Here is a 56864-nt window from a genome sequence, read left to right as displayed (position 1 = left end):
TGGACATCGGTGGCGGGCTGGGCCACATGTCGCTGTGGCTGGCCGAGCGTGGCCATCAAGTGACCTTCACCGAACCGGCCGAACCGATGCTCGAAGGGGCTCGTCAACGCTTCGCCGAAGCCGGGCAGAGCGCGACGTTCATCCAGGCGCCGTGGCAGGAGCTGCTCGGTCAGCTCACCGAACCCTACGATCTGGTGATCTGCCACGCCGTACTCGAATGGCTGGCCGAACCCCATGCGATCCTGCCGGTGCTGCATCAGTTGACCAGCCCCGGCGGCTGGCTGTCGCTGGCGTTCTACAACCGGGATGCGCTGATTTATCGCAACCTGCTCAAAGGCCATTTCAAGAAAATGCGCAAAAACACCATGGCCGGTGAAAAGCAAAGCCTGACCCCGCAGCAGCCGCTTGATCCGCGGGAGCTGGCAACGCAACTCGAAGGGTTGTGGCAGGTCGAAACCCAGAGCGGGATCCGGGTTTTTCACGACTACATGCCCGTGGAATTCCAGGCCCGCGCCGAACTCGTGGATTTGCTGGAGATGGAGCTCGCTCACCGTCGCCACCCAAGCTTCGCCGGGCTTGGGCGTTACTTGCACTGGATCTGCCGGCCGATCTGATCGGAGCACCGCATGAAAGCTCAATCCGGTTTATTGCTGATCTGCCTGGGGCTGGCCGCCTGCCAGGGCAGCAACCCGTACGTCGCGCAGTCACGGCCGTTGCCGCCGGCACCGCCGCAAGCGGCCAACACCTTCGATCGCAGTGCTTATCCGGCACCGCCACGCGATTACGGGCGCTATCGCAGTTGGGCCTGGCTCAACGGCCAGTTGCCGCCGGGCACAGCCTGGGCCGACTCGGCGCAAGTGGCCGAAGCGGTGAGCAATGCGCTGGATCAGCGCGGATTGCGGCCGTTGCACGACAACCGTCCAGCCGACCTGTTGGTCAGCGCCAACCTGCGTCTGGAAACCCGCTTGCGTCAGGTGCAGGACGACTACGGCTACTACGGCGGATACGGTGGCTATGATCGCTACGGACACGGTTACGGCATGTACAACAGCGTGCCGATTGTTCGCACTTATCAGGAGCAGGTCGTGGTAGTGCAGGTCAATCTGTTCGACGCCGGCACCGGGCAACCGGTGTGGAGCGCCAGCGCCGAAACCGCCAACCAGGGCAGCCAGCTGGTGCGCACCGATGCCATTCGCGAGGCTCTGGAAAAAGCCCTGTCGGCCTATCCGCCGAGCTAGACTTCATATGAGAACGCTTCGCAGGTTCAGGCCTTCAACCGGAGAAAAATCATGTTCCGCCGTCTCGCTTTATTGGCCATGGCCGCGCTGCTCAGTGCCTGCGCCGCCAATCAGGTCAACCATGACTTCGATGCCAGCCGCGACTTCGCCGCCTATCGCAGTTGGAGCTGGAAAGAACCCGCGCTGCAATATCGCCCGGATGATCCACGGATCAAAAGCGACCTGACCGAGCAACGCATCCGCCAGGCCGTCAGCGATCAGCTCGACCAGCGCGGTTTGCGTCCCGCCGCAGCGGGGGCCAAGGGTGACCTGAGTGTGCAGACCTACCTGATTGTCGAAGACCGTCAGCAGCAAGTGACCACCAACTACGGCGGCGGTTGGGGTGGCCCGTGGAACGGTTACTGGGGCGCGCCGATGTACAACGAAACCCGCAACATCACCTACAAGGTGGCAACGATCCAGATCGACCTGCTCGACGGCAAGGACGGCAAACTGGTGTGGCGTGGCAGCGACGAGCAGATGCTCAGCAGCACGCCGAATCCGCAGGATCGCAGCAACGCGGTGCGCGAAACTGTCAGCCGGATATTGGCCAACTATCCACCGCGCTAGTGCGCTGTAAAAAAAACGGGAGCCCAGAAGGCTCCCGTTTTTTTGCCCCGCCACAAATCCCCTGTGGGAGCGAGCTTGCTCGCGAAGACGGCGTGTCAGCCACATCCATTTTGAATGACACCGCGCATTCGCGAGCAGGCGAGGTCTGCAGGGTTTTGTGCGGCATCAAATGGCGCGTTGCCACTAGCGCCGTCTACACTCAAACCCACCATCGGAGGTAGCGCTCGGTAACGCGCCAGCAAAGGAGTGCGCCATGTCGCCTCGTACGCAGTTCAATGGCAAGGCCCGGCAACGCGGGGCGATCGGCTTGATGGCGGCTGCGACCCTCAGTCTGGCGCTGGTGTTGATGCTGTTGGTGGTCGACACCGGTCGGCTGTACATGGAGCAGCGCAAGTTGCAGCGGGTGGTCGACAGTGCGGCGCTGGAAGCCGTCAGTCGCGGCGGCAACTGCCAGTCCGGTCTCAGCGCCGCGACTTACGCCGGGCAAAGCGCCGTGCGTAATGGCTACACCGTCGATGGCAACAACACGCTGGTGACCACTTGCGGCAGCGTACAGACCGCCGCCACCGGACTGCGCGCGTTCACTGCCGATGCGACGCAGTCGACGGCGGTGAAAGTCGCTGCCAGCCGCACGGTAACCACCAGTTTTGCCGGTGGGGTACAAGCGCTGTTCACGGGCTCGGCGGTCAGTCTGAACACCACGCTGAATGCTTCGGCTGTCGCCGCCCAGCCGACGCCGACGGTCGCGCAACTGAACATCCGCAGCAACCTTGCGAGCATCAACACAGCACAATCGAACATCCTCAATCCGCTGTTCTCCGGGCTGCTCGGCGGCAACGTCAACCTCACGGCACTGGGCTGGGATGGCCTGCTCAATACCGACATCAACCTGCTCAGCTACCTCAACCAACTGGCAATCAACCTCAACGTCGCGGCCGGTAACTACACGCAACTGCTCAACACCCAGGCCACGGTCACCCAACTGATTCAGGCGGCCGCGACGGTGGTGCAGCTCAATGGCGCGACCGCCACGGTGATCACTGCGCTGGGTCAGTTGCAGGTTGCGGCGATCAATGCGGCGCCGGTCAAGCTCGGCGACATCCTGCAGTTACAGACCGGTACCACGGCAGCCGGGCTGGATGCCAACCTGCAACTGCTGCAATTGATTCAGGGCGTGGTGCAACTGGCCAACAGCAAAAGCGCGGTGGCTGCGACCTTGCCGATCAGCGTGCTGGGGCTGGCGAATGTCACGGTGCGGGTCAAGGTGATCGAGCCGCCGCAGTTCTCGGCCATTGGTGATCCGGCGCGGGCCAAGGCCAATCCGTTGGGGCCGGACCGAATTTATGTGCGCACGGCGCAGATTCGCACGCTGCTCTCGGTGAATCTGCCGGTGCTGACCGGGGTGACCGGGTTGACCAACGCCGTATTGGGGCTGGTCGGTACTTTGACCCCGACTCTCAATGCGCTGTTGAGTCTGAATCTGGTGGCGACCCTCAACTCGGTCGGTTGTCTGCTGGGTGCCGGTTGCGAACAGCTTGATCCGCTGCTGTTGCCATCGCCGCAAATCGACATCGCCCTGGATGCCGGTGGGGCGGTCAGCTACGTCACCGATTACAGCTGCCCGGCAGGCCAGGGCACTGCGGGCACGAAAAGCCTGACCGCCCACACGATCACTTCGATCGCTGACCTCAAGGTCGGCAAGATCGACCCGACCAATGCTTTTTCCTCGCTCGCCGAACCGACGGTTACACCGTTGCCACTGGTCGATCTTGGCACCGTGACTTGCCACAAAATCCTCGGCATTGGCAGTTGCGACGAGAGCACCCACGTGCAGTACGGGGCGGGCGGGATCGCGATCATGGTCAATACCAGCGTCGCGCAAAACGCTCAGGATCTGCTGTATTCCAGCAGCACGCCGTTCGCCACGCCGGCCAACCTCAAACTGCCGGCAAGCGTGATTTCGGCGGCGCCGTCGAGCAATATCGTCAACAGCCTGGCGAACACGTTGGCGGGGATCAATCTGATCGTTTACAAACCACAGGGCAGCAATCCACTGGGCGCCATCGTCACTGGCGTGGCCAGCCTGATCAGTGATGTCACGGCGATTTTGCAGCCACTGATTACCAACCTCGTCAGCCCGTTGCTCGACCCCTTGCTCAACAACCTGCTGAAAAGCCTGGGTATCAACCTGATGGACGTCGACGTCGGTGCCAACATGACTTGCGGCCAGACCGGCAAGGCTTATCTGGTGATCTAGACGCCCGGCGCTATCGGCAACTCGATGCAGAAACGTGCGCCCTCCAGCGAGTTGCGCACGCTCAAATGGCCGCCCATGTTTTCAATGATGCCGTAGCTCACCGACAGCCCCAGACCGGTGCCGACGCCCACCGGTTTGGTGGTGAAGAACGGTTCGAATATGCGCTCCAGCAAACGCGGGTCGATGCCGCCACCGTTGTCCTCAACCCACAGCCGCACCTTGCTTTCATCGCGCTCGGCGTAAATCGAAATCCAGGGTTTGAATGACGCGTCCTTCTCGCGTTTGCCGAGCAGCGCATCGCGGGCATTGACCATCAGGTTGATCAGCACCTGTTCCAGTTGATCGACATAACCGCGCACCTGCACGCTGAAAGCGGTTTCGCTGATCCGCAGGTCGACACCTTTGCCGCGCATGCCTTCGGCGAGCAACGACAGCGTCCCTTCGATGGCCGAGGCCGGGTTGAACAGTTGCTGCTCGACCTCCGAGCGGCGGCCGAACACGCGCATGTGATCGACCACTTTCGCCGCACGCTGCACTTGAGCGTCGATGCGATTGAGTTTGTCGGTCAGGTAGTCGATCTGCACATCGCCGTTGCCCAGACGCTTGAGCACGTTGACGATGGCCATGCGCATCACGTTCAGCGGCTGGTTGATTTCGTGGGCCAGGCCGGTGGCCATTTCGCCGAGGGTGGCCATTTTCGCGCTTTGTGTGAGTTGCTGTTGCGAGCGGCGCACCTCGGTGTTGTCGCGGCCCACGGCCTGCACTTCGAGCAGGCGCCCGTGTTCATCGAACACCCCGCGATCGGACCACACCCACCAGGCATGCTCGCGTCCGGGCAGTTGCAGGCTGATTTCGGCGGTGCTCACCGGCAGCTCTGGAGTCAGCAGCGCCAGGCGTTGCACGAAGGCGGCGCGTTGTTCGTCGGACATCCAGCTGCCCAGATCCACCCCCGGCAATTGCTCCGGCGAGCATTCCAGATAAGTCGCCAGTGGCCGGTTGCCGAAGGTCAGGGTCAGGTCCGGACGATAACGGCAAATCATCGCCGGCGAGTCTTCCACCAGAATCCGGTAGCGCTCTTCGCTCTGTTTGACCTGTTCGGCGGCGAGGGTCGCTTCGGTGACGTCCAGCCACAGGCCGACGGCTTCGACCGGCAGGCCCAGGTCATTGCGCAGCAGCTTGGCTTCATCGAGCAGCCAGTGGTATTCGCCGCGCGCGTCGCGTAAACGAAAGCGCCCGCGCACCGAGCCTTCGCGCAGCAGTTGGCGGGTACGGGCGAAATACAGATCGCGGTCTTCAGGATGAATCAATTGCACCCAGTCAGTGCCAATGCCCTCGTCCGGCGTCCAGCCCAGCAGCGGCTGCAAACTGGCGCTGAAGAAATCGGGACGTAGCGCGCCCTCGACGTAACGCTGCACATAAATCACCGCTGGCGAACTGGCGATCAGGTTGTCCAGTCGCGCGTGCGCAGCTTCGGCTCGCTGCTGCTGGTTCCGGATGTCGCTGATGTCGAGCATGAACCCCACCAGTCGCCGCTGTTCACCACTGCCGGCGACCTGACCTTGCACGCGATACCACTGCGGTGTTTGTCCTGATTCGCTGCGGTGCAGACGAACGCTCAGGCTCAGGGCTTCGCCGTGCAGTTGCAGGGCGTGCAGACGGCTGCGCAGTTCTTCGCGGTCGGCCGGATGAATCAGCGCCAGCCAGTCTTGCAGCGAGATTCGCGCGCTGTCCGCCGGCAGCGCAGCGAGCAGCGACGGCGCCAGCAACACGTCGTCCCCGAGCATTTCCCACCAGCCGGTACCCAGCAGGGTTTGCAGCGACTCGAGGCGCTCGGTGTAGTGATGATGTTGCTGATCCCGCAGACGGCTGAGCAGCGGGCCGGCGAGGGCGCCGGTCAGTGACATCCAGTCGCGGTCGCTCAGGTGTGGCGCGACAACGTCCACGGTGTAGAAACCACAGAGCAGCCATGCCGCCACCCCGCGATCATCGCTGTAGGGCACGGCGAAACCATCGGCGTTGCCGAAGATCGCTGCAACGCGCGAGTGTTCGAACAAACCGTGATGCGCGCCGAGACGCTGCGGTGCACTGCCGTTGAGGCTGTCGAGCGGCGTGCCCAGACGCTGGCCGTCCTGCCACAGCATGGGGGCATCGTGGGCGCGATAGTGTTGAAAAATCTGCCAGCCCTGTGCCTGTTCGTCGAGCAGGGCAATGGCCAGGCACGGGATTCGCCAGCGCTGGGCGATGGCCTGCAACTGCTCGCTGAGCACCACCGGCAGGCGCATCAGGCTGCAGGTGCGCAGGTGGTCGCTGATCTGCCCGGCAAGGGCCTGACAGGATTCGCGGTGGCGCGATTGCTGGCGCTCCAGCAGCAGGTCGCCGATGTCCATCAGTTGCAATACCCAGCCCGCCGCCGAAGGCTGCACCCAGCCGCGCAAATGCAGGGTCTGGTCACTGAGCCCGGGGAAATCCAGGTCGAGCATTTGCCCTTGCCAGTCCTGCGGCCGGCCTTCGATCGCCAGCGTACTGTGTGCGAGTAAATAAGCCGCCAACGGTAGCGGCGAATCGTGGGGCGGCTGTTGCGCCAACAGATGACGCAACGGCCCGGCCATCTGCAGTACGCCGCCGTCGTGATCCAGGTGCAGGTGCAAACCCTGCGGCGGTGAGCCGAGGTGGTCGGGCAGTTCACTGGCGGGCGCCGGCGCGCGTTTGAGCAGGCGTCCGAACAGATGGTCGCCGGAGGTCAAAATTTCAGGCTCGACGCGGCGGAGAGGGTGGCGGGCAGGCTCGGCACGGCACCCACGCCCGGCAGCACCAGAAATGGAATGACCTGATTGAGCTTGCTGGTGGGGTAATCGACTCTGACCGTCAGCGTACCTTGAGTGGCGTCATACACCGCTGAGGTGTCGACACCGACCACCAGGTTCAGCGCGGGTGGCACCCACTGCAACTGCTGGGTCAACGCGGTGTTGGCAGTGCTCACCACCACGGAGGCATAACCAGGCGTGTTGGGGTCGACTCCGACGCTGCGGCGCACCGCTTCGGATGTCGCCTCGTTGAAGGTCTGCATCAATACAAACGGCAGGCTGTAACTGACCAGCGCGTAAAATACGGCGAAAAAAATCACGAATACCAGGGCGAATTCGATCGCCACTGCGCCTGCCTGTGATTTTGCGAAGCCGGTTTTCATGACTGCGTCTACCCTGACGTTCACTGCGTAGTATCAGCATAGAATCAATCAGCAAAATCGGACGGGATTTAACCGGATGCAGAGTTTCGTTCTCCTGATCTGGCTGGCGGTTTGCGCCGCCCAGGATGCCCGACACCGGCGTATCGCCAATGCACTGACATTCGGCGCGGGAGCTCTGGCGCTGATCTATCTGCTGGTGACTGGCACGACCTGGCTCGGTGCCGAAGCGCAGCAGGGACTGTGGGCGGGCGTGATCGCCTTGGTGTTGACCCTGCCGGGGTACTACATGGGGCGCATGGGTGCCGGCGATGTGAAACTAATGACAGCCATGGGCCTTGCGACGAACGGTTTATTCATTCTTTGTGCGTTTATCGGCGCCGGCGTCGCCAGTCTGATCTGGCTGCTTGTTGCGCCAAGAGTCTGGCTTCATATGAGTCAACGACTTAGAGAACATCTTCGATATATGGAGCCTGGAGTGTCAAAGAAGCTGCCATTTGCACCGTTCGTGCTGCTGGGCGTACTGGCTCCGATTCATTGGATCCATTAGTCGCCAGGTGCCACTAGTTCTATGTACATAGTCGGAAAGTGCGTCTACTTTCAAATGAAGTCGTTACATTGCCAAAGTGCAGAAAAAGTCAGCTTTGGCCCGAGCAATGGAGTGGTTCGTGAACAAGCTTACGTCGGCGGTAAAAGTGCTCGTGGTCGATGATCAGCCGCTGATCGTCGAAGAGTTGTGCGAGTTTCTCGAAAGCAGCGGGTACCGCTGTGTGCCGTGTGAATCCAGTGCGCAGGCGATCGAGCGTTTCAGCGAAGACGCGGAAATCGGCCTGGTGCTGAGCGATCTGCACATGCCGGACATGGACGGCATTCAGCTGGTGCAGGAACTGCAACGAATCTGCGGCAAACACCGGGTGTTCGAAGCGATCATGCTCACCGGCCGCGCCGATAAACAGGACGTGATCAAGGCCCTGCGTGCGGGGATCGCCGATTACTATCAGAAGCCGATCGAGCTCGATGAACTGCTTGAAGGCGTGAAACGTCAGGAAGCGGCTCTGCAGGAGCGGCACAAGAATGTGCAGTTGGGCCACCTGAACCAGAAGCTGCAGTTTCTTTCCGAATCCATCGACGATCTTTACCAGGACCTGGACAAGGTCCGGCGTAACCCGGCGGCGGTGGTCAAAGACATGCTCGGTGGCGACAGCGCCGAAGCCGAGCAGGAGATTCCGGCGATCTTCAATCAGTTGTCGCCACGGCAACTGGATGTGGCGCGGCTGGTGGGCAAAGGGCAGACCAACTATCAGATTGCCTGCGAGTTGGGCATCACTGAAAACACCGTGAAGCTGTACGTTTCCCAGGTGTTGCGCCTGACCCACATGCACAACCGCACGCAGTTGGCATTGGCCCTTTCACCCAGTGCTTCGGCCGCCCGTCAGCGTGTAACCGCACACTGATTCTGTTTGCCTGCCCCTTCCCGGGCAGGCAGTCAATTCTGCCAAAAAACCTTCGCCTGTATTACCCGGCCTGTGTCTTGGGTTTGGGGAACAGATTGTCCAGGGTTTCCAGCAGCCGCACGTGGTAGATCGGCTTGCGAAACAGGTCCAGAACCTGCAGGCGCAGCATGTCGCTGACGTCCTCCATGTCGGCATGTCCGGAGGTCACGATCACCGGCAGATGCTGGCGCGACGTGTGCTCGCGCAGGCGCTTGATCAGCGACATGCCGGACTCCTCCGGCATACGCAGATCGGTGATGACCAGGGCAATATCCGGATGGCGGGTGAGGTGATGCAGGGCGAGTTTCACCGACGTGGCGGTGTGGCAGACAAAGCCCTCGCCCTCCAGTAGCTCGGCCAGCTCAAGCAACGCGTCCTCTTCGTCGTCAACCAGAAGCAACTGTTGGCGGGGGAGTGAGGAAGCAGTCATGGGCAGTCCCTGAAAAGCTGAAAGTGATATCGAGTGTAGCCCGACATTCGCCGGGCGCGACTCACATCAGGGGGTCTGTACCGGAGCGGTCTGGGCGGTGCCGCCGAGGGATACCAGGACGCTGTTGAAAATCGCAAAGATTTTCGCGCCCAGTGGTGTGATGAACACCACCACAACGACCGCTACCATCGCCACCACGATGGCGTACTCGATGGCGGATGCAGCCTCTGTACTTGCCAGAAACGACCTCAGGCGCAATATCAGATATTCGAGGATCATTGACATTCTCCTTCGTAACGGCGGGTGATCGGACGTGTGAAATCCGAAGATTTGCCAGTGTCTGAGCGCTGCTGCTGGTCAGCCTGGACCCGGACACTGGAGGACGGGAGGGATGTTGATCAAGGCGTCGTTCTGACCTGTGCCGTGCCACCGAGCTTGGTCAGCACCACGTTGAAAATGGCCAGCACCTTGTCGCCGATGGGCGACACAAACACCACGACCACCACCGCCACCATTGCCACCACGATTGCGTATTCGATGGCCGACGCACCTTCTTCACTTCTGCACAGCAGCCTGGCCCTGGCCAGTAGATAGTCGATGATCATCCGAAACATACGTCCACTCCTTCGCGCCTCTGGCGCCGATCCAACGCTACAGCGGCATGCTTTCACCGTGCTATCAGAGCATTGTCAACAAACCCCCGGTCAACAACTGTAAGAACGGATTAATCACAAAGGATTAACCGGATTGTTAATTGAGCCAATCCCTACAGTTAATTGGCCATGACTCATACTTTAGTGAGTTATTTTCCTGTCACTAATGGCGTTTTGGCTCGTATCAGCTAGCTTGGAAATAGCGAAATCGTTGCATGTTCATAGCTGCCTGATCGCGAAAAATTCTCTCGGCAGGAAGTACAGGCTGTCGGTGCAGCAGGAAAGGGAGAGCCGTCATGAACAGTCGCGTCACCATGGGCCTTGCAGCCGTGCTGCTGTTGGGCGCAATCATCGTCGGTTACTGGGGCCTGGTGCTCAGTCGGCAACCGGCTCCGGTTGCCCAGGCGCCTGTCGCTACGCCCGTCGTGGTGGAAAAAACCGTCGCTGCCGCCGAAGATCAGACCCGTCAGCCCGTGGTCGTGTTGTTGCACGATGTTCCGCCGTTCACTCCGCTGACCGCTGCCGATGTGACCGTGGAAAAATTGCGCAATGCGCCGGCCGGCAGCCTTGCCAGTGTTGATCAGGCAGTGGGCCGTACCCCGTGGCGGCATTTGAGCGCCGGCACCTGGCTCAACGATGAAAGCTTCGAGGCGGGCGGCTCACTGGCGCGGATGATCCACAGCGACGAGCGCGCTCTGACGGTGGCCGTGGATGAAGTGATCGGCGCTGCCGGGCAACTGCTCCCCGGCGACTATGTCGATGTGCTGCTCTACCTGCGCCAGGATGCGAGCAATCTGCAGCAGTCGGCGCAAATCGTCCTGCCGGCCATGCGCGTGCTTGGCGTGGGTGAACAATACGGCCTGACCAACGACGGCCAGCCCGCCAGCCCGGCCCTCAGCGCCGACGACAAACTCAAACAGGATCAACGCCGGATCGCTGCGCGCACCGTGGTCCTGGCCGTACCTGAACAATTGCTCAGCCGGATGATGCTCGCCACCCAGGTCGGCACCTTGCGTCTGGCCGTGCGCAGCAGCGAAGAGCAGCGGCTGGCGAAATACTGGGCCGGTGAACAGCAGGCGCCGGCGCACCTGGATAACGCCAACAGCCAACTCTTCCAGTTCACGCAACTGGCCTTGGGCGCCGCGCCGAAAGCGCCGTCCTCAGGTGGTCATGAACGCAAGCCGATGGAAGTGATCCGCGGCAATCAGCTTTCCCAACAAGCCCCATGACTGAGCAAGGATCCACGTGCATGCAGAGTCGATTCAGGCCGTTATTAAAACCGGTAGTCCCGGCCTTGATACTGATGGGACTGACGATGAACGCGGCCATCGCGGCCACCGGCAATTGCTCGGCGCTCGGTCGCATGCCGCCGGTGATCGAGATCGGCGAAGGGTTCCAGCAGGACATCCAGTCGCCCGTGGCAATCACCCGGGTGGCCATCGGTGATCCGAAGATCGCCGATGTGCATGACACCGGCAGCGCTTCTTTTTTGCTCACTGGCGTGGCCCCCGGCGCCACCAGCCTGATGGTCTGGACCTCGTGCTCCAGTGAGCCGCGTCAGAGCATGGTGTTCGTGCAAGGCAGTGCCACAGCGGCGTTGACCAGCACCAGCAGACTGCCTTCCGATGACCCGACGCTGCCTTCGCAAGTGCAGACCGACATTCGCTTCGTCGAAGTCAGCCGCACCAAACTCAAGGAAGCCACGGCCTCTTTGATCGGCGTGCGCGGCAATTTTCTGTTTGGCTCGCCCGGCACGCTGCCCGATGTCGGTGGTGTGCCGACACCGAAGTTGCCGGTGAATAACGGCCAGTTCAATTTTTCCTGGATCGGCGGCAAGACCATGGCGATCATCAACGCGCTGGAAGGCAGCGGCTTTGCCTACACCCTCGCGCGGCCGAGTCTGGTCGCGCTGAGCGGGCAGAGCGCAAGCTTTCTGGCCGGTGGCGAAATCCCGATTCCGGTGCCCAGTTCCGGCAGCGATACGGTGACCATCGAGTACAAGGAGTTTGGCATCCGCCTGACCCTGACGCCGACCGTGATCGACCGCAATCGCGTGGCGCTGAAGGTCGCGCCGGAAGTCAGCGAACTGGATTACGCCAACGCCATCAATATCGCCGGCACCCCGGTGCCCGCCCTGACCGTACGCCGTACCGATACCAGCGTATCGCTGGCCGACGGCGAAAGTTTCGTCATCAGTGGCTTGATCAGCACCAGCAACACCTCGCAAGTGAACAAGTTTCCGGGGCTGGGTGATATCCCGGTGCTCGGCGCGTTTTTCCGTGATTCGCAGATCAAGCGCGAGGAGCGCGAACTGCTGATGATCGTCACCCCGCACCTGGTGCAGCCATTGGCGGCCGATGCGCAGCTGCCGTCGCTGCCGGGCGAAAAATTGCGCAACTACGACCCGAATTTCTACCGCATGTTCTTCCTCGAAAACGGCAACTTCGACAAGCGCAGTGGGTTGTCCCAATGAACCAGAACCTGAGCCAGACCTTTCTTGCGATCACCCGTAACAGCACCGATCTGGAGTGGCTGCAAGGCGCTCTCGCGCCGCTGGGCCAGGTGGTCAGCGCCGGGGCCGGGAGCCTGGACGAGTTGCTGGCGCTGGTCGATGTCACCTTCGCCAGCCTGGTGTTCGTCGGCCTCGACCGTGACCACGTGGTGGCGCAGAGTGCGTTGATCGAAGGTGCGCTGGAAGCCAAACCCATGCTCGCCATCGTTGCTCTGGGTGATGGCATGGACAACCAACTGGTGCTCAATGCGATGCGTGCCGGCGCCCGGGATTTCGTCGCGTACGGTTCGCGGGCCAGTGAGGTCGCCGGGCTGGTGCGGCGCCTGAACAAACGTCTGCCACCGGTGACCACCAACACCCAACTGGGTGGCCTCACCGTATTGTACGGCACCCAGAGCAATTCCGACGGTGCGCTGCTGGCCAATCACATGGCGCTGGTGGTGCAAAAGAGCGGTCAGCAAACCTTGCTGCTGGATCTGGGCCTGCCCCGGGGCGACAGTCTGGCGCTGCTCGGGCTCGAGAGTTCGTTTCACTTCGGCGATGCCCTGCGCCACTTGCGCAGGCTCGATGCGACGTTGATCGACAGTGCCTTCACCAGCACGGAAGCCGGCCTGCGGATTCTGGCGTACGCCAGCAGCGACGAGCCGCTGGACAGTACCAGTGCCGCCGAGCTGTACATGTTGCTCAGCGCCTTGCGTCAACACTTCCAGCACATCGTCGTGAACCTCACCGGGCAGTCCGACAGTGAAGCCTTGCGCACGTTTGTCAGCCATTGCGACAAGCTGATCTGGTACACCGATCAGAACGTGCTCAACTGCCGTCGCAACCTTGCCGTGCTCAACCAGTGGCGCGAGAAAGGCATGAAACTCGACCACGCACGCTTGCTGGTGGACGGTTACTTGAGCAGCGTCGCCCCGGACGCCGAAACCCTTGGCAAGACCTTCAACCTGGAAGTGATCGCGGTGTTGGCAGCCAACGCTGAAGTGCGTTTGAACGCCAAGAACCAGGGCGTCAGCCTGTTCGAACTGGCCCCGCGGGAAAAACTCACACAAAGCCTGCGCACCCTCGGCGAACGCCTGGCCAAGCGTTCAGAGGGCCTGGCCAAACCGAAGGTCACCTGGTTCGACCGCTTGCGAGGCACCTCATGAGCGCGGAAAAACTGTTCGGCGCGGTGCAGCACGGCGCGACCGGCAACACCGATCACGAAGGCCTGAAACTGGTCCTGCATCGCTACATCATTGACGCCATCGAAGAGTCGGGGAAAAACCTGCTGGAAGGTTCGCGCCAGTTGCTGGCGCAATTTGTCACCGACAAGGTCGCCGAATACATCGCCCGTCTGCACCTGGCGATTTCCCGCTACGAGATGGAGCGCCTGGCCGAAGAAATCGTCGACGAACTCACCGGTTTCGGCCCGCTGGAGGTGCTGCTGCGCGATCCGTCGGTGACCGAGATTCTGGTCAACGGCCCGCACCGGGTGTTCATCGAGCGCGACGGCGTGCTGCACCAAAGTGACCTGCGCTTTATCGATGCGCATCACGTCGAGCGGGTCATGCAACGGATTCTCGCGCCGCTCGGGCGACGCCTCGACGAGTCCTCGCCGATGGTCGATGCACGCCTGCCGGATGGCAGTCGGGTCAACGCGATCATCCCGCCGATCGCTCTCGATGGCCCGTGCCTGTCGATTCGCAAGTTTCGCAAGGACATGCTCAAAAGCAGTGACCTGATGGCGATGCAGACCATCGATCTGGCGATTTTCGAGTTTCTTCAAGAGGCGGTGGGCAAGCGCTGCAACGTGCTCATCAGCGGCGGTACCGGCACCGGCAAGACCACGCTGCTGAACATCCTCAGCCAATTGATCAACCCCCACGAACGGCTGGTGACCATCGAAGACGTCGCCGAATTGCAGCTTGGCCACCCGCACGTCGTGCGCCTGGAAACCCGCCCGCCAAATGCCGAGGGTCACGGCGAAGTCAAGGCCAGCGACCTGATCCGCAACGCCCTGCGCATGCGTCCCGACCGGATCATCCTCGGCGAGATTCGTGGGGTCGAAGTGGTCGATGTACTGACCGCGATGAACACCGGCCACGACGGCTCGATGAGCACCGTGCACGCCAACAATGCGCAGGATGCGCTGCTGCGCCTGGAGACGCTGGTGGGGCTGACCGGACGCTCGATCGCCGAGCGCACACTGCGTCAGATGATCTGCGCCGCCCTCGACGTGATCATCCAGCTGACCCGCATGCCGGACGGCCGCCGCTGTGTCAGCGAGGTGGTGGAAGTGGTCGGCATCCGCGAAGACGTCTACGTCACCAACACCTTGTTTCGCCTTGATCGGCGTACCGGTTTCGGCTTCCTGCGCGAAGCGGTCAATCCGGCGGGCGACAAGTTGCGCCACGAGATGAACCTGAGCTGAGAGCATGGGACGCACATCATGATCGGACCGGCCATTCTCATCCTGCTTTGTCTGATTCTGCTCGGGCTGTCGATCTGGCTGTTCGTGCACGGCATCCACAAGAGCGGCAACGAACGGGTGCTCAATCGCCTTGCGGCAGGGCAGCCACAACTCGTTGCCCAGAAACCGGCGTGGGTCGGGTTCGAACGCATGTTCCTGCGCGCGGGGCTGGGCCGTCCCAACGAACGATTCGGCCTGTGGCTGACCTTGTGGGGCGTGGCCATTGCCCTCGGGTATCTGCTGGCGAGCTGGATCGGTCTGCTGACGATGCTGTTGGCACCGCCGCTGATTCTGCGTCTGTACATGTCCTGGCGGTACCACCGGCGGATCAAACGCATGATCGAGCAGTTACCGCAGTTGCTCGACTACACCGTGCGCAGTCTCAAGTCCGGCCGCACTCTGAGTGACGCGGTCATGGGCGGCATCGAGTCGAGTGACGATCCGCTGAAAGAAGCCATGGGCCGGGTGCAGCGCAACGTGCAACTGGGCGTCAATCTGCCGGATGCGGTCAGTGACTTTGCCGAGCTTTATGAACAGGACGAATTGCGCATGTTCGCCCTCGGCCTGAAGGTCAATCATCGCTATGGCGGCAATGCCAGCGAGTTGCTGGAGAACCTGATCAAGTTGATCCGCGAGCGTGACCAGGGTGACCGGCAACTGCGCGCGCTCACCGGCGAAACGCGTATGACGGCCTGGGTGCTGGGTTCGCTGCCGGTGATCCTGGTGGGCTACTTCATGCTGACCAATCCCGGTTACATGCTTGGCATGTGGCACGACGGCGGTGGGCGGACCATGTTGATCATCGCCGTGGTGTTGCAAGTGACCGGCTGCCTGGCGCTGTGGCGCATGTTGCGGAGTGTTTGACATGGTCTATCTCGCCGCTCTGATGCTGCTGCTCGGCGCGCTGTTGCTGGTGGTCAATCACCTGCTGACGGAGCGGCGTCGGGTGCGCCAGGTCAACCAGCGGTTGCAGGGGCATCTGGTGCGCGAGAACCGTTTCGGCAACTGGCTGCGAGCGCTGGGCAACAGCAAGTTCGGCCAGCGTTCGGTGAGCATCGACAGTGAAACCCAGACCCTGCTCAGCCGGCTCGGCTGGCGCCGCGCCAGTGAGCGTTCGCTGTACGCCGCGTGCCAGATCGGCACACCGCTGTTGGCGCTGGGGCTGGCGCTGTTTCTGCAGGAAGTGTTTTTTCCGCACGCGGCCAACGGCTGGCTGGTGCCCATGCTGGCCACCGGTGCCGGCTATTTGCTGCCCAAGCGAGTGCTGGCGTACGCCGCCGGGCGTCGACAGAAAGCCATCGCCGTGGAAATCTCCACGTTCATCCCGTTGCTGCGCATCCTGTTCGAGTCGGGCATGGCGGTCGAACAAGCCCTGCGCGTGCTCAGCAGCGAAGGACAGAAACTGCTGCCGGAACTGACCCGCGAACTGCGCCTGATTCTGGCCAGGGTCGATTCGGGACTGGAGTTGGGGCAGGAACTGAACAAGGCCTCGGTGATGCTCGCCGTCGATGAATTCACCGACACCTGCGTGATCTTGCAACAGCTGATTCAGCAGGGCGGCGGGGCGATGAAATCGTTGCTGGCGCTCAAACAATTGCTCGACGACCGGCGCCTGACCCGACTGCAGGAATACATCTCGAAAATGTCGGCGAAGATGTCGGTGGTGATGATGCTGTTTCTGTTTCCTGCCTTGCTGATCGTACTGGCCGGCCCGGGGTTCACCGCGATTACCCGGGCGTTTGCAAACTGACGTGGGCTCATGGAGAGCGTTTGATGAAAGCACTGATTGTCGTGGCAAGTCTGTTGATGCTCGGTGGCTGTGCCACTGACGGCCAGGCACCGTGGTCGGCAATGCTGGCGCCGAGCAGTTGCAGCAAGCTCGACTCCGAACAGGAACTGGCCCTGAACCTGGCGGATGATCTGGCCAACGACGGCAAGCTGCACGCCAGCCTGGCCAACCTGCAAAGCCTGCCCGACAACCTGGTCGAGGTGCGCTTGCGCAAGGCCAGGGTTTACCGCTTGCTCGGGCGCAACGAGGCCGAGCCGCTGTATCGCGGCCTGCTCGGCACTTGCCTGACGGCGGACGCCGAACATGGCCTGGGGCAAATCTATGCCGCCCGTGGCGATAACGGTCAGGCCCAGGCGCACCTGCAGCGCGCGGTGCGTCTGGCGCCAACCAATGACAAGATCCGCAACGACCTCGGCGTGGTCTACCTCAACCAGTTGCGTCTTGAGGACGCGCGCTTCGAATTCCTTACCGCTATTGAACTCAAGCAGAACGATCAACTGGCTCCGCTGAATCTGGTGACCTTGCTGCTCTACCAGAACAACTGGCAGCAAGCCGCCGAAGTCGTCAGCCGCGCGCACCTGACGCCGGAGCAATTCTCCGAAGCCCAGGCCCGTGCGGAAAAACTCAAGGTGCCGGCCAAGGCCCCGACCGCGGCCGGTAATCAAGTGGCGGTGGTGGCTGACCCACAACCGTCGACGCTCAAGTGACATTCCGGGAGATCACCATGAACACCGTGCACCGCCTAAGCTGCCTGATACTGCTGAGCCTGCCGCTAGCAGCCCAGGCCATCGACGCCGGCCCGGCCTCGGCGCAGCAACAGGAAACCGAAGGCTGGCTGGTGCTGCAAAGCCGTAACCAGGCGGCCTCGACGAAACCGCAAACCGCTACGGCGGCCGAGCGGGAACAGGCGATGCAGCGCTGGCTGAAGAAGTACAAGTATGAGATCCCGGACTTCTACGACCCGGACGCGGGCGGCAAGATCGAGACCAAGAACTAGGTTGCTGGCGAGGCTCAATCCATTGCGCCATCGCCGCTAAAGCGGCGTTGACGCAATGGCTGTGGTCTACAACTGATAGCTGAAACTGATGCTGTAGCGCGCCCGCCGATTGAACGTATCCAGCGCCTCATCGGACATCGGCTTGGCGGCCTCCAATGCGATGTTGTAGTACTTGGCATCGCCAAAGCGCAGCCCCACTGCCGCCGATGACAGATCGTTGCTCTGTACCGCGAGCTTGTTGAACCAGGTTTTCGAACGGTCCAGCACCACATATGGCTGCAGGATGCGCACCCAGTTGCCGTCGCGGTTGAAGCTGTAGTTGACCTCGTAGGCCGCGCCCCAGCCTTTATCCCCCGACGCCTGATCGTCCGGGTAACCACGGCCGAAATTCTGCCCGCCGAACACGGCGCGTTCGCTGTCGGGCAAGGTGTCATCGCTCCAGTACAACGCGGCCGACAACACGCCTTGCCAGTTGTCGAAGAACTTGTCGCTCTGCACGCCGGAGAGGCGCAGGCGCAGGAAGTTCAGGTCCAGCGCCGGGTTGTTGCTGTGGGCGCCCATGCTGTCCAGCCCCTGATACAAGCCGCCACTGACAATCCGCAGTTGGCGGGCGTCGCTCTTGCGCCAGTCGCTTTCGAACGCGAGAGCGCGTACGTCAGTTCGCTCCTCGATGCTCAACGGGTAGCCAACCACCTTGTAGCGGTTGGTGCTATCGACCGCATACAGCCGCGCGCCGGCATTGAGCAGTTCGTTGGCCGCTGCGATGAACGGGTGACTGACACCGATGGAGTAACGGTCGTCTTCCTTGTGCGGCTTGAGTTCGAAGCCATCGCTGGTGAGCACATTGGTGCCCGGATCGGCCCGGTAGCGTGAGGCAAACAGGCTCAATTGCGTGCCTTCGCTGTTGAGGAACTGGTTGTAGTCCAGTCGGTAGTAATGCTCGTGGTCATCCCCCGGCGGAAACAGCCCGCTGAGGGTCAATTGCTCGCCCATGGCGGTCTGCGAGTTGCTGCTGACCCCGAGCAACGCCTGGGTGCCATTGCGGTTGTCTTCGGTGGTGCTCATGGTGCTGGTGAACGGTTTGCGGCTGGCCTGGGCCACCAGCGTCGTGGCGCCGTCGGTGGTGCCGGGCGGCGGCACTTGCGCCTGGATGGTCACGCCGGGGATGCGGGTCATCAAGGTGGTGTAGCGTTCGAAGGTCTTGCGGGTCAGCGGACGTTCGGCCTGGATTTTGGCTGCCAGTTCGTCGAGCAGGCCTTTGACCCGGCCGACATCGCCTTGTACCTGCACATCGCGCACATAACCCTCCACTAGCACGACCCGCGCCACGCCATCGTCGAAACGCTGTTGCGGCAGGAACGCATAGGACAGCAAGTAGCCGTGCTGCTGATAGCGGCGAGTGATGTTGCGTGTGGCTTCGATCAGATCGGCGAGGCTGATCTGGTGGCCGATCAGGGGTTTGTAGACTTCGGCCAGTTCGTTGAGCGGGTAGATCGTGCCGCCTTCGATCTGCACGGTTTTCAGATTGATCCTGGTCTCCATCAACAACGGTTGCGCAGCCGCAGCGCCCGGGTCGGGTACTTGCAGGGGCGTGGCGGCGGGGCGATAGGCATCGGCCGGCAGGTTCGGCACGGGCAGGTTACGCGTGGTTTCGTTGCTGTTGAGAAAACTGGGCAGGGTGTCGGCGAGGGCGGCGGAACTGAGACTGAGGAACAGCAGGGATGCCATTACGCGCATAGGACACTCCATGGTCAGATCACAGCGCTGGGCTGAATTTTTCCTAAGAAAAAAGCGGAAGACTCGTGGGAATCTTCCGCCCTCAACCAAGCGTAGGCGCTGTAGGTGAGGCCGTCGAATCGGCCAGGTGCAATTTAGCGTTTGGTGCCTCCAAGGGTGCCGGTCAGGCCACCGAGTACACCGCCCAGGCCACCGGTTGCGGTGCCGCCAGTGGCGGTAGTGGCGGTAGTGGCAGTGCCGCCATTGAGCAGGCCGCCAACTGTGGATACGACGCCGCCGACTCCACCGGTAGTGCCGCTGGTACCTCCGTTAAGCAGGCCGCCGACCGAGGCGACAGTGGCGCCAACATTGTTGACCACGCCGCCGACGGCGGTTGTAACCGGGTTATTGGTGGCTGCAATGGTGGTGCCGATGCTGCTGACAGCGCCGCCGACCTGGCCGGTGAGGCCTGCGACCGGTGCGCCCAGACCTGTCGTGGCTCCGACTTGTTGGGTCACGCTGGTCACGGCGCTTGTGACCGGATTCAGCCCTGCACCCACAGTGGCTCCCACTGTCGCGAGCGGCGAGGTGGTGGCGGTGATCGGCGTGCCCGATCCGCCGAGAACAGTGTTGACCGAGGCGATGGTGTTGCCCACGGACGCGGTGGTGACGCCCGCGGCGCTGACTGCGCCGTTGGTGTTGCCGGCGTTCAAACCGGCACCGACGTTAACCACGGCACCGCCTACGGTTTGCAGCAGGCCGGTGCCGCCGAGGCCGCCGCCCAATCCACCACCAGAGCCGGTGCCATTGTCCACCAGCCCGCCGGCCTTGGCGACTGTGGTGCCGACGTTGCTCAGCGCGCCGCCGACCGTGCTGGTCAGTGCGTTACCGTTACCGGCCCCGGTGACTTGACCGCCCAACCCTTTCACTGCACCACCCACTTGGCCGATGACACCGTTGAGCGGAGCACCGAGTCCGGTCGCGCTGCCCACTTTGTCGGTGGTGCTTTCAACCATCGCGATGACCGGGACAAGGCTGTTACCGACATTTTTGGTCACCGAACCTAGCGGTCCGGTGGTAGTAGCCAGGCTCAGGGTGTCGCCGAGCATGGTGACTTTCTCACCGACACCGTCGAGTACCGGTGCAACTTTGGTGACCACGCCGCCGACTACCGGGACACTGCCGGTAGCGGTCGACAGCTTGCCGCTCAGGTCCGAGACGCCGTCGCCGACATCGGCGACCACTCCGCCGACCGATGACGCGGTAACGCCCAGACCATTGTCGACCTTGCCCAATTTGCCAATGCCGTTGGTCACGCCATCACCCAGGGTGCTGACGACATTGCCGGCGGTATTCGCTGCGCTTTGCACGACGCCACCGACCACCGGAACAGTGCTCAGCGAGTCACCAACCGTACCGACGCCATCGCCAACGCCGCTGACCGTTTTACCGACATCCTGTAACAGGGTGGTGGTCACCAGCGGGTTAGTCGTCGGGGTGGTCGGGCCGGTCGGGTCAGTTCCACCTGTTCCGCCGGTGCCGCCAGTGCCGCCAGTGCCGCCGGTACCCCCGGTTCCTCCAGTGCCACCGGTGCCACCGGTGCCGGTGCCGCCAGTTCCACCGGTACCGCCTGTACCACCAGTGCCGGCGGTATCAGTCCCACCGGTTCCTCCCGTTCCGCCGGTGCCTGCGGTTCCACCGGTCCCACCGGTCCCACCGGTCCCGGTATCCGAACCACCGGTACCTCCCGTACCGCTCGTGCCACCACTGCCACCCGCGCCTGCTGCCGCGCTGTCTGGGGACGAACTGCCGGAACTGCTGTGATGGCCGCCACCGCCGCTGCTGCAGCCCGCGAGGCCAAGGGAGAGGATCAATGCCAGAGCTGTTGCCGATTTGCACCACACTTGAGTTTTCATGATTGAGATTCCTTGCACCTGTAACAACATTCGTCGTTTTCGATGGCTCACCCGTCTGTCGCCGGTGATGCCTCGTCCGTGGTGTCAATCTCGATCGCGTCGCGGCTTGCCGCCATTCTCAAGTTGGTATTAACGCCTTTATATATAAGGCGCCGCGCAGTGCCTAAGGACTAATACCCAGGATATAAACGCGCAAAAAAAAGCCTTGAAAATCAAGGCTGGGAGTTTTCCAGGGGGCCGCGTGAAGGGCGGAAAAACTTAAGTGATATATACACAATTTACAGGCTTGCCCGGGGTGGAATCAGGCAACCGGTTGCCACTGACCAACCATATGCTCCAGATCGCCAGCACCGATCAGGCGTAATTCGCCACTCGACCCTGCCGCACTCGCCAGCAACGAAACCTCGCTGGGCAAACGCACCGGTTTGCGAAAGTGCACGACGATTTCCAGGTTGGCTTTTGGCAAGTGATCGGCCAGTGCCGCAAGGGTTCGTGCCTTGTTCCACAAGCCGTGAGCAATCGCCGTGGGAAAACCGAACAGCCTGGCACTGGCGGCGCTCAGGTGAATCGGGTTGTAGTCGCCCGAGACCTTGGCGTACTGCCGACCGATATCGGCCGGCGCTTTCCACTGCGCCACCTGGGTCAGGGCCTGCGCAGGTTCCCACTGTTGTTCGACCGGTTCGCCGTCGAGTTTCACGCCACGACAAAGCATCTGGCTTTCGGCTTCCCACAGCGGCCCGAGTTGATCATCGAGGGTGGTCAACATATCGAAGGTTGCCCCTTTGGGATGTGGCTGCAGGTTGTGCACGCAGACGCTGACTTGTGCGCGACTGATTCCGCCCATCGGCCGCCATACACGGATGCGGTTGCTCAGATGAATCAACCCCAGCAGCGGGAACGGAAAATCCTTCTGCGTGAGCAATTGCATTTGCAGGGCGAACGCGAGGATGTGTGGATAAGTCGGCGGCAGCAGGCCGTCATCGGCAAAGCCGCAGACCTTGCGATAGGCCGCCAGCTTCTGGCCGTCGACATCGATCCAGCAGCGCAAGCCGCTGTCGGGCAGTCGGGTGCCGGTGATCTTGCGTCGGGTCGCGGCCCGCGCATACAGGCCGGGCAGGCTCGGTTCGCGGTCGAGGGTGTGCCATTCAATGCTCATGTCTACGCCCCCAGAACACTTTGTCCACAGACCCGCAGCGCCTGTCCAGTGAACGCGCCAGTGCCCGGTTGGGCCAGCCACGCGACGGCTTCGGCGACGTCTTGCGGCAAACCGCCCTGGCCCAACGAACTCATGCGTCGCCCGGCCTCACGCAGGCCGAACGGAATGTGCGCGGTCATCTGGGTTTCGATGAAGCCCGGGGCCACGGCGTTGATGCTGATGCCGCGTTCAAGCAGTGTCGGCGCCCAAGCCTGGGCCAGGCCGATCAGGCCGGCCTTGCTCGCGGCGTAGTTGGTCTGTCCGCGATTGCCGGCGATGCCGCTGATCGACGCCAGCAGAATTACCCGCGCGTTGTCGTGCAAGTTGCCGCTGTCGAGCAGGGCCTTGGTCAGCACCTGCGGCGCATTGAGGTTGACCGCCAGCACCGCATCCCAGAATTCCGGGGTCATGTTGGCCAGGGTCTTGTCGCGGGTGATCCCGGCGTTGTGCACCAGAATGTCGAGACCGTCCGGCAGTTGTTCGATCAATTGCGTAGCGGCGTCTTCAGCGCAAATGTCGAGGGTGATAGCGCGGCCGCCTAGCCGTGCGGCGAGGGCTTCCAGATCGGTCTTGGCCGGCGGCACGTCGAGCAGAATCACCTCGGCGCCATCGCGGGCCAGGGTTTCGGCGATGGATGCGCCGATCCCGCGAGCTGCCCCGGTGACCAACGCCTTGCGTCCGGCCAATGGCCGGGTCCAGTCTGTGACGTGCGTGGCGCACACGGTCAGGCGAATCACCTGCCCGGAGATGAAGGCACTTTTCGGCGAGAGGAAAAACCGCAGCGGGCCTTCCAGTTGCTCTTCGGCGCCCTCACCGACATAAATCAGTTGTAGCGTACCGCCGCTGCGCAGCTCCTTGGCCAGCGAGCGCGAGAAACCTTCAAGTGCCCGTTGTGCGCTGGAGGCAAAGGGATCGCGCAGGGTTTCCGGAGCGCGGCCGAGAATCACCAGGTGCGCACTGTGGTCGAGGTTTTTCATCAGCGGCTGGAAGAATTCACGCAGCTGTTTGAGCTGGTCGGTGTGCTGCAGATCGCTGGCGTCGAACACCACGGCCTTGAGCTTCGGCCCGTGCCCGGGAATCCACGCGGTGGCCAGCGACGGTTCGGTGCCGTAGCTGTAGATCGCATCGGTCAGGCGGTTGGCGAATGCAATGACCCGCTCGGCCAGCGGCCCGCCGCCGATCAGCAGCGCGCCGTCTACCGGACGCAGGCGCCCGGCTTGCCAGCGTTCCAGCCGCACCGGCGACGGCAGGCCCAACGCCCCGACCAGACGGTGGCCGATGGATGAGTTGGCGAAGTCGATATAGCGGTCAGACATGGAACGCTCTCCAAAAGTTGGGGTTCAAAGTGTGGACTACCAACGGCAATCAATCGTTCGATCCACGCAATAAGGCCTACGCTAGAACACTGAGGTTTAGCAGGTCTTGCAGACAAATGCGGACCTTGTGGGAGCGAGCTTGCTCGCGAAGGCGGCTTGTCAGCCAATGTAACTGTTGGATGTGCCGGCCCTTCGCGAGCAAGCTCGCTCCCACAGGGATTGTTTTCAGGTCTGAAATCAAACAAGGAGCTTTTCATGAGTCAGCTGCGCCGCGTCGCCATCATCGGTGGTAACCGTATTCCTTTCGCCCGCTCCAACGGGCCGTACGCCACCGCCAGCAATCAGGTGATGCTCACTGCCGCGCTTGAAGGCCTGATCGAACGCTACAACCTGCACGGCCAGCGCATTGGCGAAGTGGTGGCCGGTGCGGTGCTTAAATTGTCACGGGATATGAATCTGACTCGCGAATGTGTGCTCGGCTCGCGGCTGTCACCGGCCACCCCGGCCTATGACATCCAGCAAGCCTGCGGCACCGGGCTGGAGGCGGCGCTGCTGGTGGCGAACAAAATCGCCCTCGGCCAGATCGATTGCGGCATCGCTGGCGGCGTCGATACCACGTCGGACGCGCCGATCAGCGTCAGCGAAGGCTTGCGCAAAATCCTCTTGCAGGCCAACCGCGCCAAGACCACCGGCGACAAACTGAAAACCTTGCTGCAACTGCGCCCACGGCACCTGATTCCGGAATTTCCGCGTAATGGCGAGCCACGCACCGGCCTGTCGATGGGCCAGCACTGCGAACTGATGGCGCAGACCTGGAACATTCCTCGTGAAGAGCAGGATCAACTGGCCCTCGAAAGCCATCACAAACTCGCCGCGTCCTACAGCGAAGGCTGGCACAACGACCTGATGACGCCGTTTCTCGGCCTGACCCGCGACAACAACCTGCGCCCGGACCTGACCCTGGAAAAACTCGCCACGCTCAAACCGGCCTTCGAAAAAAGCGCGAAGGGGACGCTGACGGCGGGCAACTCCACGCCGCTCACCGACGGTGCCTCGGTGGTGCTGCTGGGCAGTGAAGAATGGGCGAAAGAGCGTGGTTTGCCGATCCTTGCCTATCTGCGTGACGGTGAAGCGGCGGCCGTGGATTTCGTCAACGGCGCCGAAGGGCTGTTAATGGCGCCGGTGTATGCGGTGCCGCGTCTGCTGGCGCGCAATGGCCTGACCTTGCAGGACTTCGACTACTACGAAATTCACGAAGCGTTCGCCGCGCAGGTGCTGTGCACGCTCAAGGCCTGGGAAGACCCCGAATACTGCAAGACCCGTCTTGGACTGGATGCGCCGCTCGGTTCGATCGATCGCATCCGCTTGAATGTCAAAGGCAGCTCGCTGGCGGCGGGGCATCCGTTTGCCGCGACGGGCGGGCGGATTGTCGCCAATCTGGCGAAATTGCTGGATGCGGCGGGCAAAGGCAGAGGACTGATCTCGATCTGCGCTGCCGGGGGCCAGGGTGTCACCGCAATCATCGAACGCTGAGCGCAATTCCCCGGGGGAAATGCAGGCGATGTCAGATTCTGTCGCAAATGCCCTCGACGCCCGATCACTACAAGTCCGGTGGGCTCGGCTATGATCGGCAGCGGTCGATTATTTCGGCACAGTGTGTGCATCCACAGGGTTCACAGGTCGGCAACCCCTCCCCGTAGCGCGAGGATTGCCGTATAACGAGTGACATTCGCGTGTTTGGTAATAAAGGACCCACAATAAAAGCTGATGAAGACTCCAAAACGCATTGAACCCCTGATCGAAGACGGTCTGGTCGACGAAGTGCTGCGCCCACTCATGAGTGGTAAAGAAGCAGCTGTTTATGTGGTGCGCTGCGGTAACCAGTTACGTTGCGCGAAGGTCTACAAGGAGGCGAACAAACGCAGTTTCCGCCAGGCAGCCGAGTATCAGGAAGGGCGCAAGGTGCGTAACAGCCGGCAGGCGCGGGCGATGGCCAAGGGTTCTAAATTCGGTCGCAAGGAGACCGAGGACGCCTGGCAGAACGCCGAAGTCGCGGCGCTGTTCCGCTTGGCCGGAGCTGGCGTTCGAGTGCCCAAGCCGTATGATTTCCTCGATGGCGTGCTGCTGATGGAGCTGGTGGCCGACGAATACGGTGATGCCGCGCCGCGTCTGAATGACGTGGTGCTGGAGCCGGATCAGGCCCGCGAATATCACGCGTTCCTGATCTCGCAGATCGTGCTGATGTTGTGTACCGGTCTGGTGCACGGTGACCTCTCGGAGTTCAACGTGCTGCTGACCCCGACAGGTCCTGTGATCATCGACCTGCCGCAGGCGGTGGATGCCGCCGGTAACAACCACGCGTTCAGCATGCTGGAGCGTGATGTGGGCAACATGGCTTCGTACTTCGGGCGCTTTGCCCCGGAGCTGAAGAAAACCCGTTATGCGAAAGAAATGTGGGCGCTGTACGAAGCCGGCACCTTGCACCCCAACAGTGTGCTGACCGGCGAGTTCGACGATCCTGAAGACCTGGCCGACGTTGGCGGAGTGTTGCGCGAGATCGAAGCGGCGCGTCTGGATGAAGAGCGCAAGCAGGCGATCCGTGCCGCCGACGATGCGCCCAAAGGCAAGTCCGACGAACCACCGCCACCACCGTGGATGCAGTAAGCGCATGAACAGAAACCCGGCTTCGGCCGGGTTTTTTTGTGCCTGCCGCATTTCCAGAACCACCGCAGATCCCCTGTGGGAGCGGGCTTGCTCGCGAAGGGGCCGTATCAGCCGCCATCCTTGTTGGCTGACACACCGCCTTCGCGGGCAAGCCCGCTCCCACAGGGATTTGTGGTGTTCCTGGAATGTGTGTGGGAATCTTGTCGCCCCTCGCACACTCAAGGATTGAATGTGAACGCCCGCCTCATCATCAGCGCCCGTTTGATCTCCGACTTCGGCGCTTTCCTCAACATGGTCGCGCTGGCGACTTACGTTTACCTGCTGAGCAACAGCGCCATGAGCGTCGGGGTGTTTCTCGCCAGCCGCGTCGGCGGGGGGATTTTTGCCAGCCTGATTGGCACTCGCTTTTACCGGCGCTGGAACGGCCGGGGGCCGCTGATTGCCTTCGATCTGCTGCGCGCGGTGTTGCTGGGCCTGCTGTTGATCTTGCCGATGAGCCAGCAGGCGTTGCTGTTGCCGGTGATTGCCTTCGGTTTGGGCTTTGGCAACTCGATGTTCGCCATCGGCCTCAACAGTCAATTGCCGAGGCTGATCGAAGCCGCGCAGCTACTGAAAACCAATGCCTGGATCACCTCGGCTTCATCGGCGGCAATGGTCGGTGCCAGCCTGGTGTCCGGCTTGCTGGTGGCGGCATTCGGTTTCGAAACGGTGTTTGCGCTAAACGCATTGACCTATGTGCTGGCGGCGCTGTTGATTGCGCCGTTGCGCTTCGCCGCTGCAGACGTCAGCGAACAATCGACCAACGAACGCGGCGAGTGGTCAGCCCTGAAACAAGGCCTGCGCAGCGCTCCGGTGATTGCGGCGATGCTCGCCGTGACCATGGCCGACACCTTGGGCAGTGCCGCGCACAACGTCGGCTTCCCGATCATCTCCAGACTGCTGACACCCGATTCGGCCAGCACCACGCTCGGCCTGATGCTGGCGGTGTGGGCCAGCGGCAAACTGCTGGGTGCGCGGATTGCCAGTCGCCTCAAAGGCACGGATAACCGTGATCTGGAGCGACGGTATTTCTTCGGCGTGGCGTTGATGTCCTGCGGTTTTATCCTGATGTTCCAGCAGCACAGCCTTCTCGGGCTGCTGCTGTTTTCCCTGCCAGCGGGGTTGGGTGACGGTATTTCCGAGGTCGGCCTGATGTCGCGCCTGCAACGCGAACCGGAGCATTTGCGCTTGCCGGTTTTCAGCTTCCTGACCTTGCTGCAAATGACCGGGTTCGGTGTCGGCATGTTGATCGCCGCGCCGTTCTACGGCTGGTGGACGCCGGGTGCCGTGGTGCTGCTGTTCCACGGCATCCCGCTTGGTACGTTGTTGACCGTTAAGCTGTTGGCGCTCAGGCGCGGGCGGGTTGCGCGCAGCAGCCCGACGCCAGTTCCTTGAGGATCGGGCAGTCGGGGCGATGGTCGCCATGACAGTGCTCGACCAGGTCCTGCAGGGTGTCGCGCAACTCGCCGAGTTCGCGGATCTTCTGATTCAGCTCGTCAATATGCTGCCGTGCCAGGGCTTTCACATCGGCGCTGGCGCGCTGGCGATCCTGCCACAAGGTCAGCAGCTTGCCGACTTCTTCCAGAGAAAATCCCAGGTCCCGCGACCGCTTGATGAACGCCAGCGTGTGCAGGTCATCATCGCTGTAGACACGGTAGCCGCTGTCGGTGCGATGGGCGGCCTTGAGCAGGCCGATCGACTCGTAATAGCGGATCATCTTTGCGCTCAGGCCACTGTGCCGGGCCGCTTGGCCGATGTTCATCGGTGCTCCTCCAGATCCTTCGGTTTCCAGGTTTTCAACAGTAGCGCATTGCTCACCACGCTGACGCTCGACAGTGCCATTGCCGCGCCGGCCAGCACCGGGTTGAGAAAACCGAACGCCGCCAGCGGAATGCCGATCAGGTTGTAGACGAAGGCCCAGAACAGATTCTGGCGGATCTTCGCGTAGGTCTTGCGGCTGATCTCCAGCGCGGCGGGCACCAGTCGTGGATCGCCGCGCATCAAAGTAATGCCGGCCGCGTGCATGGCCACGTCGGTGCCGCCGCCCATGGCGATACCGATGTCGGCAGCGGCCAGTGCGGGGGCGTCGTTGATGCCGTCGCCGACCATTGCCACCACGCCGGTTTTCTTCAGTTCGGCGACGGTGGCGGCTTTGTCGGCGGGCAGCACTTCGGCGTGCACGTTCTCGATGCCCAAAGCCTCGGCGACGACTTTCGCGCTGCCGCGGTTGTCGCCGGTCAGCAGATGGCTGTGGATACGCCGGGCGGCCAGTTGTTGCACCGCTTGCAGTGCGCCGGCCTTGAGTGTGTCACCGAAGGCGAACAACCCGAGCACCCGTGGCTGCGGGCTTTGTTCGATCAGCCACGACAGGGTCCGGCCTTCCTCTTCCCAGGCCCGGGCGGACCCGGCGAGATCACCCGCGTTGAGGCCGTTTTCCTCCAGCAAGCGCTGGTTGCCCAGCGCCAGGCGCCGCCCGTCAAGATGGCCGGCGATGCCGCGCCCGGTCAGGGACTGGCTGTCGCTGACATCGGGCACGCTCAGCCCGCGCTCGGCGGCCGCGTCCAGCACGGCTTTGGCCAGCGGATGCTCGCTGCCGCGTTGCAGGGCGCCGGCCAGTGTCAGCAGGGTATTTTCATCGCTATCCAGCGCACTGAAATGGGCGATGCGCGGCGTACCGGACGTCAGCGTGCCGGTCTTGTCGAAGACCACGTTGTCGACCTCATGGGCTCGCTCCAGCGCTTCGGCGTCCTTGATCAGAATGCCGTGACGCGCAGCCACACCGGTGCCGGCCATGATCGCTGTCGGCGTGGCGAGGCCGAGGGCACACGGACAAGCGATCACCAGCACGGCGACGGCGTTGATCAACGCGGTTTCCATAGGCGCGCCGTACAGCCACCAGCCAATCAACGTGACGAGGGCAATCAGCAACACGGTGGGCACGAACACCTGGCTGACTTTATCCACCAGTTTCTGGATCGGCGCTTTCGCTGCCTGGGCGTCTTCCACCAGCCGAATGATCCGCGCCAGCACGCTTTCCGCGCCGAGGGCGGTGGTGCGCACCAGCAATCGGCCTTCGCCGTTGATCGCACCGCCGGTGACCTGGTCGCCCGGCTGTTTTGGCACTGGCAGGCTCTCGCCGCTGATCAGCGCTTCGTCAGCGTGGCTCTGGCCTTCCAGCACTTCACCGTCCACCGGGAAGCGTTCACCGGGTTTGACCAGCACCTGATCATTAAGGCGCAGGGCGCTGATCGCGACGTCTTGTTCGCGACCATCGATGACTTGAATCGCCCGTTCCGGGCGCAAGGCTTCGAGGGCACGGATGGCGCTGGCGGTCTGGCGCTTGGCGCGGCTTTCCAGATATTTGCCGAGCAGCACCAGGGCGATCACCACGGCTGAGGCTTCGAAATACAGATGCGGCATGCGCCCGGCGGCGGTGGCCCATTCGTACAGGCTCAGGCCATATCCGGCGCTGGTGCCGAGGGCGACCAGCAAGTCCATGTTGCCGGCGCCGGCACGCACGGCTTTCCACGCGGCCACATAAAATCGCGCGCCGAAAATGAATTGCACCGGCGTGGCAAGGGCAAATTGCGCCCAGGCCGGAAGCATCCAGTGAATGCCGAATGGTTGCAGCAGCATCGGCAGCACCAGCGGCAAGGCCAGAGCGATGGCGCAGATCAGCGCCCAGCGTTCATGTTGCAGGCGCTGTTGCTGGTTATCAGTTGCAGGATGTTCGGCTTGCCAGACGCTGGCCGAGTAACCGGCCTTGCTCACGGCGTCGAGCAGCAATTGCGGATCGATCTGACCGAGCAGTTCGAGGTGGGCGCGTTCGTTGGCGAGGTTGACGCTGACGCTCCTCACCCCGGGGACTTTGTTCAGGGCGCGCTCGACGCGACCGACGCACGAGGCGCAGGTCATGCCGTCGATGCTCAGTTCCACGGTTTGTTGGGGGACGCTGTAACCGGCGCGTTCAACCGCCTCCATCAACGCCGGCAAACGGTCACCGGGTGCCTGGACGCGGGCCTGTTCGGTGGCGAGATTGACGCTGACGCCACTGGCGCCGCTGACGTTGCGCAACGCCCGCTCGACACGCCCGGCGCAACTGGCGCAGGTCATGCCGGCAATCGGCAGATCGAAAGTGATGGAATCGGACATCGGTCTTACTCCCTGTAGAAGATGTCTACAAGGATCAACCTTGCCATGCGGGCAAGGTCAAGCGCCAATCTGAAAAGCAAAAGATCGCAGCCTTCGGTAGCTCCTACAGGTGGATTGCATTCCAATGCAGGAGCTACCGAAGGCTGCGATCTTTTTCGTTGACTCAATATTCGAGGGCGGCAGGTCGCAGGTACAGCCCTTTGGCGTTGGCCGCGATCCGGTACTTGAGCACATCGCCGGCCTTGAGCGAGATCTGCTGCGCGGGCGGCGCGAGCATGCCTGCCTGGCAACCCGGCACCTGGCCAGGCAATTGTTTCAGACGAATGGACAGCGTGCCGTGGGGCAGGTTAAAGGAAGTCGTCTGTTCCTGCAGCAGACGCCCAGCGAGTTGATCATTGACGTAAACGCCAATCTCGCAGGAAGTCGGCACTTCCAGGCGCTCGCGCGAGATGATCAGAACCGCATAGTCTTCGCCGGTCGCATTGGCCTGAGGCAGGGCGGCAAAGAGGCTGAGCAAGCCAAACAGGCTGAAAGCTGACCAGCGCATGGCTGAATCTCCTGAATTTGAGTCATTGATGCACGCAGCTTGGCTGAGCGCAGCGCCGATTGCCAGCCCGGCAGTTTTACGCAGAACTTGACCTTGCCATGGTGGCAAGCTCGACACTGCCGGCAACCTCATTCAAAGGAGTCCCTCCATGCAAGTGTTCAGCGTTCAAGGCATGTCCTGCGGCCACTGTGTCAAAGCCATCACCAACGCCGTGCAGGCGAAAGATCCGGCAGCCAGCGTGCGGGTCGATCTGGCAGCCAAAGAAGTTGGCGTCGAGAGTTCGCTCAGCGCGGAGCAGGTGATCGAGGTCATCAGCGAAGAGGGCTACCCGGTAAAACTCGCCGGATAACGATAAGTCCCTGTGGCGAGGGAGCTTGCTCCCGCCGGGTCGCGAAGCGGCCCTTTTTTTCCAATTGAAAAACACTGGGCCTGCTGCGCAGTCCAGCGGGAGCAAGCTCCCTCGCCACAGGTCAGGTGTAAATCACCTGATTTTTAATAGTTAGCGAGCTATCGGAATGTTCAAGGTGTCTCAGCGCGGCTAGACTGTCGGGCTGCCGACTCCAATCCAACCTGGATGCCTGATGAACTTCCGTACCATTCTGATTCTCGGTGCCTTGAGCGCCTTCGGTCCGCTGGCGATCGACTTCTATCTGCCGGCGTTCCCGTCAATGGCGCTGGCCTTTGGCACCGATGAAAAGCACGTCCAGCTGACACTGGCAGCGTATTTCGCCGGTCTGTCGATCGGGCAGTTGTTGTATGGCCCGGTGGCCGACCGGTTTGGTCGGCGCCTGCCGCTGCTGGTCGGTGTCGGCCTGTTCACGCTGGCCTCGTTGGCCTGCGCCTATGCGCCGAATCTGCAATGGCTGATCGGGGCCCGCTTCGTCCAGGCCTTGGGCGGCTGCGCGGGGATGGTGATTTCCCGGGCGGTGGTCAGCGACAAATGCGATGCCGTCGGTTCGGCGAAAGTCTTCTCGCAGTTGATGCTGGTGATGGGTTTGGCGCCAATCCTCGCACCATTGCTCGGCGGTCTGCTGGTCAACACCACGGGCTGGCAGTCGATCTTCCTCGTGCTGACTGGCTTTAGTGCACTGGCCGGCCTCGCTGTGGCGCTGGGGTTACCGGAAAGCCTGCCGGCCTACGTGCCGCGCCAGCCGCTGTCCGGTGCGTTGCGTCAATACGGCCGGTTGTTCGGCGACCGGGTGTTTCTCGGCCACGCACTGACCGGCGGTATCGCGGTCGCCGGGATGTTTTCCTACATCGCCGGTTCACCATTTGTCTTCATCAAACTGTACGGCGTACCCGCCGAGCATTTCGGCTGGCTGTTCGGCACCAATGCAGCGGGTTTCATTCTGGTGGCTCAGGTCAACGCGCGGCTGTTGGCCAAGCGCGGTCCGTCCTTCCTGCTGGCGCGAGCGGTGTGGGTATACCTGTTGGCCGGCGTTTCGCTGCTCGCGGTCAGCGCGATGCACACCGAAGCATTGTGGCCGCTGTTGATTCCGTTGTTCGTGTGTATTGCCAGCCTCGGCTGCATCCTGCCCAATGCTGCGGCATGCGCGATGAACGGCCAGGGCGCGCGCGCCGGGAGTGCCTCGGCGCTGATGGGCTGCCTGCAATTCAGCGTGGCCTCCGGCGCGGCCTCGCTGGTGGGTGTCCTGCACGACGGCAGCGCCATGCCGATGGCCATGGTCATCAGCCTGTGCGGACTGCTGGTGGTGAGCATTGCGATGTACACCCGGCGTTTGCAGAATGCCCGGGCACTGGCGCAAGCACAGGCCGAAGCCTGAACTTCAGCCGACGGCGCGTTGTTGTCCGGGCTGGGGAATCTGATGGGGCGCGTGCAGGCGCGCTTCGAGGGTGCGGGTGAAGGCGAGCGCCTCGGCTTCACTGCGAAAGGTCACGGCGTGCTGGTCCAGACGAACTTGCCATTGAGACTTTGCCACTTCTTTTATCAGGATCTTCATTGCTGACCTCCCTTGTGTAAAAGATGCATCGCAGAGGTTTCGATTGTAGACCTGAATACGATCGCATTTGTGACAACGGAGAAGCATCTGACTGACGGCAAAAAACAGCGCCAGCCCTCAACGGGTCTGGCGCTGATTGCGGCCGTCGGATTCTCAGAAACTTTCTAAAACAATTTTGCCCTTGGCTTTGCCGCTTTCCAGCAACTCGTGCGCGCGTCGCAGGTTCGCCGCATTGATCGTGCCGAAATGCTCGCCCACCGTAGTCTTCAAGGTCCCCCCATCAATCAGCTCGGCCACGCGGTTGAGCAGTTTGTGCTGCTCGATCATGTCCGGGGTTTCGAACAGCGAGCGGGTGTACATGAATTCCCAGTGCAGCGATAGGCTCTTGCGCTTGAGTTTGCTCACGTCCAGTGACTTAGGATCGTCGATCAGCGCCAGTTTGCCTTGCGGCGCCAAGGCCTCGACCAGTTGATCGAGGTGCAGATCGGTCTGGGTCAGGCTGGCGACGTGGGTCACGTGATCGATGCCGGCGCGCTTTAGCTCTTCGCTCAACGGCTGACTGTGATCGATCACCAGATCGGCGCCCAACTCAGTCACCCAGTCGCGCGTCTGTGCGCGGGACGCGGTGCCGATCACCTTCAGGCCGGTCAACTGGCGGGCCAGTTGGGTGAGGATCGAACCGACGCCGCCAGCGGCGCCGACGATCAGCAGGCTTTGACCTTCATCGGTCTTGCCCTCACGGATCTGCAGGCGTTCGAACAGCAATTCCCACGCGGTGATCGCGGTCAGCGGCAGGGCAGCGGCTTCGGCGAAACCCAGGGACTTGGGCATGTGGCCGACAATCCGCTCATCCACCACGTGCAGTTCGCTGTTGCCACCGGCACGGGCGATGGAGCCGGCGTAGAACACCTTGTCGCCGGCCTTGAACAGCGTCACTTCACTGCCGACGGCTTTGACCACGCCGGCGACGTCCCAGCCCAGCACTTTTGCCGCGCCGTTTTCCGGCGCCACGTTCTGCCGCACCTTGGTGTCGACCGGGTTGACCGAGATGGCTTTGACTTCCACCAACAGGTCGCGCGGGCCGGCGACCGGCTCCGGCAGTTCGATGTCTTGCAGGGATTTTTCGTCGCTGATCGGCAGGGAAGCGTAATAGGCGATGGCTTTCATGACTTGCTCCGTAGCGGTAATAGAAGAAGGGCTCAGGCGATGCTGCCCAGGCGTTTCAATTGGAAGTGTTCGATACAGTGGCCGGCTGTGGTCTGGAAATTCTGGAAGTGCGCGCTGGCGTTGTGCGCCTGGAGGATTTCTTCGCTGGCCCAGTGTTCGATCACATAGAAAGTCAGCGGGTCGGCGAGGTCGCGGTGCAGGTCGTACTGGCCGCAGCCTTCCTCGGCGCGGCTCGGCTCAACCAGTGCGCGCAGGGCGTTTTCGAGGGTGTCCTGCTGACCGGGTTTAGCGATCAGGGTGGCGATGGCGGTGAATGCTTGGGACATGTTTGGCTCCAGTCGCGGGATAAATGGGCTTGGGCCAATCATTGGCTATTTCTCGGCGCGATAAAACCGGCTAAAAGAGCAGTCTCTTTCAATTTTATTTTGATAATCGAGGCTGAGAATGCTGCGTTTCGACGATTTACAGTTGTTCGTTCGCGCTGCGGACCTGGGCAGTCTGTCGGCAGCCGCGCGGGTGATGGACATGTCTGCCGCGGTGGCCAGCGCCGCGCTCAAGCGTATCGAACAGCAACTGGGCGTGCGCTTGCTGGCGCGTTCGACCCGCAGCCTGCGCCTGACCGCCGAGGGCGAAGGCTTTCTCGAATATGCCCGGGCCGCGCTCGGTTCGCTGGACGAGGGCCGGCGCTTTCTCTCCAGCGCGCAGGATCAGGTCAGCGGCATCCTGCAGTTATCGGCGCCTTCGGATTTCGGGCGCAACCTGCTGTTGCCGTGGCTCGACGAGTTTCAGCGCGAGCACCCGAAGCTGACCGTGCGCCTGTTGCTCGGTGACCGTATCGCCGACCTGTTCCGCCAGCCAGTGGACATCGCCCTGCGCTATGGCGAACCGGAAGATTCGAGCCTGGTGGCCCTGCCCATCGCCCCGGACAATCGCCGCGTGCTCTGCGCCTCGCCGGCCTACCTGGCGCGCCACGGCGAGCCGCGTCAGCTCGAACAATTGGCGCAGCACAATTGCCTGCTGTACATGCTCGGCAGCCGCGTGCATGACCATTGGAGTTTTCATGACGGCAAGCGCGAAGTCAGTCTGACGGTCAGTGGTGATCGCTTCAGTGATGACGCCGACGTCGTACGGTTGTGGGCGGTGGCGGGGGCGGGCATTGCTTATAAATCGTGGCTCGATGTCGGCACCGATGTCCTCGCCGGACGCCTCAAAGTGTTGCTGCCGGAGCTTCTCTGCGAGCGTGCTCCGCTGAATCTGTTGTGCGCCCATCGCGCGCAATTGAGTAAGCCGGTAAACCTTTTAAGGGAAATGCTCGCCAGCCGATGCGTCGAATTGAGTAGTCAATTTCCCAATTTCCCGAAACTTGATCATTAGTCGCAGGCAATTAGCGAAATTTCACTCAGGAACTATCACCATTCGCGTCAGCTACGGCGCAGGAAGCAGCGTGCATCCCGCTTATACTAGCGACCGCCTCAAACCTGCACCGACAACTGGCCAGGGCAGAATCAGGCCGGTTTTTCCAGGGCCGTGCCTGCGCCATACAAACGCTGTGAACACGCCATCGACGGGTGTGGCAGCGCTGACCTGGCTTGCACCGGCTCATGGCGTTTTACCCGTCTTGGCCGACGACACATTACTGGTCAAGATGTCTTCGAGCAGTAGACGATACGATTCAACAGGGAGTGAATACATGGAACATGCACCTTGCATCAGCCAGATCGCCACGCTGCTGGCCGACCCCAAGCGCAGCGCGATGATGTGGGCGTTGATGGATGGCTCGGCCCGCCAGACCGAGGAGCTGGCGCTGCTGGCAGGGCTGTCGCCGTCGTCGGCCAGTGCGCATCTGGGGCGTTTGTCCGCGGGTGGCCTGTTGAAAGTCGAGGTCCGTGGACGCAAGCGCTTCTTCCGTCTGGCGGCTCCGGAAATCGCAGCTGCCATTGAAGCCCTGGCCAGTGCCACGATTGCCAGTGCGCCGCGGGACGTCCCTCACGTATTCAAACGCTCGACGCCGATCAACAATCCACGAACCGCACCGTCCTCGCTGCTGCGTGCGCGCTTTTGCGATGATCATTTGGGCGGCACGCTGGCCGCCGATCTGTACCAGCGTTTGCTTGATGCCGGTTGGATCGAACAGATCGAGCAGCGGGTCGTGGTGACGCTCAAAGGCTCGACGCAGCTGGCGAATCGCGGGGTGTTCATTCAGGCCCTGGCCCATCGCAAGGCCCAGGTGGCGTGTGCCTGTCCGGACTGGAGCGAACGCCGTCCGCATCTGGGCGGTTCACTGGGCGCCGCGTTGCTGCAATTGTTCATGCAGTCCGGCTGGCTGGTGCTGCCCAAGGATTCTCGCGCATTGCAAGTCACGCCGGCCGGACAGCGGGAAATCCACTGTTTCGCCAAGGAAGTCGAGCTGGAACTGGCGTAATAGAGCGTTCGCCGATCAATACTTCGTGGCTTGCGTCGCCTGTGACTGCGAACAGGTCGTATCCAGAAAAAGCGTTGAGGCGTTATCGCGCACACTCGGTCCGCACACTTCGTGGATGGGGGATGAGGTATGGATACGCGAAACTTCAGCGCGGCAGAACGCCTGGAACGGCTGCCGCTCAGCGGTTATCACCGGGTCATTTTCATCATCATCGCCTTGGCGTTCTTTTTCGATTCCATGGACCTGGCCATGATGACGTTCCTGCTCGGCTCGATCAAAAGCGAGTTTGGCCTGAGCAGTGCACAAGCCGGCCTGCTCGCCAGTTCGAGTTTTTTCGGGATGGTGCTGGGGGCATCGCTGTCGGGCATGCTCGCCGACCGCTTCGGACGCAAACCGGTGTTTCAGTGGAGCATCGTGCTATGGGGCGTGGCCAGTTATCTGTGTTCGACCGCACAAACGGTCGAGAGCCTGACGCTGTTCCGCATCCTGCTGGGGATCGGCATGGGCATGGAGTTTCCCATTGCGCAGTCGATGCTCTCGGAGCTGATCCCGGCGCAACGGCGCGGTCGCTACATCGCGTTGATGGACGGTTTCTGGCCATTGGGTTTTGTCGCTGCCGGCGTACTGTCTTACTTCCTGCTGCCATTGATTGGCTGGCGCGACATCTTCCTGGTGTTGGCGGTACCGGCGGTGTTTGTGCTGGCGATCCGTTTTTTCATTCCCGAATCACCGCGCTGGCTGGAGCAGGCCGGACGTCACGCAGCGGCGGACAAAGTCCTCGGCGCCATCGAGGCACGGGTGCGCACGTCTCTTGGCGTTGCGACATTGCCTGAGCCGGTGCGCCTGCCAAGGACAGTGACGCCGCCGGGCAACTTCTTCTCGGCCCTGCAGCAGATCTGGTCGCCGCAATACCGCCAGCGCACGACGATGATCTGGAGCCTGTGGTTTTTCGCCTTGCTCGGTTTTTACGGGCTGACGTCGTGGCTCAGTGCCTTGTTGCAGCAGTCGGGTTTCGCCGTGACCCAGTCGGTGTATTACACCGTGCTGATTTCACTGGGCGGGATTCCCGGGTTTCTGATGGCGGCGTGGCTGGTGGAACGCTGGGGGCGTAAACCGGTGTGTATCGTCACGCTGCTGGGCGGCGGGGTGATGGCGTTCATCTACGGCCAGAGTGCGGTGTTTGGGGGCAATGTCGCGCTGCTGATCGGCTCGGGATTGTTGATGCAGTTTTTCCTGTTCGGCATGTGGGCGGTGCTTTACACCTATACGCCGGAGTTGTACCCGACTTCGGCGCGCGCCACAGGTTCGGGCTTTGCCTCGGCGATTGGGCGTGTCGGTTCGCTGCTCGGGCCGTTGGTGACCGGATTGGTGTTCCCGATTACCGGGCAGGGCGGAGTGTTTGCACTGGGGGCGCTGTGCTTTGCGATTGCGGCGGGGGTGGTGTGGCTGTTCGGAATGGAGACGCGGGGCAAGACGCTGGAAGAGCTTACAGAGTCGACACCGGTGTAAATGTGGGAGCGAGCCTGCTCGCGAAAGGCGTGTGTCAGACAACTCAAACTGTGACTGACACGAAGCCTTCGCGAGCAGGCTCGCTCCCACATTGGAACTTCAGCGTTTTTACGGTTTTACCAGACGCGCATCCAGGCTGTTCTGCGCCAGGCGCTTGGCCTGATCCTGGGTCATGCCCAGGTGTTCGTGCAGCGCGTGGAAGTTCTCGGTGACGTAGCCGCCGAAATACGCCGGGTCATCGGAGTTGACGGTGACCTTCACCCCACGCTCGAGCATGTCGAGGATGTTGTGCTGCGACATGTGATCGAACACGCAGAGCTTGGTGTTCGACAGCGGGCACACAGTCAACGGGATCTGCTCGTCGATGATCCGCTGCATCAGGCGCTCGTCTTCGATGGCGCGTACGCCATGGTCGATGCGCTGGATCTTCAGCAGGTCGATGGCTTCCCAGATGTACTCCGGCGGGCCTTCTTCACCGGCGTGGGCGACTGTCAGGAAACCCTCGTGGCGGGCGCGGTCGAACACACGCTGGAACTTGCTTGGCGGGTGACCCATCTCGGAGCTGTCGAGGCCGACGGCGACAAACGCATCACGGAACGGCAGCGCCTGATCGAGGGTTTTCTGTGCTTCGTCTTCGCTCAGGTGGCGCAGGAAGCTCAGGATCAAACCGCTGGTGATGCCCAGTTGCTGCTCGCCATCCTTGAGTGCCGCGGCGATGCCGTTGAGCACCACTTCGAACGGGATGCCACGGTCGGTGTGGGTCTGCGGGTCGAAGAATGGTTCGGTGTGAATCACGTTCTGCGCTTTGCAGCGCAGCAGGTAGGCCCAGGTCAGGTCGTAGAAGTCCTGCGAGGTGCGCAGCACATCGGCGCCCTGGTAATACAGGTCGAGGAATTCCTGCAGGTTGTTGAAGGCGTAGGCCTTGCGCAGGGTTTCGACATCGCTCCACGGCAGGGCGATCTTGTTGCGTTCGGCCAGGGCGAACAGCAACTCAGGCTCCAGCGAGCCTTCCAGATGCAGGTGCAGTTCGGCCTTGGGCAGGGCGTTGAGCCAATCGTACATATTCTTTTCTCATCAGGTGCAGATGGCGGCCATTCTACAGATGCGCGCCGAAACAATTGGCAAAACCTGACCAAGCGATCCATCACACCGCTTGCGGCTCGCGCCGATAGGCGTAGGTATCGGCGAAGCGCGACAGCAGGAATTCGGCGCAGGTGGTGGTCGGATATTTCGCCGGATGCTGTGCGTCCTGGCAACCGGGCAGGCATTCGATACGTGTGTCCGGGTGCGGCTCGGCGAAGAACGGCATCGAATAGCGATCCACTCCCAGCGGACTGATGACCCGGTGCGGCGTCGAGCGATAACGGTCGTTGCTCCAGCGTGCCATCATGTCGCCGAGGTTGACCACGAAGGTGCCGTCAATCGGTGGCGCGTCGATCCATTCACCGTTGATGTTCTTCACTTGCAGGCCGCCGGCGCTGTCCTGGTAGAGCAGGGTGATGCAGCCGTAATCGGTGTGCGCTCCGGCGCCTTGCTGTGCGGCGCTGCTGGCGGTGTGGCGTGGTGGGTAGTGGATCATCCGCAGTACGCTGACCGGCTCAACGAAGCGCGAATCGAAGAAGTCGCGTTCGATCCCCAGCGCAATCGTCATCGCCCGCAGCAGGGTTTGCGCGAGCGCCTGCATGTCGAGGTAGTGCTGCTCCATCAGCGCTTCCCAGCCTGCTTGTGCAGGATGACGATTCGGCCCGCGCAGCGGTTTTCCCGCGAGCACGTCGGGATGATCCGCCGGCAAGTGCAGGCCCATGTCGAAGGTTTCCTTGAGGTCGCTGGGTTTGTCCGGGTCGAGCTGTTCGGTGGCGATGGCGCCGTAGCCGCGATGGTGGCGGGTCTGCGTGATGTCGATCCGCAGTTTTTCTTCTGCCGGTTGCGCAAAAAAACGCTGGGCGTGGTCGAGCAGCGAGTCGATGCGCTGCGCGGAAATCGGGTGGCCCTTGATGTAGAAAAAGCCCCATTCGCGGCAGGCCTGGTCGATCTGCGCGGCGACGGCGGGCCAAGCGTTTTGGTCGGTGGAATAGAGCGGGCTGATGTCGATGACCGGAAGCTGATCCATACACAATCCTTGAGAACGCCGAAGATCAAATGTGGGAGCTGGCTTGCCAGCGATAGCGGTCTGACAGGCAACAATGATGTTGAATGTGAGGGCCCCATCGCTGGCAAGCCAGCTCCCACAGGGACGATGCAAGTTTGAAGAGATTACTTCGGCATCTCGGCCTTCATGCCTTCAACGTAGTAGTTCATCGACGCCAGTTCGGCATTGGTTGCGCTCACACCGGCCGGGATTTTCTCCACGCCGGCCTGATCCTTGATCGGCCCGGTGAACGGTTGCAACTTACCGCTCTTGATGTCGGCAATGATCTGTTCGGCCTCGGCTTTCACCGGTGCCGGCACCAGCTCGCTGATCGGCAGTTCAACCGTGCCTTCTTTCAGCCCGCCCCAGTAATCCTGGGATTTCCAGCTGTGGTCGATCACGCTTTGCGTGGCTTGAATGTAGTGCGGCGCCCAGTCGTTGACGATCGAAGTCAGCACCGCTTTCGGGCCGAAGTGCGCCATGTCCGAGGCGTAACCCACGGCGTACACGCCACGCCGTTCGGCGGCCTGAATCGGCGCCGGGCTGTCGGTGTGCTGGAACACTACGTCCACACCCTGATCGATCAGCGCGTTGGCGGCATCGGCTTCCTTGCCCGGGTCGAACCAAGAGTTGACCCACACCACCTTGATCTCGGTGCCAGGGTTGTACTTGTTCAGCGCCAGCTGGATGGCGTTGATGTCGCGGATCACTTCCGGAATCGGGAACGAAGCGACGTAGCCGATCTTCTTGCTCTTGGTCATCTTCGCCGCGAGAAAACCGCCGACATAACGACCCTCGTAGGTGCGCGCCAGATAGGTGCCGAGGTTCTTGTCCTGCTTGTAGCCGGTGGCGTGTTCGAAGGTCACCTTGGGAAACTGTTTGGCGACTTTCAGCGTCGGGTTCATGTAGCCGAAGGAGGTGGTGAAAATCAGGTCGTAGTTGTCCTTGGCCATGTTGCGGATCACCCGCTCGGCGTCGGCGCCCTCGGCCACGTTCTCGACGTAATTGGTGCTGATCTGCGCGCCGAATTTCTCCGCCAGTGCCTTGCGCCCCTGTTCATGCTGATACGTCCAGCCGTGGTCGCCGATCGGGCCGATGTAGACGAAACCGACCTTCAGCGGATCGGCAGCGCTGGCGCTCAGGCTGATCCCCAGACCGATGGCGGCGCACAGCAGTTTGTGCAGCGGACGTATTTGCATGAATTGGAGCTCCATTTTGTTGTGTGTGGTCAGGGGCAATGCAAATTGCTGACCAACAGGACAACAAAGCAAAAGATCGCAGCCTGCGGCAGCTCCTACAGGGGAATGGGAAACCTGTAGGAGCTGCCGCAGACTGCGATCTTTTCAGCGCCGGAACCAACGCAGTGCAAGTCAGCGGATTCACGCTATCGGCTGGTGCGCTAAGGTGTAACGAAACGTTAGCGCCGCGCCGCAGTCAGTAGCTCATTCGAACCTCTCGGCAAAAAGGCCCGCCATGCTCACGATCCTCAAGCAAGAAAGCTTTCTGCTGCTGGCGGTGATTGCCGCGTGCATCGCCTATCCGCTGGAACACTGGATGCTGCACAGCGGCCAGATCGTTGCGCTGATCTGCGGTCTGGTGCTGATCGCTTTCATCGTCGCGGCTTCGATGCGCGTTGCCCATCATGCTGAACTGCTCGCCGAAAAAGTCGGCGACCCCTATGGCACGATGATCCTGACCCTCGCTGCGGTGCTGGTGGAAGTGGTGATCCTGGCGATCATGATGAGCAACGAGGCGTCCGCCACGCTGGTGCGTGACACGATCTATTCGGCGGTGATGCTCGACATCAACGGCATCCTCGGCCTTGCCGCGCTGATGGGTGGACTCAAGCATGGCGAGCAGTCGTACAACGATGATTCGGCGCGCAGCTATAGCGTGATGATCCTCACCGCCATGGGCGTGTCGATGGTGGTGCCGGAGTTTATTCCGGCGGCCAACTGGAAGGTTTATTCAGCGTTCACCATCGGTGCGATGGTGGTGCTTTACGCGCTGTTCCTGCGCATGCAGGTCGGGCCGCACAGTTATTTTTTCAGCTACAGCTACCCGGACAAACGCCGCAAGAAAGAGCCGGTGGAAGATGAACCGAAACCGCTGAGCCTGACCTGGTCGATCGGCATTCTGGTGTTCGGCGTGGTGGTGATCGGCGCACTGGCCGAAGTGATGTCCAAGACCCTCGATCTGGGTCTGGAAGGTACGGGCGCACCGCCGGTGATCACGGCGATTCTGGTGGCGGCGATTTCCGCAGCGCCGGAGATTCTGACGGCGTTGCGTGCCGCGTTGGCCAACCGCATGCAATCGGTGGTGAATATTGCGATGGGCGCGTCACTGTCGACGGTGATTTTGACCGTGCCGGTGATGGAAGCGATGGCGCTGTACACCGGCCAGCCATTTCAAATGGCGATGACCCCGGTGCAGACGGTGATGATCTTCATCACGCTGATTGTCAGTGCGATCAACCTGAATGACGGCGAGACCAATGCCATCGAAGGCATGACTCACTTTGTGCTGTTTGCGACGTTTATCATGCTGTCGCTGCTCGGCCTCTGAACCCGACGCAAAACAACTGTGGGAGCGAGCTTGCTCGCGAAAGCGGAGTATCAGTCAACTCAAGTACTGACTGACACGACGCCTTCGCGAGCAAGCTCGCTCCCACAGGGATTGGTGATCGGATCAGGTGCCGGCGATCAACTGCCGAGCCGCCTGGCTGTGATCGGCGATCAGGCCTTTGAGATCCAGTCCTTCAACGTGGCCATCAATCACCCGCCACTGGCCGCCAATCATCACCCGATCCGCACGATCGGCACCGCACAACAGCAGCGCCGAAATCGGATCATGGCTGCCCGAGAAACGCAGCTCATCGAGCTTGAACAACGCCAGATCCGCCTGCTTGCCCACCGCCAGCTCGCCAATGTCGGTACGCCCCAACAGGCTCGCCGAGCCTTTGGTTGCCCAGCCGAGCACGCGTTCCGGGGTGATCTTCTCCGCGCCGTAACGCAGACGCTGGATGTACAACGCCTGCCGCGCTTCGAGGATCATGTTCGACGCGTCGTTCGAGGCCGAACCATCCACGCCGAGACCGAACAGCGCGCCGGCATCGGTCAGATCGATGCTCGGGCAGATGCCGGAGGCCAGACGCATGTTCGAACTCGGGCAATGGCAGATACCGGTGCCGGCCTGGCCGAGGCGAGCGATTTCGTCCGGGTTGAAGTGAATGCCGTGGGCCAGCCAGGTGCGCGGGCCGAGCCAGCCGACGCTGTCCAGATAATCCACGGTGCGCAGGCCGAAACGCTGCAGGCAGAAATCCTCTTCGTCGAGGGTTTCGGCCAGATGGGTGTGCAGACGCACGTCGAGTTTATTCGCCAGTTCGGCGCTGGCCGACATGATTTCCGGGGTCACCGAAAAGGGCGAGCAAGGCGCCAGAGCGATCTGGATTTGTGCACCATCGCCGCGCTCGTGGTACTCGTGAATCAGACGCTGACTGTCGTCGAGAATCACCTGACCTTCCTGCACGGTCTGCTGCGGCGGCAGGCCGCCGTCCTTCTCGCCGAGGCTCATCGAACCGCGCGTGAGCATGGCGCGCATGCCCAGTTCACGCACGGTGTCGACTTGCACGTCGATGGCGTTTTCCAGGCCGTCCGGGAACAGGTAATGATGGTCGGCGGCGGTGGTGCAACCCGACAGCAGCAATTCAGCCAAAGCCACTTTCGTCGCGAGGGCGAGTTTTTCCGGAGTCAGCCGCGCCCACACCGGATACAGGGTTTTCAACCACGGGAACAATGGCTGATTGACCACCGGCGCCCAGGCGCGGGTCAGGGTTTGATAGAAATGGTGGTGGGTGTTGATCAGGCCAGGCAGGATCACATGCTCGCGGGCATCGAACACTTCATTGCACGGCGCGGACGGTTGCTGACCGGCTGCCAGCACTTCGACGATCACGCCGTCTTGCAGCACCAGGCCGCCACGGGCGTCGAGCGCGTTGGCCGTGAAAATGGCGAGGGGATTTTTTAACCAGGTACGGGTCGCAGGCATTGTGGCCGGCTCCTCTGAAAGTGGGGTTCAGGGTTGCCAGCTCAGTGTTGCCCTGTCTGCTGATCCAGGGTCGCCGCGATGGACGAGGTGCGGAGTTTCAAACAAATCGCGACAGCGGGCAAGCCCAACCCGACAAGCCAACACATCACCCTCTGTAGGAGCTGCCGAAGGCTGCGATCTTTTGATCTTGTTTTTTACAATCAAAAGATCGCAGCCTGCGGCAGCTCCTACAGGTGGTTTTCAGTGTTTACCAGGGAATGGTTTCACCCTTGTAGTTGATGAAATGATGCCCACCCTTGCCGGTATACGCATTCACCTGATCAATCAGCCCACGGGTGCTGGTCTCGACATCCAGGTCAGCACCTTCACCGCCCATGTCCGTCTTTACCCAGCCCGGATGCAGCGACAGCACGGTGAGTTTCTGCTCGCCCAACTGGGTGACAAAACTATTGGTCATGGAGTTCAGCGCAGCCTTGCTGGCCTTGTACAGCGCCAGCTCCGGCGCGTCCGGTACGGTCACGCTGCCCAGACCGGAACTCATGAACGCCAGCACGCCGCTGCCGTCGCGGATCTGCCCGACGAAGCGCTGCGCCAGGTTGATCGGCGCCACGGCGTTGGTGAAGAACAACTGGCCGACTTCGGCCAGGGTCGCGCCGCCCGGGGTTTGCACCTCCGGACCTTTGACCCCGGCGTTGACGAACAGCAGGTCGAAAGTCTCGCCCTTGAGCTGCTGGCTCAGGGCGATCACCGCTTGCTGGTCGTCCATGTCGAGTTTCTCGATCCGCACCTTGCCCAGCGCTTGCAGCGCCTCGGCCTTTTGCGGATTGCGCACGGTAGCGGTCACTTGCCAGCCGTCGGCCAGCAGGGTTTTCACCAGCCCGAGGCCCAAGCCGCGGGAGGCGCCGATGATCAGTGCGTGTTTTGCCTGGGACATGACGGAATTCCTTGAAAGTTACGGTTCACGGATTCAATGGACACGCCTGACCGAGTCGTTGTAGCAACGCTCGTCGCAGCACATCGAACCGGCTCTCAAAAGAGCTGTTGACCCCGGAGCATACTCCAGGCTTTAGCATGCTTGCTTCTCAAATTCGCGGGCCGCTCATCGGTGTCCGCAAGTCATGTAGACAACACTGCCACTGTGCGAGCTGGCTTGCCAGCGATGAGGCCAGTGACATCACCACCCTAATGCCCGGCCTGCCACGGCTGCCCCAACGACACCGGCGCATACAATCGAGTCCGAGCGGCATCCCGTGACAGCAGCACCAACACCACAATCGTCGCCACATACGGCAGCATCGCCAGCAGACTCGACGGAATCGCCAGCCCCAACCCCTGCGCCACCAGGTGCAGGATGCTGGCGAGTCCGAACAGGTAAGCCCCGAGCAACAGCCGCCACACCCGCCAACTGGCAAATACCACCAGCGCCAAGGCGATCCAGCCGCGTCCGGCGGTCATGTTCTCGGCCCACATCGGCGTGTAAGCCAGGGACAGATAGGCACCGGCCAGACCGGCCATCGCCCCGCCGAACAGCACCGCCAGGGTGCGCACGGTCAGCACCGGCAGGCCCATTGCACTGGCCGCGTCCGGGTTCTCGCCGACTGCCTGAATGATCAAGCCGACACGGCTTTTAATGATCACCCACGCCACCAGCGCAAACAGCGCGAACGACAGATACACCAGCAGATCCTGGGCAAACAGCATGCGGCCGATCAGTGGAATCTCACTCAAGTAAGGAATCGCCAACGGTTCGAATCCAACCAGTGGCTTGCCGACCCATGCAGCGCCAACGAAGGTCGACAGGCCCACGCCGAAGATCGTCAGCGCCAGCCCGGTCGCCACCTGATTGGCATTGAACACCAGCGCCACCAAGGCAAACAGCGACGACAGCAGCATCCCCGCAAGCATCGCCAACAACACGCCGAGCCACAGGTTGCCGCTGTTGAGGGCGACGATAAAACCGATCACCGCGCCAAACAGCATCATCCCTTCCTGGCCGAGGTTGAGCACGCCGCTCTTTTCGCAGATCAACTCACCCAGTGCCACCAACAGCAGTGGCGTGCCGCAGCGCACCATGGCGTAGAAAATATTGCTCAGCAGATCGATATCCATCACAGCGCTCCGGCGGTTACGGCGGTGGTCGAGGTGCGCCGTGCCCAGCGCAGTTTCAGGCGTGGCCGATAGAGAATCAGCACGTCGCAGGCCAGCAGGAAAAACAGCATCATTCCCTGAAACAATTGGGTGATGGCTTGCGGCAGGTTGAGGGTCATTTGCGCGCTTTCGCCGCCGATGTACAGCAGCGCCATCAGCAAGCTTGAGAACAGAATCCCGATCGGGTTCAACCGCCCGAGAAACGCCACGGTAATCGCTGCATAGCCGTAACCGGGCGACACTTGCGGCACCAATTGCCCAATCGGCCCGGTCACTTCGCAGACCCCGGCCAGCCCGGCCAAACCGCCGCTGATCAACAGCGCGAGCCAGATCAGGCGTTTCTCGCGAAAACCGACAAACCCCGCCGCACGTTTATCCAGACCGAGCACTTTGATCTGAAAACCGACGAAGCTTTTCTGCAACAACACCCACACCGCGACCAGCGCGAGCAAGGCGAAATACACCCCGGCATGCACCCGACCATCCTCCATCAGCAGCGGCAGGCGACTGGCGTCGCCGAACATCGCCGACTCGGGAAAGTTGTAGCCGGCCGGATCCTTCAGCGGCCCGTGCACGCAGAACAGCAACAGGTTCAGTGCGATGTAGTTGAGCATGATGCTGGTGAGGATTTCGTTGGCGTTGAAGCGCGTGCGCAACCACGCCGTCAACCCGGCCCAGGCGGCACCGGCGAAAGTGCCGGTGAGCAGGATCAGCACCAGTGCCCAATGGCTTTGCATATCGATGATGTTCACCGCCAGCGCACTGCCGGCGAGCGCGCCGAACAGCAACTGACCTTCAGCGCCGATGTTCCAGATTCGCGCTTGATACGCCACGGCCAGACCGAGTGCGCAAAGCAGAATCGGCAGCGCCTTGACCAACCATTCGGAGACGCCATACAGGTCGCTGATCGGCGCGATCAACAGCGTGTGCAAGGTTTGCAGCGGGTCATGGCCGAGGGCGATGAACAGCAGCGAGCCGCAACCCAATGTCAGCAGCGCCGCCAGCAACGGCGAGCACCACAGCATCAGGCGCGATTGCTGGCCACGGGGTTCGAGGGAAAGCAACATAGGGGGAAACTCCGTCAGAGCGTGGCCGATGAAGGCGCGTCGTTGAATTGCCCGGCCATCCAGCCGCCGACGTCACTCAGCAGGGTGTCGGTGGTGTTTCGCAGCGGTGACAGAAACCCCGCGCACAGGGCGCCGAGGCGGTCGCTGATCTGGAACAGTTCGTCGAGGTCTTCGGAAATCACCAGAATCGCCGCGCCGGCATCGCGCAGGGCAATCAGCGCGCGGTGAATGGTCGCGGCGGCACCCACGTCCACGCCCCAGGTCGGGTGCGCGGCGATCAGCAGTTTCGGTTGCTGGAGGATTTCCCGGCCAAGAATGAATTTTTGCAGATTGCCGCCGGAGAGACTGCGCGCGGCGGTCTGGCTATCGGGCGTTTTCACCCCGAAACGCTGAATGATCTGCTGGGCGAGGGCTTCGACTTTGCCGCGCTCAATCAAACCGTTGCTGACCAGCCCTTGTTGAAAAGCCGTGAGCAAGGCGTTGTCGGCCAGGCTCAATTCCGGCACCGCGCCATGGCCCAGGCGTTCTGCCGGGACGAACGCCAGTCCGAGTTGGCGCCGCGCATCCGGGCGCAAAGCGGCGACCGCTTGCCCGGCAAAACAGATCGATGTCGCGCTGTCGCGGGGCAGGGTTTGCTCGCCGCTGAGCAGCGCAAGCAACTCATCCTGGCCATTGCCCGCGACCCCGGCGATACCGACGATTTCGCCGCTGCGTACTTGCAGGCTGATGTCGTTCAACGAGCAGCCGAACGGATCGGGGTTGTGCCAACTCAAGCCGTTGACCTGCAAGTACGCCGCGCCACCGCTGACCTTCGGATATTCGCCAATCAGTGCCGCCGCTTCGCCGACCATCATTTGCGCCAACTGCTGATCCGAGCATTCGGCCGGCACGCAATGCCCGGCGACCCGCCCGCCGCGCAAAACCGTGGCGCTATGGCACAGCGCGCGCACTTCTGCGAGTTTGTGGCTGATAAACAGGATGCTGCAGCCCTCGGCGGCGAGACGGCGCAGGGTGATGAACAATTCCTCGGCTTCTTGCGGCGTCAGCACCGACGTCGGCTCGTCGAGAATCAGCAAGCGAATGTCCTGCATCAGGCAACGAATGATCTCCACCCGTTGCCGCTCGCCGATCGACAGGCTGTGGACAAGTCGCTCCGGCTCCAGCGCCATGCCGTAGCGGCGCGACACTTCGGCAATTGTCGGCTCCAGTTGTTTCGGCGTGCCGGCCCTGGCGCCCATCGCCAAGGCAATGTTCTGCGCGACGCTGAGGGTTTCGAACAGCGAGAAATGCTGGAACACCATGCCGATCCCCAACTGCCGGGCCTGCGCCGGATTACGAATGTTCACCCGCTGACCTTGCCAGAGCATTTCGCCGGCATCGGCCTGGGTCACGCCGTAGATGATCTTCATCAGCGTGCTTTTGCCCGCGCCGTTTTCACCGAGCAGGGCGTGGATTTCTCCGGGCGCGATGCTCAGGTCGATGGCGTCATTGGCCAGACAACCGGGGTAGCGTTTGCTGATCTGGCGCAGTTGCAGGCGCGGCGTTGAATCTGGGCTTGGCATGACAGGCTCGACTGGCTTGGAGTTGTGCCTGTGGATAAAGCAATTTCCTGGCCATTGAGTCAGGAACCTTGGCGACCCTCGTACGGCAACGGTTACTGTAGAGCGTCGAAGGGCAAATGTTCGGGAGGTACGGCACCAATTGAGAGCAAAGCCGTTGATCAGGCTCCAGTTTTGCCCGTAGGCAACTGATCAAAAAACGAGCAAATGCGTGGGGCCTATGCAGCCCCTGCGACTGCGCCAGCCATGAACGGGTTATCCACAGGTTGCTCCACAGTATTTGTGTGCAATTGGGAATCCTTGGCATAAGCGCAGCGGTGCTATCTTCCATTGGTGATAAACAGCGCTAACTATTTGTTTTTACGCGGGATTAATCTTTTTTCAGGTGGAGTGGACGAAAAGTGAGCAAATCGCGCAAAGCCACGTGACAGAAGGGTTACAGCCAGATGTGCTCAGGTTATCCACAGTCGGGTGCACAGCAGATGTGGGCAACTCCGTGGAATAAGCAGATTGTGGGCTGCCCTAAAAGATCGCAGCCTTCGGCAGCTCCTACAGGGGAAACGCAAAGTCCTGTGTAGGAGCTGCCGACGGCTGCGATCTTTTGCTCATCTAACGCTGCAGCACAATCCGCCCACGGCTCAAATCCGCCAATTGCGTTTGCAGCAAATCGATCTGCGCCTCACCCAGCGCCAACTGCAATTCAACACCATTGGCGGTGAAGTTTTCTTCGACGACCAACCCACCCAGGTCCGCCACCCGCAGCTTCACCAGCGCCAGCTCGGCAAAGCCGCAGGCACAACTGAGCGGCACACGGCTGATCAACTCGATTTTCGCCGCCGCGTGCAGGCACTTGTTCGCGCCGCCGCCATAGGCCCGGGCCAAACCGCCAGTGCCCAGTTGAATGCCGCCGTACCAGCGGATCACCAGCACCGCGACTTGATCGCAATCCTGCGCCTCGATGGCTGCCAGAATCGGCCGTCCGGCAGTGCCGCCGGGCTCGCCATCGTCGTTGCTGCGGTATTGCGCCCCGAGTTTCCACGCCCAGCAGTTATGCGAGGCATTCAGGTCGCTGTGCTGTTCGAAGAACGCCTGCGCGTCGGCGGGGCTGGCGATCGGCGCGGCGAAGGTGATGAAGCGGCTCTTGCGAATCTCTTCGCGGTACTCGCAAAAACCGCTGAGGGTGAAAGGCATAAACGTCTTAAATAGTCGGGGTGAGGCCGCAGCCTTTGAGAATGATGCGGATCAGGTTATTGCCGGCGTCTTCCATGTCTTGCTTGGTCAACTTGCTGCGCCCGCTGACACGACAGATCTGCGTGGCGAAGTCGGCGTAATGCTGGGTGCTGCCCCACAGCAGGAAAATCAAGTGCACCGGATCCACCGGGTCCATCTTGCCGGCATCGATCCAGGCCTGGAACACTGCCGCGCGGCCCTGGAACCAGGCGCGGTAATCCTGGTTGAAATACTCGGTCAGACACTCGCCGCCGCTGATCACTTCCATCGCAAAGATGCGCGAGGCCTGCGGCTGACGGCGGGAGAATTCCATCTTGGCGCGAATGTAGCGGGTCAGCGCTTCGGCTGGATCGTCCTCGGCGGTCAGGGTATTGAAGGTGCTGTCCCACAGCTCGATGATGTTGCTCAGCACCGCCACGTACAACCCAAGCTTGTTGGTGAAGTAGTAATGCAGGTTTGCTTTGGGCAGCCCGGCATTCTGCGCAATGGTGTTCATGCTGGTGCCTTTGTACCCGTGACGGGCGAACTCGTCTTCGGCGGCTTTGAGGATGGTCTCTTCGTTCTTCTGACGAATGCGGCTGGCGGGTTTGCCGCCATGGGCTGGGACTTCAAAGGTCATAGGCACTTCCGGTTTGTCTGTGGGTGCAACCAGTTGCGTTGATAACGCACCCACAGGCATCCGACAAGTCCTGATGCAATAAAACCGTTACGCCTGTTCGATCTTGTTCAACGATGCGCCGGATTCGACGGTCGAGGTTTTCGCCTCCGGCAGCAACAGGCAGAGGATGATCGCGGTCAGGCCACCGCTGGTAATTGCCGAGTCGAACAGGTTCTGCACCAGTTTCGGCAACAGGTGCAGCAGGTTCGGTTGCGCGGCGATGCCCAGGCCGACGCCGAGCGAGGTGGCGATGATCAGCATGCTGCGGCGGTCCAGCGGCGACTGCGCGAGAATCCGCACCCCGGCTGCGGCGACGCTGCCGAACATCACCAGGGTGGCGCCACCGAGCACCGGTTTCGGGATCTGCTGCAGCACCGCGCCGATCATGGGGAACAGGCCGAGACAAAACAGAATCGCGCCGATGTACAGCCCGACATAGCGGCTGGCCACGCCAGTCAACTGAATCACGCCGTTGTTCTGCGCAAACGTGGTGTTGGGGAAGGCGCTGAAAGTGGCGGCGATCATGCAGCTGACGCCGTCACCGAGCACACCGCCACGCAAACGACTTATATAAGAAGGACCGCTGATCGGCTGACGGGCGAGCATGCAATTGGCCGTGAGGTCACCGACGGTTTCGATGGTGCTGATCAGATAAATCAGCGCGACCGGCAGGAACGCCGTCCAGTCGAAGCTGAATCCGAACTTGAACGGTGCAGGAAGACTCACCAGCGGCAAGTCAGGCAATGCCTGCGGAACCAGTTTCCCGCTGAACCACGCGGCCAGACTGCCGAGCAGCAGTCCGATAATGATTGCCGACAGCCGCACCCACGGCGTGTTCGAGCGGTTGAGCAGGATGATCGTCAGCAACACGAACACCCCCAGCGCGAGATTGCCCGGGGCGCCGAAGTCCGGCGCATTGAAGCCACCGCCCAGATCGGTAATGCCGACCTTGATCAGGCTGATGCCGATCAAAGTAATGACGATCCCGGTCACCAGCGGCGTGACAACCAGGCGCAACTGACCGATGAAGCGGCTGAGGACGATCTGTACCACGGCGCCGAAAAAGCACACGCCGAAAATCATCGCCAGAATGTCCTCCGGACTGCCGCCGCGCTGCTTGACCAGAAACCCGGCCGACAGCACTGCGCCGAGGAAGGCGAAACTGGTGCCCTGCAAACAGATCATCCCGGCGCCGATGCCGAACGGCCGCCGCGCCTGAATAAAGGTGCCGATCCCGGAAACCATCAACGCCATGCTGATCAGGTACGGCAAGTGCGTGGTCAAGCCGAGAGCCGAGCCGATCACCAGCGGCGGGGTAATGATGCCGACGAAACTGGCGAGCACGTGTTGCAGGGCGGCGAGGATAGCTGCCGGTGGTTTTGGGCGGTCATCGAGGCCGTAGATCAGTTCGCTGGACGGTTCAGAATCTGGCTGCATGGGTTTGGCTTCTTGTTCAGGGATCGAGTTCACCCTTCACTGCAAAAACCTGTCCACTTGCTCAGCTTTAAGGGATTGCGATTGCCAAATGTAGGAGCTGCCGGAGGCTGCGATCTGTTGATCTTGCTTTCAACGCGTCGCCGCCAGACTATCCAGAAAACTTTCCAGCACCAAATGAGGGCGCCGCCCCTTGCGCGTGACCGATGCCAGACTCAAATCATAAAAACGCGTCGTCGATTTCAGCGCACGCAAGCGCCCTTGCTGCACCCACAGACTGGCGTAGTGATCCGGCAGATAACCGATATAACGCCCGGTCAGAATCAGAAACGCCATGCCCTCACGGTCGGACGCACTGGCGGTGCAATTGAGCGCCTGGTAATGCGCCTGAATTTCCGCCGGCAAACGGAACGTCGGCGCAATCGCATCCTGGCTATTAAGGCGCTCGTCATCCAGTTGCTTGTCATCGACATAAAACAGCGGATGACCCACTGCGCAATAAAGCAGCGAGCGCTCGCTGTACAACGGCTGATACTCCAGCCCCGACAGTGCACTGGCCTGCGGCACCACGCCGACATGCAGGCGGCCGTCGAGCACGCCTTGTTCGACTTCATTGGGCGCGATCATGCGGATCTGGATCTGCACGTCCGGCCCGCGTTCCTTCAACTGTGCGAGGGCGTGGGTGATGCGCATGTGGGGCAGGGTGACGAGGTTGTCGGTCAGGCCGATGATCAACTCGCCACGCAGGTGTTGGTGCAGGCCGTTGACCTCGGTGCGGAAACTTTCCAGCGCACTTAACAGTTGCAGCGCTGACTGATAAACCTCGCGGCCCTCTTCGGTCAACGAGAATCCGGCGCGGCCACGCTGACACAAGCGCAGGCCGAGGCGCTGTTCCAGATCGCTCATCTGCTGGCTGATCGCCGAGCGCCCGATACCGAGCACGGTTTCCGCCGCCGAGAAGCCGCCGCACTCCACCACACTGCGGAAAATTCGCAGCAGGCGAATATCAAAATCACTGACCTGGGCCAGCGGATCGGGGCGACGACTGCTCATGCTGTTGTTCTCATTGTTTAGCAGGCTTCTAACTGAAGGTTAGAAAAGTTGGATTTCACCGACTTTATCCGCGTGGCAATTTAGCTGCAACAACGCTTTTTATCTCCCTGATGCTTATGCCCTGCGAGGTTTTGCCCGATGAACATGCCTGAAAACGCGCCGTCGCCACTGGCCAGCCAACTGAAGCTGGACGCGCACTGGATGCCGTACACCGCCAACCGCAACTTCCAGCGCGATCCGCGTCTGATCGTCGGTGCCGAAGGCAGCTGGCTGTTCGATGACAAGGGTCGCAAGATCTACGATTCGCTGTCCGGTCTGTGGACCTGTGGCGCCGGGCACACCCGCAAGGAAATTCAGGAAGCGGTCGCCAAGCAACTGGGCACCCTCGATTACTCGCCGGGCTTCCAGTACGGCCATCCGCTGTCGTTCCAGTTGGCGGAAAAAATCACTGATCTGACCCCGGGCAACCTGAACCACGTGTTCTTCACCGACTCCGGCTCTGAGTGTGCCGACACCGCGGTGAAAATGGTCCGTGCCTACTGGCGTCTGAAAGGTCAGTCGACCAAGACCAAAATGATCGGCCGTGCCCGCGGTTATCACGGCGTGAACATCGCCGGCACCAGCCTCGGCGGCGTCAACGGCAACCGCAAACTGTTCGGCCAGGCGATGATGGACGTCGATCACCTGCCGCACACGCTGCTGGCCAGCAACGCATTCTCCCGTGGCATGCCGGAGCAGGGCGGCATCGCCCTGGCCGATGAACTGTTGAAGCTGATCGAACTGCACGATGCATCGAACATCGCGGCGGTCTTCGTTGAGCCAATGGCCGGCTCCGCTGGTGTACTGGTTCCGCCTCAGGGTTACCTGAAGCGTCTGCGCGAGATCTGCGATCAACACAACATCCTGCTGGTGTTCGACGAAGTGATCACTGGTTTCGGCCGCACCGGATCGATGTTTGGCGCCGAGAGCTTTGGCGTCACCCCGGATCTGATGTGCATCGCCAAGCAAGTCACCAACGGCGCGATTCCGATGGGTGCGGTGATTGCCAGCTCCGAGATCTACCAGACCTTCATGAATCAGCCGACGCCGGAATACGCGGTGGAATTCCCCCACGGCTACACTTACTCGGCGCATCCGGTGGCGTGCGCCGCTGGCCTGGCGGCACTCGATCTGCTGCAAAAGGAAAACCTGGTGCAGAGCGTGGCCGAAGTCGCGCCGCATTTCGAAAATGCCCTGCACGGCCTGAAAGGTTCGAAGAACGTCATCGATATCCGTAACTACGGCCTGGCCGGTGCGATCCAGATTGCCGCCCGCGACGGCGACGCCATTGTGCGTCCGTTCGAAGCCGGCATGGCCCTGTGGAAAGCCGGGTTCTACGTGCGCTTCGGCGGCGACACCCTGCAGTTTGGCCCAACCTTTAACAGCAAGCCGCAAGACCTCGATCGTCTGTTTGACGCGGTTGGCGAAGTGCTGAACAAGCTCGACTGATTTTTCCCTCTATATATACCTGCGAATAACGGGCGCCCCATGCGGGCGTCTGTACACAAGAATTCAGGAGTTTTCGATGAGCGTTATCCCGCATTTGATCAATGGCGAACTGGTGACCGAGAACGGTCGCGCGGTTGATGTGTTCAACCCGTCTACCGGTCAGGCGATCCACAAGCTGCCGCTGGCCACCCGCGAAACCATTCAACACGCGATCGACGCCGCCAAGGCCGCGTTCCCGGCATGGCGCAACACCCCACCGGCCAAACGTGCCCAGGTGATGTTCCGCTTCAAGCAACTGCTGGAGCAGAACGAAGCGCGCATCTCGCAATTGATCAGCGAAGAACACGGCAAGACCCTCGAAGACGCCGCCGGTGAACTGAAGCGCGGTATCGAGAACGTCGAGTTCGCCTGCGCCGCGCCGGAAATCCTCAAGGGCGAGTACAGCCGCAACGTCGGCCCGAACATCGACGCCTGGTCGGACTTCCAGCCACTGGGTGTGGTTGCCGGTATCACGCCGTTCAACTTCCCGGCGATGGTGCCGCTGTGGATGTACCCGTTGGCGATCGTCTGCGGTAACTGCTTCATTTTGAAACCGTCCGAGCGTGACCCAAGCTCGACACTGTTGATCGCCCAACTGCTGCTGGAAGCCGGTCTGCCGAAAGGTGTGCTGAGTGTGGTGCATGGCGACAAGACCGCAGTGGACGCGCTGATTGAAGCGCCGGAAGTCAAAGCCTTGAGCTTCGTTGGCTCGACGCCGATTGCCGAATACATCTACGCCGAAGGTACCAAGCGTGGCAAGCGTGTACAGGCGCTGGGCGGGGCGAAGAACCATGCGGTGTTGATGCCGGATGCGGACCTGGACAATGCAGTCAGCGCATTGATGGGCGCGGCTTACGGTTCTTGCGGTGAGCGCTGCATGGCGATTTCGGTCGCGGTGTGTGTCGGCGATCAGGTGGCGGATGCGCTGGTGGCGAAACTGGTTCCACAGATCAAGGCGCTGAAAATCGGTGCCGGCACTTCGTGTGGGCTGGACATGGGACCACTGGTAACCGGTCAGGCGCGGGACAAGGTCAGCGGTTATGTCGATGACGGCGTAGCAGCGGGCGCGACCCTGGTGGTCGATGGTCGCGGCTTGAGCATTCCAGGTAACGAAGAGGGCTTCTTCCTCGGCGGCTGCCTGTTCGACAACGTCACCCCTGAAATGCGCATCTATAAGGAGGAGATCTTCGGGCCGGTGTTGTGCGTGGTTCGCGTGAACAGCCTGGAAGAGGCGATGAAGCTGATCAACGATCACGAATACGGTAATGGCACCTGCATCTTCACCCGTGACGGTGAAGCGGCGCGTCTGTTCTGTGACGAGATTGAAGTCGGCATGGTCGGCGTCAACGTACCACTGCCGGTACCGGTGGCTTACCACAGCTTCGGTGGCTGGAAGCGTTCGCTGTTCGGCGACCTTCATGCTTATGGTCCGGATGGTGTGCGCTTCTATACCCGTCGCAAGGCCATCACCCAGCGCTGGCCGCAGCGTGCGAGCCATGAGGCTTCGCAATTCGCTTTCCCTAGCTTGTAAGTAGCAGGGCATGACCAAGGCCGACCTCTAGAGGTCGGCCTTGGTGTTTTCGGGTGTTTTTGACCGATATGACAGAAATATGAAAAAAGCGGTTGACGGCAGATTCAGGAAGTCTATAATTCGCCCCACTTCCGGCGCAGTCGAAACGGAAAACTCCTTGAGATTCAATGAGTTACGCGGTTTTCGACAGCGGCTTGCTTCAGTTCACCGAAGCCTGGAAGGAGTTGAAAGAGCGGTGATGTCTGGCTCTTTTGACGGTTCGAT

Annotated in this window: 52 protein-coding genes (1 of these 52 running past the window's edge); 25 read left to right on the top strand and 27 right to left on the bottom strand. The window is 61.5% G+C overall.

Going from position 1 to position 56864, the window contains the following annotated elements; genetic code table 11:
• The 4 genes from OC71_RS09970 to OC71_RS09955 form a co-directional block, all read left to right on the top strand.
• Positions 1 to 614 carry the 3' portion of a methyltransferase gene (locus OC71_RS09970; RefSeq protein WP_041068058.1) on the top strand. The gene continues 136 nt to the left of window position 1, outside the view, so only the last 614 of its 750 coding nucleotides appear in the window; its start codon lies beyond the left edge, outside the window; it ends in the stop codon at positions 612 to 614.
• Between the two features lie 12 nt (positions 615 to 626).
• Positions 627 to 1238: a DUF4136 domain-containing protein gene (locus OC71_RS09965; RefSeq protein WP_041068055.1), complete on the top strand. Its 612-nt coding sequence runs from the start codon at positions 627 to 629 to the stop codon at positions 1236 to 1238.
• Between the two features lie 51 nt (positions 1239 to 1289).
• The gene (locus OC71_RS09960) at positions 1290 to 1847 is read left to right on the top strand and encodes a DUF4136 domain-containing protein (RefSeq protein ID WP_007963018.1); all 558 of its coding nucleotides are present in this window, start codon (positions 1290 to 1292) and stop codon (positions 1845 to 1847) included.
• 253 nt (positions 1848 to 2100) lie between these two features.
• Positions 2101 to 4104, top strand: coding sequence for a pilus assembly protein TadG-related protein (locus OC71_RS09955; protein ID WP_041068050.1), 2004 nt, complete (start codon positions 2101 to 2103; stop codon positions 4102 to 4104).
• On the opposite strand, the gene OC71_RS09950 is transcribed toward OC71_RS09955, so the two are convergent.
• Positions 4101 to 6848, bottom strand: a complete 2748-nt coding sequence (locus tag OC71_RS09950; RefSeq protein WP_041068047.1) for a PAS domain-containing protein — start codon at positions 6846 to 6848, stop codon at positions 4101 to 4103. The two genes, OC71_RS09955 and OC71_RS09950, sit on opposite strands and share 4 nt — an antisense overlap.
• Positions 6845 to 7291 (bottom strand): TadE/TadG family type IV pilus assembly protein, encoded by a 447-nt coding sequence (locus OC71_RS09945; protein WP_041068044.1) that lies wholly within the window; start codon positions 7289 to 7291, stop codon positions 6845 to 6847. The genes OC71_RS09950 and OC71_RS09945 overlap by 4 nt, the downstream gene beginning before the upstream one ends.
• 76 nt (positions 7292 to 7367) lie before the next feature.
• Between OC71_RS09945 and OC71_RS09940 the strand changes: the two genes are divergently transcribed.
• Positions 7368 to 7838: a prepilin peptidase gene (locus tag OC71_RS09940; protein WP_041068041.1), complete on the top strand. Its 471-nt coding sequence runs from the start codon at positions 7368 to 7370 to the stop codon at positions 7836 to 7838.
• A gap of 118 nt (positions 7839 to 7956) precedes the next feature.
• Positions 7957 to 8742, top strand: coding sequence for a response regulator transcription factor (locus tag OC71_RS09935; protein ID WP_041068038.1), 786 nt, complete (start codon positions 7957 to 7959; stop codon positions 8740 to 8742).
• Between the two features lie 61 nt (positions 8743 to 8803).
• Here the strand turns inward: OC71_RS09935 and OC71_RS09930 are convergent, their stop codons facing one another.
• The 3 genes from OC71_RS09930 to OC71_RS09920 all read right to left on the bottom strand — a co-directional run bounded on the left by OC71_RS09930 (position 8804) and on the right by OC71_RS09920 (position 9825).
• A complete protein-coding gene (locus OC71_RS09930; protein WP_025111740.1) occupies positions 8804 to 9211 on the bottom strand; it encodes a response regulator in 408 nt (135 codons plus the stop codon).
• Positions 9212 to 9277: 66 nt separating this feature from the next.
• Positions 9278 to 9490: a Flp family type IVb pilin gene (locus OC71_RS09925; protein ID WP_041068032.1), complete on the bottom strand. Its 213-nt coding sequence runs from the start codon at positions 9488 to 9490 to the stop codon at positions 9278 to 9280.
• Between the two features lie 119 nt (positions 9491 to 9609).
• Positions 9610 to 9825: a Flp family type IVb pilin gene (locus tag OC71_RS09920; RefSeq protein WP_371260371.1), complete on the bottom strand. Its 216-nt coding sequence runs from the start codon at positions 9823 to 9825 to the stop codon at positions 9610 to 9612.
• A 335-nt stretch (positions 9826 to 10160) separates the two neighbouring features.
• On the opposite strand from OC71_RS09920, the gene cpaB reads away from it, so the two are divergent.
• From cpaB to OC71_RS09880, 8 genes are read left to right on the top strand one after another with little or no spacing between them, the layout of a single operon-like run.
• Complete coding sequence (cpaB, locus tag OC71_RS09915) at positions 10161 to 11093, top strand: Flp pilus assembly protein CpaB (protein WP_041068030.1); 933 nt, start codon at positions 10161 to 10163, stop codon at positions 11091 to 11093.
• Positions 11094 to 11113: 20 nt separating this feature from the next.
• Positions 11114 to 12337, top strand: a complete 1224-nt coding sequence (locus OC71_RS09910; RefSeq protein ID WP_041068027.1) for a type II and III secretion system protein family protein — start codon at positions 11114 to 11116, stop codon at positions 12335 to 12337.
• Positions 12334 to 13524: a pilus assembly protein gene (locus OC71_RS09905; RefSeq protein WP_041068023.1), complete on the top strand. Its 1191-nt coding sequence runs from the start codon at positions 12334 to 12336 to the stop codon at positions 13522 to 13524. Before OC71_RS09910 ends, OC71_RS09905 begins: the two co-directional genes overlap by 4 nt.
• Complete coding sequence (locus OC71_RS09900; protein WP_041068020.1) at positions 13521 to 14789, top strand: CpaF family protein; 1269 nt, start codon at positions 13521 to 13523, stop codon at positions 14787 to 14789. Before OC71_RS09905 ends, OC71_RS09900 begins: the two co-directional genes overlap by 4 nt.
• Before the next feature lie 18 nt (positions 14790 to 14807).
• Complete coding sequence (locus OC71_RS09895) at positions 14808 to 15692, top strand: type II secretion system F family protein (protein WP_041068017.1); 885 nt, start codon at positions 14808 to 14810, stop codon at positions 15690 to 15692.
• A 1-nt stretch (position 15693) separates the two neighbouring features.
• Positions 15694 to 16578, top strand: coding sequence for a type II secretion system F family protein (locus tag OC71_RS09890; protein WP_041068014.1), 885 nt, complete (start codon positions 15694 to 15696; stop codon positions 16576 to 16578).
• A gap of 23 nt (positions 16579 to 16601) precedes the next feature.
• Positions 16602 to 17324, top strand: coding sequence for a tetratricopeptide repeat protein (locus OC71_RS09885; RefSeq protein ID WP_041068011.1), 723 nt, complete (start codon positions 16602 to 16604; stop codon positions 17322 to 17324).
• A 17-nt stretch (positions 17325 to 17341) separates the two neighbouring features.
• Positions 17342 to 17614 carry a DUF3613 domain-containing protein gene (locus tag OC71_RS09880; RefSeq protein ID WP_041068008.1) on the top strand — a complete coding sequence of 91 codons (273 nt, stop codon included), beginning with the start codon at positions 17342 to 17344 and terminating at the stop codon, positions 17612 to 17614.
• A 66-nt stretch (positions 17615 to 17680) separates the two neighbouring features.
• Here the strand turns inward: OC71_RS09880 and OC71_RS09875 are convergent, their stop codons facing one another.
• From OC71_RS09875 to OC71_RS09860, 4 genes are all read right to left on the bottom strand, one after another.
• Positions 17681 to 19351, bottom strand: a complete 1671-nt coding sequence (locus OC71_RS09875; RefSeq protein ID WP_041068005.1) for a ShlB/FhaC/HecB family hemolysin secretion/activation protein — start codon at positions 19349 to 19351, stop codon at positions 17681 to 17683.
• A 134-nt stretch (positions 19352 to 19485) separates the two neighbouring features.
• Positions 19486 to 21246 carry a collagen-like triple helix repeat-containing protein gene (locus OC71_RS09870; RefSeq protein ID WP_041068002.1) on the bottom strand — a complete coding sequence of 587 codons (1761 nt, stop codon included), beginning with the start codon at positions 21244 to 21246 and terminating at the stop codon, positions 19486 to 19488.
• 301 nt (positions 21247 to 21547) lie between these two features.
• Positions 21548 to 22402: a MaoC/PaaZ C-terminal domain-containing protein gene (locus OC71_RS09865; protein ID WP_041067999.1), complete on the bottom strand. Its 855-nt coding sequence runs from the start codon at positions 22400 to 22402 to the stop codon at positions 21548 to 21550.
• A gap of 2 nt (positions 22403 to 22404) precedes the next feature.
• Entirely contained in the window at positions 22405 to 23757 is a 1353-nt protein-coding gene (locus OC71_RS09860) for a 3-oxoacyl-ACP reductase (RefSeq protein ID WP_041067996.1), read from the bottom strand.
• A gap of 255 nt (positions 23758 to 24012) precedes the next feature.
• On the opposite strand from OC71_RS09860, the gene OC71_RS09855 reads away from it, so the two are divergent.
• The 3 genes from OC71_RS09855 to OC71_RS09845 all read left to right on the top strand — a co-directional run bounded on the left by OC71_RS09855 (position 24013) and on the right by OC71_RS09845 (position 27855).
• Positions 24013 to 25290: an acetyl-CoA C-acetyltransferase gene (locus tag OC71_RS09855; protein WP_041067993.1), complete on the top strand. Its 1278-nt coding sequence runs from the start codon at positions 24013 to 24015 to the stop codon at positions 25288 to 25290.
• 234 nt (positions 25291 to 25524) lie between these two features.
• A complete protein-coding gene (locus OC71_RS09850; RefSeq protein ID WP_041067990.1) occupies positions 25525 to 26421 on the top strand; it encodes a PA4780 family RIO1-like protein kinase in 897 nt (298 codons plus the stop codon).
• 231 nt (positions 26422 to 26652) lie between these two features.
• Positions 26653 to 27855: an MFS transporter gene (locus tag OC71_RS09845; protein WP_041067987.1), complete on the top strand. Its 1203-nt coding sequence runs from the start codon at positions 26653 to 26655 to the stop codon at positions 27853 to 27855.
• Here the strand turns inward: OC71_RS09845 and cueR are convergent.
• The 3 genes from cueR to OC71_RS09830 all read right to left on the bottom strand — a co-directional run bounded on the left by cueR (position 27809) and on the right by OC71_RS09830 (position 31159).
• Positions 27809 to 28222, bottom strand: coding sequence for a Cu(I)-responsive transcriptional regulator (gene cueR / locus OC71_RS09840; protein ID WP_041067985.1), 414 nt, complete (start codon positions 28220 to 28222; stop codon positions 27809 to 27811). The two genes, OC71_RS09845 and cueR, sit on opposite strands and share 47 nt — an antisense overlap.
• Complete coding sequence (locus OC71_RS09835; protein ID WP_041067982.1) at positions 28219 to 30612, bottom strand: heavy metal translocating P-type ATPase; 2394 nt, start codon at positions 30610 to 30612, stop codon at positions 28219 to 28221. The genes cueR and OC71_RS09835 overlap by 4 nt, the downstream gene beginning before the upstream one ends.
• 163 nt (positions 30613 to 30775) lie before the next feature.
• The gene (locus tag OC71_RS09830; protein ID WP_041067979.1) at positions 30776 to 31159 is read right to left on the bottom strand and encodes a hypothetical protein; all 384 of its coding nucleotides are present in this window, start codon (positions 31157 to 31159) and stop codon (positions 30776 to 30778) included.
• A 148-nt stretch (positions 31160 to 31307) separates the two neighbouring features.
• On the opposite strand from OC71_RS09830, the gene OC71_RS09825 reads away from it, so the two are divergent.
• Together OC71_RS09825 and OC71_RS09820 are read left to right on the top strand one after the other, a co-directional pair.
• On the top strand, positions 31308 to 31508 hold the full coding sequence (locus OC71_RS09825; protein ID WP_041067976.1) for a heavy-metal-associated domain-containing protein: 201 nt from the start codon (positions 31308 to 31310) through the stop codon (positions 31506 to 31508).
• A 232-nt stretch (positions 31509 to 31740) separates the two neighbouring features.
• A complete protein-coding gene (locus OC71_RS09820; RefSeq protein WP_041067973.1) occupies positions 31741 to 32943 on the top strand; it encodes a multidrug effflux MFS transporter in 1203 nt (400 codons plus the stop codon).
• A gap of 3 nt (positions 32944 to 32946) precedes the next feature.
• Here OC71_RS09820 and OC71_RS28365 read toward each other — a convergent pair whose 3' ends face one another.
• The 3 genes from OC71_RS28365 to OC71_RS09810 form a co-directional block, all read right to left on the bottom strand.
• Positions 32947 to 33120 (bottom strand): hypothetical protein, encoded by a 174-nt coding sequence (locus OC71_RS28365; RefSeq protein ID WP_169842458.1) that lies wholly within the window; start codon positions 33118 to 33120, stop codon positions 32947 to 32949.
• A 153-nt stretch (positions 33121 to 33273) separates the two neighbouring features.
• On the bottom strand, positions 33274 to 34287 hold the full coding sequence (locus tag OC71_RS09815; RefSeq protein WP_041067970.1) for a zinc-binding alcohol dehydrogenase family protein: 1014 nt from the start codon (positions 34285 to 34287) through the stop codon (positions 33274 to 33276).
• A 32-nt stretch (positions 34288 to 34319) separates the two neighbouring features.
• Positions 34320 to 34613, bottom strand: coding sequence for a putative quinol monooxygenase (locus OC71_RS09810; RefSeq protein ID WP_041067967.1), 294 nt, complete (start codon positions 34611 to 34613; stop codon positions 34320 to 34322).
• 118 nt (positions 34614 to 34731) lie between these two features.
• Here OC71_RS09810 and OC71_RS09805 point away from each other — a divergent pair, with 118 nt between their 5' ends.
• From OC71_RS09805 to OC71_RS09795, 3 genes are all read left to right on the top strand, one after another.
• Complete coding sequence (locus OC71_RS09805) at positions 34732 to 35661, top strand: LysR family transcriptional regulator (protein ID WP_041067964.1); 930 nt, start codon at positions 34732 to 34734, stop codon at positions 35659 to 35661.
• A 316-nt stretch (positions 35662 to 35977) separates the two neighbouring features.
• Positions 35978 to 36709: a helix-turn-helix transcriptional regulator gene (locus OC71_RS09800; RefSeq protein WP_041067961.1), complete on the top strand. Its 732-nt coding sequence runs from the start codon at positions 35978 to 35980 to the stop codon at positions 36707 to 36709.
• 129 nt (positions 36710 to 36838) lie between these two features.
• Positions 36839 to 38218, top strand: a complete 1380-nt coding sequence (locus OC71_RS09795) for an MFS transporter (RefSeq protein WP_041067958.1) — start codon at positions 36839 to 36841, stop codon at positions 38216 to 38218.
• Positions 38219 to 38326: 108 nt separating this feature from the next.
• Here the strand turns inward: OC71_RS09795 and OC71_RS09790 are convergent, their stop codons facing one another.
• The 3 genes from OC71_RS09790 to OC71_RS09780 all read right to left on the bottom strand — a co-directional run bounded on the left by OC71_RS09790 (position 38327) and on the right by OC71_RS09780 (position 41545).
• Entirely contained in the window at positions 38327 to 39280 is a 954-nt protein-coding gene (locus OC71_RS09790) for an adenosine deaminase (RefSeq protein WP_003221371.1), read from the bottom strand.
• Positions 39281 to 39362: 82 nt separating this feature from the next.
• Positions 39363 to 40328 (bottom strand): 2-oxoglutarate and iron-dependent oxygenase domain-containing protein, encoded by a 966-nt coding sequence (locus OC71_RS09785; protein ID WP_041067955.1) that lies wholly within the window; start codon positions 40326 to 40328, stop codon positions 39363 to 39365.
• Between the two features lie 143 nt (positions 40329 to 40471).
• Positions 40472 to 41545 carry a BMP family ABC transporter substrate-binding protein gene (locus OC71_RS09780; protein WP_041067952.1) on the bottom strand — a complete coding sequence of 358 codons (1074 nt, stop codon included), beginning with the start codon at positions 41543 to 41545 and terminating at the stop codon, positions 40472 to 40474.
• A 274-nt stretch (positions 41546 to 41819) separates the two neighbouring features.
• Here OC71_RS09780 and OC71_RS09775 point away from each other — a divergent pair, with 274 nt between their 5' ends.
• Positions 41820 to 42911: a calcium:proton antiporter gene (locus OC71_RS09775; protein WP_041067949.1), complete on the top strand. Its 1092-nt coding sequence runs from the start codon at positions 41820 to 41822 to the stop codon at positions 42909 to 42911.
• Positions 42912 to 43034: 123 nt separating this feature from the next.
• On the opposite strand, the gene OC71_RS09770 is transcribed toward OC71_RS09775, so the two are convergent.
• From OC71_RS09770 to OC71_RS09730, 9 genes are all read right to left on the bottom strand, one after another.
• Entirely contained in the window at positions 43035 to 44393 is a 1359-nt protein-coding gene (locus OC71_RS09770; protein ID WP_041067947.1) for an 8-oxoguanine deaminase, read from the bottom strand.
• 247 nt (positions 44394 to 44640) lie between these two features.
• The gene (locus OC71_RS09765) at positions 44641 to 45327 is read right to left on the bottom strand and encodes an SDR family oxidoreductase (RefSeq protein ID WP_041067945.1); all 687 of its coding nucleotides are present in this window, start codon (positions 45325 to 45327) and stop codon (positions 44641 to 44643) included.
• Between the two features lie 248 nt (positions 45328 to 45575).
• A complete protein-coding gene (locus OC71_RS09760; RefSeq protein ID WP_041067942.1) occupies positions 45576 to 46502 on the bottom strand; it encodes an ABC transporter permease in 927 nt (308 codons plus the stop codon).
• Positions 46502 to 47608, bottom strand: a complete 1107-nt coding sequence (locus tag OC71_RS09755) for an ABC transporter permease (RefSeq protein ID WP_041067939.1) — start codon at positions 47606 to 47608, stop codon at positions 46502 to 46504. Before OC71_RS09755 ends, OC71_RS09760 begins: the two co-directional genes overlap by 1 nt.
• Positions 47609 to 47622: 14 nt before the next feature.
• Entirely contained in the window at positions 47623 to 49170 is a 1548-nt protein-coding gene (locus tag OC71_RS09750; RefSeq protein WP_041067936.1) for an ABC transporter ATP-binding protein, read from the bottom strand.
• Between the two features lie 606 nt (positions 49171 to 49776).
• Positions 49777 to 50358: a YigZ family protein gene (locus OC71_RS09745; protein WP_041067934.1), complete on the bottom strand. Its 582-nt coding sequence runs from the start codon at positions 50356 to 50358 to the stop codon at positions 49777 to 49779.
• Between the two features lie 7 nt (positions 50359 to 50365).
• Positions 50366 to 51016, bottom strand: coding sequence for a TetR/AcrR family transcriptional regulator (locus tag OC71_RS09740; RefSeq protein WP_027613646.1), 651 nt, complete (start codon positions 51014 to 51016; stop codon positions 50366 to 50368).
• Positions 51017 to 51103: 87 nt separating this feature from the next.
• Positions 51104 to 52492, bottom strand: a complete 1389-nt coding sequence (locus OC71_RS09735) for a uracil-xanthine permease family protein (protein ID WP_041067929.1) — start codon at positions 52490 to 52492, stop codon at positions 51104 to 51106.
• A gap of 129 nt (positions 52493 to 52621) precedes the next feature.
• On the bottom strand, positions 52622 to 53542 hold the full coding sequence (locus OC71_RS09730; RefSeq protein ID WP_041067925.1) for a LysR family transcriptional regulator: 921 nt from the start codon (positions 53540 to 53542) through the stop codon (positions 52622 to 52624).
• A gap of 138 nt (positions 53543 to 53680) precedes the next feature.
• Here OC71_RS09730 and OC71_RS09725 point away from each other — a divergent pair, with 138 nt between their 5' ends.
• Both OC71_RS09725 and OC71_RS09720 read left to right on the top strand, forming a co-directional pair.
• Complete coding sequence (locus OC71_RS09725) at positions 53681 to 55030, top strand: aspartate aminotransferase family protein (RefSeq protein ID WP_041067922.1); 1350 nt, start codon at positions 53681 to 53683, stop codon at positions 55028 to 55030.
• Between the two features lie 76 nt (positions 55031 to 55106).
• Positions 55107 to 56600, top strand: coding sequence for a CoA-acylating methylmalonate-semialdehyde dehydrogenase (locus OC71_RS09720; RefSeq protein WP_041067919.1), 1494 nt, complete (start codon positions 55107 to 55109; stop codon positions 56598 to 56600).
• Positions 56601 to 56864: the final 264 nt, after the last annotated feature.

Origin of the sequence: Pseudomonas sp. W15Feb9B (assembly GCF_000828175.1) — a bacterium.
GTDB classification, from domain to species: Bacteria; Pseudomonadota; Gammaproteobacteria; order Pseudomonadales; family Pseudomonadaceae; genus Aquipseudomonas; species Aquipseudomonas parakoreensis.
This window is presented reverse-complemented; position numbering and strand designations above follow the sequence as displayed.

Bases quoted from the DNA above. Each gene is read 5' to 3' on its own strand.
- OC71_RS09965 (WP_041068055.1), top strand. From the start codon at position 627: ATGAAAGCTCAATCCGGTTTATTGCTGATCTGCCTGGGGCTGGCCGCC.
- OC71_RS09960 (WP_007963018.1), top strand. From the start codon at position 1,290: ATGTTCCGCCGTCTCGCTTTATTGGCCATGGCCGCGCTGCTCAGTGCC.
- OC71_RS09955 (WP_041068050.1), top strand. From the start codon at position 2,101: ATGTCGCCTCGTACGCAGTTCAATGGCAAGGCCCGGCAACGCGGGGCG.
- OC71_RS09945 (WP_041068044.1), bottom strand. From the start codon at position 7,291: ATGAAAACCGGCTTCGCAAAATCACAGGCAGGCGCAGTGGCGATCGAA.
- OC71_RS09940 (WP_041068041.1), top strand. From the start codon at position 7,368: ATGCAGAGTTTCGTTCTCCTGATCTGGCTGGCGGTTTGCGCCGCCCAG.
- OC71_RS09930 (WP_025111740.1), bottom strand. From the start codon at position 9,211: ATGACTGCTTCCTCACTCCCCCGCCAACAGTTGCTTCTGGTTGACGAC.
- OC71_RS09925 (WP_041068032.1), bottom strand. From the start codon at position 9,490: ATGATCCTCGAATATCTGATATTGCGCCTGAGGTCGTTTCTGGCAAGT.
- OC71_RS09920 (WP_371260371.1), bottom strand. From the start codon at position 9,825: ATGTTTCGGATGATCATCGACTATCTACTGGCCAGGGCCAGGCTGCTG.
- cpaB (WP_041068030.1), top strand. From the start codon at position 10,161: ATGAACAGTCGCGTCACCATGGGCCTTGCAGCCGTGCTGCTGTTGGGC.
- OC71_RS09910 (WP_041068027.1), top strand. From the start codon at position 11,114: ATGCAGAGTCGATTCAGGCCGTTATTAAAACCGGTAGTCCCGGCCTTG.
- OC71_RS09905 (WP_041068023.1), top strand. From the start codon at position 12,334: ATGAACCAGAACCTGAGCCAGACCTTTCTTGCGATCACCCGTAACAGC.
- OC71_RS09900 (WP_041068020.1), top strand. From the start codon at position 13,521: ATGAGCGCGGAAAAACTGTTCGGCGCGGTGCAGCACGGCGCGACCGGC.
- OC71_RS09895 (WP_041068017.1), top strand. From the start codon at position 14,808: ATGATCGGACCGGCCATTCTCATCCTGCTTTGTCTGATTCTGCTCGGG.
- OC71_RS09890 (WP_041068014.1), top strand. From the start codon at position 15,694: ATGGTCTATCTCGCCGCTCTGATGCTGCTGCTCGGCGCGCTGTTGCTG.
- OC71_RS09885 (WP_041068011.1), top strand. From the start codon at position 16,602: ATGAAAGCACTGATTGTCGTGGCAAGTCTGTTGATGCTCGGTGGCTGT.
- OC71_RS09880 (WP_041068008.1), top strand. From the start codon at position 17,342: ATGAACACCGTGCACCGCCTAAGCTGCCTGATACTGCTGAGCCTGCCG.
- OC71_RS09875 (WP_041068005.1), bottom strand. From the start codon at position 19,351: ATGCGCGTAATGGCATCCCTGCTGTTCCTCAGTCTCAGTTCCGCCGCC.
- OC71_RS09870 (WP_041068002.1), bottom strand. From the start codon at position 21,246: ATGAAAACTCAAGTGTGGTGCAAATCGGCAACAGCTCTGGCATTGATC.
- OC71_RS09865 (WP_041067999.1), bottom strand. From the start codon at position 22,402: ATGAGCATTGAATGGCACACCCTCGACCGCGAACCGAGCCTGCCCGGC.
- OC71_RS09860 (WP_041067996.1), bottom strand. From the start codon at position 23,757: ATGTCTGACCGCTATATCGACTTCGCCAACTCATCCATCGGCCACCGT.
- OC71_RS09855 (WP_041067993.1), top strand. From the start codon at position 24,013: ATGAGTCAGCTGCGCCGCGTCGCCATCATCGGTGGTAACCGTATTCCT.
- OC71_RS09850 (WP_041067990.1), top strand. From the start codon at position 25,525: ATGAAGACTCCAAAACGCATTGAACCCCTGATCGAAGACGGTCTGGTC.
- cueR (WP_041067985.1), bottom strand. From the start codon at position 28,222: ATGAACATCGGCCAAGCGGCCCGGCACAGTGGCCTGAGCGCAAAGATG.
- OC71_RS09835 (WP_041067982.1), bottom strand. From the start codon at position 30,612: ATGTCCGATTCCATCACTTTCGATCTGCCGATTGCCGGCATGACCTGC.
- OC71_RS09830 (WP_041067979.1), bottom strand. From the start codon at position 31,159: ATGCGCTGGTCAGCTTTCAGCCTGTTTGGCTTGCTCAGCCTCTTTGCC.
- OC71_RS09825 (WP_041067976.1), top strand. From the start codon at position 31,308: ATGCAAGTGTTCAGCGTTCAAGGCATGTCCTGCGGCCACTGTGTCAAA.
- OC71_RS09820 (WP_041067973.1), top strand. From the start codon at position 31,741: ATGAACTTCCGTACCATTCTGATTCTCGGTGCCTTGAGCGCCTTCGGT.
- OC71_RS28365 (WP_169842458.1), bottom strand. From the start codon at position 33,120: ATGAAGATCCTGATAAAAGAAGTGGCAAAGTCTCAATGGCAAGTTCGT.
- OC71_RS09815 (WP_041067970.1), bottom strand. From the start codon at position 34,287: ATGAAAGCCATCGCCTATTACGCTTCCCTGCCGATCAGCGACGAAAAA.
- OC71_RS09810 (WP_041067967.1), bottom strand. From the start codon at position 34,613: ATGTCCCAAGCATTCACCGCCATCGCCACCCTGATCGCTAAACCCGGT.
- OC71_RS09805 (WP_041067964.1), top strand. From the start codon at position 34,732: ATGCTGCGTTTCGACGATTTACAGTTGTTCGTTCGCGCTGCGGACCTG.
- OC71_RS09800 (WP_041067961.1), top strand. From the start codon at position 35,978: ATGGAACATGCACCTTGCATCAGCCAGATCGCCACGCTGCTGGCCGAC.
- OC71_RS09795 (WP_041067958.1), top strand. From the start codon at position 36,839: ATGGATACGCGAAACTTCAGCGCGGCAGAACGCCTGGAACGGCTGCCG.
- OC71_RS09790 (WP_003221371.1), bottom strand. From the start codon at position 39,280: ATGTACGATTGGCTCAACGCCCTGCCCAAGGCCGAACTGCACCTGCAT.
- OC71_RS09785 (WP_041067955.1), bottom strand. From the start codon at position 40,328: ATGGATCAGCTTCCGGTCATCGACATCAGCCCGCTCTATTCCACCGAC.
- OC71_RS09780 (WP_041067952.1), bottom strand. From the start codon at position 41,545: ATGCAAATACGTCCGCTGCACAAACTGCTGTGCGCCGCCATCGGTCTG.
- OC71_RS09775 (WP_041067949.1), top strand. From the start codon at position 41,820: ATGCTCACGATCCTCAAGCAAGAAAGCTTTCTGCTGCTGGCGGTGATT.
- OC71_RS09770 (WP_041067947.1), bottom strand. From the start codon at position 44,393: ATGCCTGCGACCCGTACCTGGTTAAAAAATCCCCTCGCCATTTTCACG.
- OC71_RS09765 (WP_041067945.1), bottom strand. From the start codon at position 45,327: ATGTCCCAGGCAAAACACGCACTGATCATCGGCGCCTCCCGCGGCTTG.
- OC71_RS09760 (WP_041067942.1), bottom strand. From the start codon at position 46,502: ATGGATATCGATCTGCTGAGCAATATTTTCTACGCCATGGTGCGCTGC.
- OC71_RS09755 (WP_041067939.1), bottom strand. From the start codon at position 47,608: ATGTTGCTTTCCCTCGAACCCCGTGGCCAGCAATCGCGCCTGATGCTG.
- OC71_RS09750 (WP_041067936.1), bottom strand. From the start codon at position 49,170: ATGCCAAGCCCAGATTCAACGCCGCGCCTGCAACTGCGCCAGATCAGC.
- OC71_RS09745 (WP_041067934.1), bottom strand. From the start codon at position 50,358: ATGCCTTTCACCCTCAGCGGTTTTTGCGAGTACCGCGAAGAGATTCGC.
- OC71_RS09740 (WP_027613646.1), bottom strand. From the start codon at position 51,016: ATGACCTTTGAAGTCCCAGCCCATGGCGGCAAACCCGCCAGCCGCATT.
- OC71_RS09735 (WP_041067929.1), bottom strand. From the start codon at position 52,492: ATGCAGCCAGATTCTGAACCGTCCAGCGAACTGATCTACGGCCTCGAT.
- OC71_RS09730 (WP_041067925.1), bottom strand. From the start codon at position 53,542: ATGAGCAGTCGTCGCCCCGATCCGCTGGCCCAGGTCAGTGATTTTGAT.
- OC71_RS09725 (WP_041067922.1), top strand. From the start codon at position 53,681: ATGAACATGCCTGAAAACGCGCCGTCGCCACTGGCCAGCCAACTGAAG.
- OC71_RS09720 (WP_041067919.1), top strand. From the start codon at position 55,107: ATGAGCGTTATCCCGCATTTGATCAATGGCGAACTGGTGACCGAGAAC.